The sequence below is a fragment of the Streptomyces sp. NPDC091279 genome (genome assembly GCF_044757465.1).
GTDB lineage: Bacteria > Actinomycetota > Actinomycetes > Streptomycetales > Streptomycetaceae > Streptomyces.
Genome location: NZ_JBIVVA010000004.1, coordinates 144,823 through 186,726 on the forward strand (window position 1 = coordinate 144,823; position 41,904 = coordinate 186,726).

Genomic DNA, 41,904 nt, shown 5'->3' on the forward strand with positions numbered 1-41,904 from the left:
GCCCTCGGGACACCGTTGGTCAGACTGATCACCACCAGTCTGCGGCAGAACCCCGAAGGCACCCTGCGCGCCGGGTTCTTCCGCGATGTGCTCGCCCACCACTACACGAGCGAGCAGGTCACCGGGCAGCTGGAGACGGCGACCGACTGGGGCCGCTACGCCGAGTTGTACGCGTACGACGCCGACCCGCAGGAGTACCGCATCGACAACGGCGCCCCGGCCCCCGCCCCCCGGCCCTAGGACCCGTCCGCTAGTGCTCGGTCGCGGGCCTCGGCGCGCGTACCACCCGGCGCGCACGGGCCGGGTCCTCGTGCGCGACGGCCGCCGGAACAGGTCCCGCGCCGGACTCCGCACCGGCGTCCCGGTCCGCCGAGGCGTCGGCCACCAGCGACGCTTCCTCCAGCAGGCCGCGCACCCGGGAGGCCGCCCGGTAGTAGACGCGGGTGCCCTCCCGGCGCGAGTCGACCAGACCGGCCGCCCGCAGCCGCGCCAGATGCTGGGAGGTGGCGGCGACATGCGCACCGAGGATCTCCGCCAGCGCGCTCACCGGCAGCTCCTGCCCGCTCAACGCCCACAGCAGCCGGTACCGCGACGGATCGGCCACCGCCTTGAGCACGGCGACCGCCCGGTCGGCTCCGTCGGCGTCCCATGACCTGACTTGCGTCCCCATGCAAATATCCTAACCGGCGGCGCGCCCCGGACCGCGCCCCTCGCGAGGCCGGGGTCAGAAGGGCTCGGCGGGCTCCGACGCCGGCGGATACGGGGCCCCCGGAGGCATGTTGAACGGCGTGACCACCTGGATCGCCGAGGGCAGCGACGGGCCGTCGTCGGGGAGCGCCTTGTGGGCACGCATGATGATCTGGCAGGCGCGGCGCATGTCCTGGCGCAGGTCGTGGTGGAGGACCGCCGACAGCCGGCGCTCGCTCAGCAGGCGGGTGTTGTCGTGGTCGAGGTCGTGCCCGATGAACACCGCGCACTCCCGCCCGAGCGCGTCGAACGCGTTCAGCGTGGCGACATTGCCGCCGCCCGCCGAGTAGACGGCGATGATGCGGTCGTCCCGCTTGAGCGCCTCCAGGACAAGATCGTGCTGGGTGGCGTCCAGACCGTCACTGTCGGTGACTTCCACCAGGGACCGCCGGGGATCGGCGACCCGCATGGCGCTGCGGAAACCCATCTCGCGTTCCTCCTCGCCGCGGAAGGAACCCCGGCTGATGGTGGTCAGCACATTGCCGGGGCGGCCGCCGAGCCACTGGCCGAGGAGGTAGGCGGCGGTGGCACCGGCCGCGCGGTTGTCGATGCCGACGTACGCCAGACGCGCGCTGTGCGGCAGGTCCGTCACCAGGGTGACGACGGGGATGCCGGCCGCGACCAGCCGGCCGACGGCGGCGGCTATCTCCGGCTCGTCGGGGGCCTTGAGGATCACGCCCTGCGTACCGCGCTGCGCGATCTTCTCCAGGGTCCCGATCAGCTCCTCCGGAGAGCAGGCCTCGCGGAAGTGGAAGCGTGAGCGCACATGGGCGGGGTGCAGGGAAGGCAGCTCGGCTTCCAGGGCCTCCCGGACGGCGGTCGAGAACCGCTCCGGGCTGTGCATCACGATGTCCATCATGAAGGTGCGGCCGCCCAGCCGGACCTGGTCCTGCTGGCGGTCCAGGTCGGTGATGGCCTCGTGCACCTCCCTGATCGTGCTCGCGGTCACATTGCCCCGCTCGTTCAGGACACGGTCGACGGTGGCCGTGCTCAGTCCGGCCTGCCGGGCGATTTCCCTGATCGGGTAGCGGTGTCGCATGACTGGTCCCCAAGCCGATGATTGATTTTTGATGCGTCGATAGGCATTGAATGATGGGTTGGAGTTATCAAGACTGGCAGAAATACGCGAACTGCGAAAGGACCCTCATGTCTCCCACCGTCGCGGGATCGAGGACCTGGCTGACCGAGTCGGACTGCGATCTCGACACGTTCCGCTCACTCGTGGAGCAGAGCACCGACCCCGCCGACCACCCGTCGGCCGAGCGGATCGAGCAGAACGTCCCGCTCTACGACAGCGACCGGCTGCGCTCCCTTGCCGCCTCCCCCGAGGGCCGCCGCGCCGTGCAGGACGAGCTGGTCCGCGCCCTCCTCGACGGACCCGGCATCGTGGTCCTCAAGCGCGCCTTCACCGACCCGGCCGTCCTCGACGCGGCCTCCGACGCGTTCCGCGCGCTGATCGAGGAGGAGCGTGCCGGCGGCGGCGCCCGGGGCGACCACTTCGCCAAGCCCGGCGCGAACGACCGCATCTGGAACGCCCTGGACAAGGTCGCCGTGCGGGTGCCCGAGGTGTTCGCCGACTACTACGCCAACGACATCCTGGAGCTGATCGCCGAGTCCTGGCTCGGCCCCGCCTACCAGGTGACCTCGCAGGTCAACGTCGTCAACCCGGGCGGCGCCGCGCAGAGCGTGCACCGGGACTACCACCTGGGCTTCCTCTCCCAGGAGCGGGCCGCCGCCTACCCGGCGCACGTCCACCGCCTCTCTCCCGTGCTGACCCTCCAGGGCGCGGTGGCCCACTGCGACATGCCCGTGGAGTCCGGCCCCACCCTGTACCTGCCGCACTCGCAGAAGTTCGAGCCGGGTTACCTGGCCTGGCGGCTGCCGGAGTTCGTCGAGTACTTCGACGCGCACCGCGTCCAGCTCCCCCTGGAGAAGGGCGACGCGGTCTTCTTCAACCCCGCGCTCTTCCACGCCGCCGGACACAACCGCTCCGCCGACATCAAGCGCATGGCCAACCTGCTCCAGATCTCCTCCGCCTTCGGACGCGCCATGGAGACCGTCGACCGCGACGCCATGGCGAACGCCCTCTTCCCGGTCCTGCTGCGCCGCAAGACGGAGGGCGCCTCGGAGGACTGGCTGCGCCGCGTGGTCGCCGCCACCGCCGAGGGCTACCCCTTCCCGACCAACCTCGACAGCGACCCGCCGGTCGAGGGGCTGGCCCCGCCGTCCCAGGCGGACCTCGTGTGGCGGGCCGTCGCCGAGGGCTGGACCCCCGAGCGGCTGGGCCAGGAACTGGCGGCCGCGGCCGAACGCCGCCGCAGCTGACCGGCAGCCACCCCCGCTCATGAGACGGGCCGAGGACAGGGCCGTCCTCGTCGGCGAGGGCAGCCAGGTCATCGGCGCCACAGCCGTACGGGCGGCGGGGCAGGACGCGCACCGCGTCCTGCCCGGCCGCCGGTCCGCGTCCCCGGGCCCGCGCTCCGCGCGAGCGGACCCCGCCGACCCGACCCAGGCGCCCGACAGCGCCGTTCACACCTACCAGGAGCACGCGATTCTCATGCGTACCGGCATCATGGGGCTCGGCCTCAACGGCGCGTACCACCGAACGACGGCCACCCGGCCGCCCGGCACGACGGCCCCCCGGCGGGTCACCGGCCGTTTCGGGACCACCCTCACCGGCGTGCGCGGAGCGGCCTCCCCGGCCCGATCCGCCCTCCGGTCCGTGCGAGTCGACGAGGTGCGCGCAGTATGACGAACGAGCCCCTGCGGATCGGTGTCCTGGGCGCCGCCCGCATCTCCGAACTGTCGATCGTCGGACCGGCCAGGGCCGGCGGGCACCGGCTGGTCGCGGTGGCCGCCCGGGACCAGGCCCGGGCCGAGGCGTTCGCCGCCACGCACGGCGTGGAACGGGTGGTCGCCTCCTACGCCGACCTGGTCCGCGACCCGGAGGTCGAGGTCGTCTACAACCCGTTGGCCAACAGCCTGCACGGGCCGTGGAACCTGGCCGCCCTCCAGGCCGGAAAACACGTCCTGACGGAGAAACCGTCCGCGAGCAACGCGGCCGAGGCGGTCGAGGTCCACGAGGCCGCCGCCAAGGCCGGAACGGTGTTCATGGAGGGCTTCCACTACCTGTTCCACCCGGCGATCCTGCGCCTGCACGAACTGCTGGACAGCGGGGAGCTGGGCGATCTGCGGCACGTCGAGACCATGGTCGCCATGCCCGCGCCGCCGGACAGCGACGTGCGGTGGTCGCTGCCGCTGGCGGGCGGCGCGCTGATGGACCTCGGCTGCTACAGCCTGCACGCCCAGCGGGTGCTGGCGCCCTGGGCGGGCGGGGCGCCCCGGCTGGTCGCCGCGCGCGGCGGCGAGAAGGCCGGGTCCCCGGGGATCGACGAGTGGCTGGACGCCGATCTGGAGTTCCCGAACGGCGCCACCGGCAGCGCCCGTTGCCACATGGCCCACGCCACCTGGCAGATGAGCTGCCGCGTCGTGGGCTCACGCGGCGAGGCGACGGTGGTGAACTTCGTGCAGCCCCACCTGGACGACCGGGTCCTGGTCCGTACGGCCGCCGGTGAGCGCACCGAGGAACTCGGCCGCCGTTCCTCGTACACCTACCAGTTGGACGCCTTCGCCGCCCATCTGCGCGAGGGTGCGCCGCTGGCGCTCGACGCCGACGACGCGCTGACGACGATGCGGCTCGTCGACGCCTGTTACCAGGCGGCCGGGTTCCCGCTCCGGCCCCGTACCGCCTCGCCGACCACGGCCTGACGAGGCGACGCGCGACGGCGGCGGGCGGTACCGGCAACTCCGGTACCGCCCGCCGCCGTTCTCGTACGGCCGCTCTGCCGAGGGGTCAGCGGGTGCCGTTCGCCGCGAACTTGGCGACCTTTTCGACGTTGCTCTTGTCGACGAAGGCGGGGCCGGTCAGGACCGGAGCCGAGCTACCGCCGCTGTAGTTGCCGTTGTTCTTGTAGAGCCACAGCCCGTCGATGGCCAAGTAGCCCTGGAGGTAGGGCTGTTGGTCGACGGCCCACTGGATCTTGCCGGACTTGATGGCGCCGACCACGTCCTTGTTGAGGTCGAAGGTGGCGAGCTTGGCCTTGCTGCCGGAGTCGGCGATGGCCTGGATGGCGGTCATCGCGAACGGGGCACCGAGCGTCGTCACATAGTCGATGGACGAGTCCGTCTTGAGCTTGGCGGTGATCGTCGACTGCACGGACGGCATGTCGGTGCCGTTGACGTAGAGGATGTCGGTCGTGCCGGAGAACGTCTTCTTCACGCCGGCACAGCGGGCCTCCAGGGCCACCTGCCCCTGTTCCATGATCACGCAGACGGTGTGCTTGGCGCCCGCCTGATTGAGTTTGCGGCCGAATGCCTCACCGGCGATGGTCTCGTCCTGGCCGAAGAATTCCAGCAGACCCTGTTTCTTCCAGTCGCTCACGCCGGTGTTGAAACCGACGACGGGTATCCCGGCCTTCTCCGCCTGGGCGACCGAGGACTTCATGGCGTCGGGTTTGGCGAGCGTGACGGCGATTCCGTCGACTTTCTGGTCGACGGCGTTCTGGACCAGGTTCGACTGGTTGGGGCCGTTGGGGTCGCTGGAGTAGATCAGCTTGACGTTGTCCTTGGCCGCGGCGGCCTGGGCTCCCTTGCGGATCGTGTCCCAGAAGGTGTCTCCGGGGGCCGCGTGCGTGATCATCGCGATCGTCATACGGGGCGTGGTGGCTTTGCCGGCCGAGACGGCGGTCCCGCTCTCGTCGGCCTTCTTGCCGCCGGTGCTGCTGGAGCACCCGGCCACAAGGAGTGCGGCGGACACCGCCGCCGCGACGACGGGAACGATTCTGCGGGAACGGGGGTGGGACGAACGATCCATCTTTCCGGCACCTCGCTGTGCTACAGGGGAAAGGAAGAGGCGGTGGACCTGGCGAACATTCCAGATCACACGCTGTTAACGCGGCTGTTGCTTATGGCGAGATAGAACCCGCCACTCCATCCGGAGGTCAATGTATGTAATGACATCATTTATCCATCAGGGTAAAAGGAGGGGGCATCGGTCGATTCCGGGCGACCCCGACCCCCGCATCAGGGCGGGCCGGAGAATGCCACGAGCCGCTGGTGTGCGGCATGCCGAAAACAGGGGCGGCGGGAACAACCGTGGTCCTGTCCCCGCCACCCCTGTGGCCCTCACTTCACCGGCGTCAGGTCCGCCGGTGTCTCAGGTCGCCGGCGCCCCGTTCACCAGCGCCGCGGCGCCCCGATACGCGGCGGCGGCGGCCTCCCGCACCGGCAGCACGCGATGCGCGTCGGAGAGGATCTCCACACCCCACGGCCCATTCCACCCGGCGGTCCGCAGCGCGGCGATGATCCCGGGAAGATCGAACGACCCCTCGCCGCACAGGCGCCGACGGTGCACCGTGTCCTCGAAGAGCGTGCCGAGCACCTCGCTGTCGGCGTCGTTCAGCTCCACGCCGACGATCCGCGACGCGGGCACCTTCGCCAACTCGGCGGGCGGGGTGTGGGCCCGCTCGGTGTGCCAGACGTCGATGATGAGCCCGCCCGCCGGATGCCCCGCCGCCTCGACGAGCCGGAGTCCGTCGTGCACGGTCTTGAGGTTGGACCAGGGCAGGAACTCGACGCCGAGCCGGGCGCCCACGCCCTCGGTCTGCGCCGCGAGCGTGGCGAACTCCTTGGCCCAGACGTCCAGTTCCCAGGGCTCGTCGGCCACGTCGGGCCCGATCTTGAAGGTGCGGGCACCGAGCGCCTCGATGGCCCGCAGCATGCCGGCGCGGGCGGTGTCCGACGCGGCCCGCCGGGGTCCGTCGGCCCACCAGTCGGTCAGCAGCTCCAATTCGATGTGGTGGATGCCGTTGTCCTCGAAGAGGGACCGGACACCGGCGAGCCCGTACGTGCGCTCGGCCTCCACGAGGTCCTGGTACAGCAGCCCGAAGGCCGTGAATCCGGCATCGCGCGCCGCTTCGACGCGCTCCCGCAGGTTCAGCGGACTGCGCAGCTCCTCCTCGTCGGGAGCGACGTCGCCCGCGGTGGTCCAGCACGTGGCCAGAAATTCGTCAGTCATCGCTGTGTCCTGGATTCCTCGTGTTCGGAAAAGACGCCGGCACAGGGCAAGAAGATCAAGGGGTGCAGGTCGCCACGGCATTCTTGGCCGCCCCGCAGATGCCGGTCAATCTCCCGGAAGACATCAAAACCACATCAGGGCCGTATACGGCCACTCGGCCCCGTGCGGCATCGGCCCGCAGCGGTTCGGCGATCGGCACCCGGTCGATCAAGACCAGCGAGGGCGGCGCGGCGCGCGGGTTCGACGAGGGTAAGCGCACCACAGGGCGCGAGAGACACGTGATCGTCGACACGACAGACCTTCCGCTGGTCGTCGCGGTCACCCCCGTTGGTTTCGTCGATGGCCACGCCCCCGGACCGGTCGCACGGTCGCGGGGGTATTGCCTTCTGTAGCGATCGATCCACAGAGTGAGACGGGCGCGGCTAGGCTCGCCAGGGGGTCCACGGTGACCTGGGGTTCGGCACAAAGGAGTGGCCATGGCCAGCACATACGGTGAATGGCTGAAGGAACGACGCGAAGCAGCCGGGCTGACACAACAGCAGCTCGCCGACCTGGCATTGATGACGCGGTCGCACATCGCGCATATCGAGGCGGGCCGCCGGTTCCCGTCGGAGGAGGACGCCCGCCGACTGGACATGGCCCTCAACACCGGGAATGTGCTGGCTACTTTCCGACCGGGGCGCGACGACTCACCGGTTGAGGACTACTTCGAAGCAGCTCGGCAGCTCGAACAAGAGGCAACGATAATCCGCGAGTTCGCGCCTACTTTCGTGCCCGGGGTCCTCCAGACGGAGCGGTATGCGCGTGCTGTTCTAGGCGTCGCCTATCCTCCAGACAGTGAGGAAGAGCGTGACAAGAAGGTCGTAACGCGACTTGAGCGGTCGAAGATCCTCGCCAACCCAGTGACGCCCGTGGTGTGGACGCTGCTGGACGAAGCCGTTCTCCGACGGCCACTCGGCAGCGCCGAGGTCATGGCGGAACAACTCATGCACCTCGTCACCCTGGCTGAGAACGAACGGGTACGTGTACATGTGATGCCGTACAACGTGGGCGCTTATCAGATCCTGAACAGCATGCTCACTCTGATGTGGTTCGAAGACCAGCCGCCGGTGGCCTACTCAGAGGGCATCCAGTTCGGCAGACTCCACGAGGCTCCCGCCATCGTGGAGCGGCTTCAGAGCGCCTACCATCTCGCACTGAGCGATGCGTTGCCGTTGCGAGAGTCACTTGCCTTGTTGAAGGCGACAGCGAAGGATTTCGACCATGCCTGAGAACACCACCCCGAGCGCGGACACCCTGAGCGGCTGGCGCAAGTCGTCCTACAGCGGGACGGAGTCAAACAGTTGTCTCGAAGTCCTCGACGACTACCCCACCGGCGTCCCTGTCCGCGACTCCAAAGTCCCGCACGGACCCGCGCTCCTCTTCCCGCCCGCCGCCTGGGCGTCGTTCGTCCAGGCGGTCAAGGCGTAGCTCACCCCAACTGGGGGCGTCGCGGCTCGTACCTGTCCTACCCGTCATGATCACAGCCCCTGAAGGGGAGCACGCGGTGACCTGCCGGGTGGTGGGTGCGCGCGCTCCCGCCGGCCCTCGTCGTGGGGGCGGTGGTGGGGACCGTCGGACGAGGGCCGGTTCAGGGGCAACGGGCGTTCAGGGGACGGTCGTTGATCCGCCGAACCTGGTGGCCCGCAGGCCGCTGTGCGGTCGGGTCAGACGGTGGCGAGGGGCTTGACGACCGCGGAGAGCGTCGGCCGGGCCGGGTGGAGTTTCCTGGTGACCTCGGTCAGGTCGGCGATGAACATGCCGGCGAGTTCGGCGGTGAACCCGGTGCGGACCACCAGGCGCAGCACGGAGACGTCCTGGCAGGGCGCGGGGAAGTGGTAGGCGGGCAGATGCCAGCCCCGTTCGCGCATGGCGTGGGAGATGTCGAAGACCGTGACGCCCTGGGTGCCCGGGGCCATCCGGAAGGCGAAGGCCGGGAGTTCGGAGCCGTCGGTGACCAGCTCGTAGGGGGCGATGCTCGCGATGCGGGCGGCGAGGGCGCGGGCCGTGCGGCGGCTCTGGACCGCCAGGTTGCGCAGCCCCTCGAAGCCGTACCGTAGGAAGCTGTAGTACTGCGCGACGACATGGGCGCCGGGGCGGGAGAAGTTCAGGGTGAAACTGGGCGAACAGCCGCCGAGGTAGTCCACGTCGAACACCAGCTCGTCCGGGAGGGCCTCGGCGTCCCGCCACAACGCCCAGCCCAGGCCCGGAAACACATGCCCGTACTTGTGCCCCGAGGTGTTGATGGAGGCGACCCGTTCCAGCTGGAAGTCCCAGAGCAGATCGGGGTCGAGGAACGGGGCCACCATGGCGCCGGACGCGCCGTCGACGTGCACCGGGATGTCGGTCCCCGTCGCGGCCTGGTAGCCGTCGAGGGCCAGGCAGATGTCCGCGACGGGCTCATAGGAGCCGTCGAACGTGGAGCCGAGGATGGCCACGACGCCGATGGTGTTGTCGTCGCAGTAGGAGCTGAGCGCGTCGGCCGTGAGGTGGTAGCGGCCCGGCTCCATCGGGACGTAACGGGGCTCCACCTCGAAGTAGTTGGCGAACTTCTTCCAGCACACCTGGACGTTCGCGCCCATCACGAGGTTGGGGCGGGCGGTGTCCTTGCCTTGGGCGCGACGGCGTGCCTGCCAGCGACGCTTGAGGGCGAGCCCGCCGAGCATGGCCGCCTCGCTCGACCCGGTGGTGGAGCAGCCGCGCACCTGACCCGGGCGCGGCGCGTGCCACAGCCGCGCGAGCATCTGCACGCACCGCTCTTCCATCGCGGTGATCTGCGGGTACTCCGCGCGGTCCGCGAGGTTCTTCTCCGCGGTCTCCGTCATCAACTGCCGTGCCTGCGGCTCCATCCACGACGTCACGAAGGTGGCGAGGTTGAGCCGGGCGTTGCCGTCGAGCATCAGCTCGTCGTGCACGCGGCCGTAGACGACGTCGGGCGCGGACTCCGACGCGGGCAGCTCGTCGACCGGCAGCAGGAGGCCGTCGGCGGCCCGGTGGCCGAAGCCGCCGGAAGAGGCCGGGTCGAGGGCGTCGGTCGTCCCGAAGGAGGCGGTCGAGCCGAGGGAGGCGGTCGAGCCGAGGGGGGCGGTCGAGTCGAAGGTGGTGGTCGAGCCGAGGGAGGCGGTCGAGCCGAGGGGGGCGGTCGAGTCGAAGGTGGTGGGTGGGGCGATGGAGACGGGTGGGGCGAAGGAGGTGGTGGAGGCGTCGAGCTGGGATGCGGCCATGACGTCGGTATCCGGGATGGGCATGAGTGTCTGGTGCCTTTCTGGTCCGTGCGACCCCGTGCGTTTTTGACGTTAGATCCCCTCGCGGCCCTCCATGCGTGCCGATTACACCGATCCAGCGATCGATTTGCGCACTGATGAACTGGATTTTCCCTTGTACATACTGGACGCCGCTTATGCCCGCTTTATCTGACTCCATTTCGACCCCGCCCCGGCCCGGTTCCGGCACGATCCCGCTCCCGGTCCGCGACCCCGTGTTCCGGCCCGGTTCCGGCACCGGCGCCGCCCGGTCGCCCGGCCGACTCAGTCGCCCGGCAGGAGACCGAGCGTGTCGAGCACCCCGTACACCCCGAGGAACAGGATCGCCGCGCTGCTCAGGACCAGGGCGACGGTCAGCCAGGGGTTGGCGCGGAAGCGCGGCGGGACACCGGTGTGGCGCAGCCGCCAGACCGCGACGACGACCGCGAGCAGGAACACGCCACCGCCGATGCCGCCGATCTGCACCATGAGCACCGGGGAGCGGACCCACAGGAAGACGCACATCCACACCGGGGGCAGACAGCAGGTGAGGACGCGGATGGTGCGGGTGCGGGCACGCAGGTCGTGCCAGTCGATCACCCCGAGCATCCCGAGGGTGTTGGTCCACAGCCGGGGCACGCTGGCCGACGAGGCGACGGTGACCGAGAAGAGCACGGCGATCGCCCCGGCCAGGAACAGGTACTCGGCCCACGGTCCCAGGACGTCGGTGTAGCTGTGCGACAGCGTGGTGATCATGTCGTTGCCCTCGGGCACCAGGCCCTGCGGATGCAGCACCGAGGCGCCGATCACGTAGAACGACAGGGTGCAGACGGTGCACACGATCCAGGAGACGCCCACGTCGAGCCGCATGACCTTGAGCCAGCCCTCGGCCCGCCGGGCGCGCTGCTCGGTGCCGTCGTCGGGACCGGTCCAGCGGGCGTACCCCTTCTCCAGACACCAGTACGTGTACGTCGTCATCTCGTCGGCGCCGACGCCGGTGATGCCGAACATGGCCAGCGCGATGCCGGCCGTGCCCGCCGGGATCTGGAAGCTCAGGCCGTCGGCGAGCTGCTCGGTGCCGTAGCCGAAGGCGGTGAACGGCAGGGCGAGGGCAAGCCCGAACGTGATGACCGTCTTCAGCGTGATGCCGACGACCTCGACCCGTTCCACGATGGGGTACTTGCCGGTCTGGAGGATGAGAACGGCGGCACCGGTCACGAGGAGCGCCCAGATCGTCAACGACGACGTGCTCAGCGCCGGGCCGTGGATCGGCAGCAGGATCGAACAGGCCGCCGCCGTACCGCCGATGATGCCGCCGCGCTGGAACATCTTGGCGAAGTCCATGCCGATCCAGAGCCAGTTGATCCAGCTCAGCCCGCCGAGCCGCGGCCCGACCTGACGGTAACCCTCCAGCGCGGGCTTGCCGTTGAGGACGGTCCAGCGGGCCAGCTCCATCTGCACCCACACCTTGACGGCGGTCGAGATGATCACCAGCCACAGCAGCGCGAACCCCGCCTTCGCGCCGAGCGCGGTGGTGGTGATCAGCTCCCCCGAGCCGACGACGGCGGCGGACAGCACGAGTCCGGGGCCGAGTTGGCGGGCCCGGCCGCGAAAGGTCTCGGGCGCCGGGCGGGCGTCTTCGGCGCGCAGAGCGTACGGGTCGGTCCGCGCGGGGGGCGGCGCCGCTGTGGCGCCGTCGGTGGTGGTGGCCATGTCGGGTCCTTAAGGATCGTCCGGCCTCATCGCCGGCATCCGGAACGGGGGAGGGAGGGGAGGGAGGGGAGGGAGGGGAGGGGTGGGGGTGTCGGTCGGTGGGCTCAACCGGCCTGATGCCGAGGGGCGTTGCCCGACAGGACGCGGACGACGTCCTCGGCCACCATCGCGCCCATGGCCTGGTTGGCCTCGGGGGTGCAGGCGGCCATGTGGGAGGTGAGGAGCGTGCGCGGAGCCGTGCGCAACGGGTGGTCGGCCGGCAACGGCTCGACGCCGAACGCGTCGAGGGCGGCGCCCCCGAGATGCCCGGAGCCGAGCAGCTCGGCGAGCGCGTGTTCGTCGACGAGGCCACCGCGCGCGGCGTTGACCAGGATCGCGCCCGGCTTCATCGACGTCAGCCGGGCCCGGTCGAGCAGCGGGACGCCGGACGGGTCGGGCGGACAGTGCAGGCTGACGGCGTCGGCGCGCGCCAACAGGGCGTCCAGCGTGGCCGGTTCGGCGCCGTGCGCGCGCAGGTCGGCCGCGGGGACGTACGGGTCGTGGGCGAGCAGCACCATCCCGAAGGCGCGGGCGTAACCGGCCAGCAGCCCCCCGATCCGCCCGAAGCCGACGATGCCCAGCGTCCTGCCGTGCAGTTCGGGCCCGAACAGCTTCGGCCACTCACCCGCCGCCACCGCCCGGTGCGACCCGGCGAGCGAACGCGCCGCCGACAGCAGCAGCCCGAACGTGTACTCCGCCACCGCGCGGGAGTTGCTGCCCGGCGCGCACACCACCGGTATCCCGCGCGCCCGGGCGGCGGCCACGTCGATGGTGTCGACGCCGACCCCGTGCTTGGCGATCACCTTGAGCCGGGGTGCGACATCCATGACCTCGGCGGTGATCGGGTCCATGCCGACGATCAGCGCGTCCGCTTCGCCTATGTGCGCGAGGAGTTCGGCGGTGGGCAGCGCCCCGTCCTCGCGGGGACGCAGCGGCCCCGCCCCGGCCTCCGCGAGGATCTGCCAGGGGCGCGCCGCGTGCCGGGCGAAGGTGGGCGTCGTGATGAGCGTGGTCGGCATCAGCGCGCCCCGCCGCGTGCCAGGTCCAGATGGGAGGTCGCGATCTGCTGGAGATGAACGACGTCCGCCGCGACCGTCGCGAACGTGAACCCCTCGGCGAGGCGACGCGCGGCGCCCGCGCCGTCGGCGTTGTGGATGCCGACGGCGATCCCCGCGTCCTCGGCCGCCTCCCGGACCCGCACGAGAGCCTGCTCGAACTCCCCTTGCACAGCAGGGTCGTTGGAGGTCGCGCCGCCGAGGGCGAGGCGCAGATCCGACGGCCCGACATAGATACCGTCCAGACCGGGGGTCGCGCAGATCTCCTCGACGTTCGCCAGCCCGTCGGCCGTCTCGATCATCGCGAGCACGGCGGTCTGCTCGTGCGCGTCGGCCGGGTCGGGCCCGATCCGCAACTGGGCCCGCATCGGCCCGTAGGAACGACGGCCCAACGGCGGATAGCGAACGGCGGCGACCGCGTCGGCCGCGTCCTGGCCGCCGTCGATCAGCGGGACGATCACGGCGGCCGCGCCCGCGTCGAGCGCCCTGCCGATGCAGGTGAGGTCGTTGGCCTCGACGCGGACCATGCCGACGGCGGTGCTGCCCTTGGTGTCGGTGGCGAGGAGGTTGTTCAACAGGCCCTGGTAGCCGAAGAGTCCGTGCTGGGCGTCGAAGGCGAGGTAGTCGTAGCCGACGCGGGCGAGGCGCTCGGCGGCGACCGGCGAGTCGAGCAACGACCAGTAGCCGATGAGCTGTTCGCGAGCGCGCAGGGCGGCGGTGAATGCGGCGGCGGTGCGGCCGGTGGCCATGGGTGTCTCCGTCACGGGGAGGGGGCGGGCGGGCGGTCAGCGGTGGTAGGCGGGCATCGGGCCGCGCAGGCGGGCGCCGACCTCGTCGCAGGCGGCCAGCACCTCGGCGGACAGCGGGCCGGCGGACGCGGCGGCGAGGTTGGCCTTGAGGTGCTCGACCTGGGAGCCGCCGAGCAGCAGGGCGTCGGTGGAGGGGCGTGACAGCAGCCAGCGCAGGGCCAGTTCGGTCAGGGGCAGGTCCGCGGCGGAGGCGATGCGGGTGAGGTCGCCGACGGCACGGAACAGCTCCTCGTTCCAGTACCGCTCGCGGTACATCGCGGCAAGCCCGGAGTCCCCGAACCGCCCACGGTCCGGGGCCTGTTGGAAACGGTGCCGGCCGGTGAGCAGTCCGCCGCCGAGCGGGTTGTAGACCATCGTGCGCACTCCGCTGACGGTGGCGTACTCGACGTACTCCTCTTCGAGGAGGCGGGCCAGGAGGTTGTGCAGCTGCTGGGCGACGACGGGGCGGGGAGCGCCGATCTCGTCGGCGACGCGGTGGAGTTCGGCGAGCTGCCAGGCGGCGAAGTTGGAGACGCCGAGGGCGAGCACCTTGCCCTCGGCCACGAACGCGCCGACGGTCGCGAGGGTTTCGGCGAGCGGCGTCCCGCGGTCCGGCTGGTGGAGGTAGAAGAGGTCGACGTGGTCGGTGCCCAGCCGACGCAGGCTCCCCTCCAGCGCGGCGCGCAGGCCCTCGGCGGACAGCGGCGCGTGCTCGCCCTGGTCGGGGTGCGGGATGCCGGCCTTGGTGGCGAGCACCATCCGGTCCCGGCGGCCGGGCAGCAGTGCGCCGAGGATGCGCTCGCTCTCGCCGCCCGCGTACCCGTTGGCGGTGTCCACGCCGGTGATGCCCGCGTCCAACGCCGCGTCCACCATCGCGGCGGCCGTCTCCCGGTCGACGGTGTCCCCGAAGGTCATCGTCCCGAGCACGAGAGGCGCCAACGGGACGGGGACGCCGGGGAGTTCGAGGCTGACGGTCACGAGGAGGGTCCTTCCGGGGCGGGTGGCGCGGGTCGCGGGTGAGGGGGGCGGTGCGGATGGGGCGGGTGGTGCGGGCGGTACGCGTCTGGCGGGCGGTGCGGGCAGTGCGGGTGGGGCGCGTCGCAGGTGATGCGGGTGGGGCGCGTTGTGCGTGTTGCGGGTGGTCCGGGCCTCGCGCGTGAGGCGAGTCCGCCGTGTCGTCCTCGTCCGGAATCTCGCACGGGATCTCCTGCGTGATGTGCGCAGCCCGGGTGATGCCGTGCGGTGACCCGGCTTCAGGCGATGGTCGTGCTGCTTCCGACGCCGCTGTCCGGTGCCGAGTCGGGCCGCGCTGTGGTCAAGTGCGGTGCGCTGTAGGGGCGATGGGCGTGAGCTGTTGCTGTGTGGCCCGGGGTGCGGTACCCGGACCGCATGAGTCGGGCGGTGTGGTCGGTTCGGCACGTCGCGCCGTGCGAACGGGTCCGTGCGAGCCGGTCCGTGTCACGTCAGCCGGTGCGCGACGCGTCCACGGAGGCGACGCGGTCCGTGGGTGACGGCCTCGGCGCCACCGGAACGCTCGCACGGCTGCGTACATCGCGCAAGAGGTCTCGCGCACTTCACGCACCTTGTGTCATGCTCCCCACCGAGCCGCCCCACGTCGGTCACGCCCAAGGAGGTTCGATCCCGTGGCTTCCCCGCCGCCCGTTCCCCGCGCCTCGCCGCCCCCGATACCGCTGCTGACGCCGCCACTGGCACCGCTGCCGATCCCGCCGTCGTACGTCGTCGCGCTCGCGGACGACCTGTCCGGCGCCGCCGAGACCGCCCGCGCACTCGGCGGCCCGGTACGGGTGTCCCTCGACGCCGGGGTCCTGGCCGGGATCGACGGCGCGCACGACCTCGTCGTCGACCTGGACACCCGTCATCTGTCGCCCGCCGAAGCGGCTGACGCCGTGCGGACGGCGCTGCGTTCGGCCCTGCGTTCGGCGTTGCGTTCAGCCCCGCGTCCGGGACGGTCCGTCGCCTCCACTCGCCTGCTGTACAAGAAGGTCGACTCGCAGTTGCGCGGCCACCTCGCCGTGGAGGCCGCCGCCTATGCCGAGGGCGCCGAAGCCGTCGTCATCGCCCCGGCGCTGCCCGCGACCCGGCGCACGGTGACCGGGGGTGTGGTGCACGTCGACGGCGTTCCGCTGCACCGCACGGACGGCTGGCGTGCGGAAGCCGTCTCGCCGCCCCGCTCACTGGCCGAGGCCCTGCCCGGCATCCCGATCCGCACGGTCCCGCTCGCGGTCGTACGGTCCGAACGTGCCGTGCTGGAAAGGGAGTTCAGGAACATCGCCGCGTCCGGCGCCCACCCGGCCCCGGACGCCGAGACCGATGCCGACCTGGACGCCGTGGCCGAGGCGGTGCTGCGGCTCGGCACCGGATTCCGGCTGCTGGGCAGCGCCGGTCTGGCGGCCGCGCTCGGCCGCGCACGGTCACGCCCCGCTGCCGCCGCACCCCGGCCCGCACCCGAACTCGCCCGAAAACAGGTCCCGTTGCTCTTCGTCGTGGGCACCGCCGAACCCGGCGCCGCCGCACAGATCGCGCACCTCACCGCGCTCGGCGCACACCATGTGCCGTTGAATCCGGCCGACTTGGCGGCGGGCACGGTCCGCCTGTCGCCCACCGCGGACGCTCTGACCGTGCTGTCCATCGACGGTTCGGGAGGCCCGCGTCCCGGCAGGGGGCGGGCGCTCAGCACCGCGCTCGCCGCACTCGCCGCCGCCCACCCGGGCCGCCCCGACCTCGTCCTGACCGGCGGCGAGACCGCCCGCGCCACCCTGGACGCCCTGGGCACAAGGGAGTTGGAGCCGCTCGGGGAGATCCACCACGGCGCCGTCCACTCCCGCACCCCCGACGGCCGCCACGTCGTCACCCGCCCCGGCAGCCACGGCGGCGAGGACTCCCTCCTGTGCATCGCCCTCGCACTCCGCCCCCACCTCGCCGCAGCCCCGGCAGCCACGTGACCCCGGCAGCCACCCGACCCGCAGGCACCTGGCCCCTCTGACTCCAGCCCCCCAACAACCCGCCCCTGCCCAGGAGTTGCCCCATGACCACGCCCCTCGCCCCCCTCGCTCCCCTCCCTCTCATCGCCCTCACCATGGGGGACGGCGCCGGTGTCGGGCCCGAGGTCGCCGTCGCCGCCCTGCTCGACGACGCCGTCCTGGCCCGCTGCCGTCCCGTCGTCATCGGGGACGCCCGGCGGTTGCGTGCCGCCGCCCGCGTCCTCGGCCTGGAGTGCGAGGTCGTCGCCGTCGGCCACCCGCGCGACGCCGCGTTCACCCCCGGCCGCGTCCACGTCGTCGACCTCGGTCTGCTCCCCGCGGATCTCCCGTGGGGTGAGCTGTCGCCGGTCGCGGGGCACGCCGCGTACGCGTACGTCGAGCGGGCCGCCGAACTCGCCGTGGCCGGCGAGGTGGACGCCATCTGCACCGCGCCCCTCAACAAGGAGGCCCTGCACGCGGCCGGCCACCTCTACCCCGGCCACACCGAACTCCTCGCGCACCTGACCGGGACCGAGGAGGTCTCGATGATGCTCTCCACCGAGAAGGTGAAGGTCATCCACGTCACCACCCACATCGGCCTGATCGACGCGGTCCGCCGGATCGAACCCGGTCTCGTCGAGCGCACCGTGCGCCGGGGCCACGAGGCGATGGTCCGCGCCGGCACCCCGAGGCCCGTCATCGGCGTCTGCGGCATCAACCCGCACGCGGGCGAGAACGGCCTGTTCGGCTACGGCGAGGAGGAGGAGAAGATCGTTCCGGCGCTGGAGAAGCTGCGCGCCGAGGGCGTCGACGCCCGGGGCCCGCTGCCCGCCGACACCGCCTTCTTCCTCGCCTCCCGAGGCGACTACGACCTGATCGTCGCGATGTACCACGACCAGGGCCACGGCCCCGTCAAGGTCCTCGGCATCGAGGCGGGCGTCAACCTCACCGTCGGACTGCCCGTCATCCGCACCTCCGTCGACCACGGCACCGCGTTCGACATCGCCGGAACGGGCACGGTCCAGGCCGGTAGCATGGTCGAGGCGCTGCGCCGGGCAGCCGAGATGGCCACGGTTCCGGCCGCTCCGGTGGCCTGAACCGCCGTCCCCTGCACCGCCGTTCACCGCCGTACCGTAGAGGACCCCGCAGATGCCGCCGATCACCTCGCAGGCCCGACGCGACCGTATCGTCCGCCTCGCCACCACCACCGGCCTCGCCAGCGTCGAGGACCTCTCCGCGCTCTTCGACGTCACCCCCTCGACCATCCGCCGCGACCTCGCCCGCCTCACCACGGAGGGCCGGCTCGCCCGCACCTACGGCGGCGCGATGGCGCTGTCCGCGCACCCCGAGGCATCGCTCAGGCAGCGCACGGGCGAGGCGTACGAGGAGAAGCGGGCCATCGCGCAGTGGGCGGCGCGGCAGGTCGAACCGGGCGAGACGCTGCTCCTCGACGCGGGGACGACGGTGGGCGCGCTCGCCCACGAGCTGCGCGCGGTCAAGGAGTTGACGATCGCGACGACGGGCCTGACCGCCCTGCACGCCCTCGCCGACGCGGAGGGCGTGCACGTCGAGTGCCTCGGCGGCACGCTCCGCCCGCTCAGTCAGGGCTTCGTCGGCCCGCTCACCGAGGCCGCGTTGGAGCATCTGACGTTCGACCGGGTCTTCCTCGGCGCCGACGGTGTCACCGTCGACCGTGGCATCTGCGAGGCGGACCTGCGCCAGACCCGGCTGAAGGAACTGATGTCCCGCCGCGCCGACCGGGTCTATGTGCTGGCCCACGGCGCCAAGTTGGGGCGCGCGCCGTTCCACGCGTGGGCCACGCTCGGCCAGGAGTGGACCCTGGTCACCGACGCCTCGGCGCCCGACGCGCAGCTCCGCGCCTTCGCGGCGCGCGGCGTGCGCGTCGAGATCGCCCCGGCCACCGGGACGTGACGGGAGCGGCGGGCGCCCGACAGCGCGGCGGCCCGCCCCGAGGCCGTTCCGCCCGCCCCCGGGACAGACCGCCGCCCCTGCCTCAGTGCCGGCCGTCGGCCTTCTTGCCCGCCGCCGTCGCCGCGCCCCGGCTCATCGCGAGCACGGCGTCACGGCGCTTCATCGCGGCGAACGGGGACCCGGCCGTCGGGTCCGGGCTGCCGGAGATCCAGGTGGGGCCGTCGGCCAGGTGGTCGAGGGCCTCCTCGGCGACCCGGTAGGGGTCGGCGAGCCCGGCGGTGTCGTACGCGTCGCCCTTGGCCTCGGCCTGCCGACGGTGCGAGGGGGTGTCGGTGCGGCCGAGGACGAGCCCGAGGACATCGACGCCGCTGTCCCGCCACTCCGCCCACAGGGCCTCGGCGAGGATGAGGTCGAACGCCTTGGTCGCGCCGTAGGTCGCGAGGGTGGCGCCACCGGCCCAGGCCGCGCCCGAGGTCACCAGGACGACACTGCCGCGCCCACGCGCCACCATCGGGGCGCCGAACCGGTGCGCCGCCTCCAGCGGACCCGAGCAGTTGCGCCGCACCAGGTCCAGGTGGCCGTCGATGTCCCGGTCCAGGAACGCGACGCTGCTGGTGTCCGCGCCCGCGTTGTAGACGAGGAGGCCGATCTCCAGGTCGGCGGTGCGGCGCTCCAGCTCGGCCAGGGCGTCCGGGGTGCTGAGGTCGAGGGAGACGGTGCGGACCTCGACGCCGTACTTGAGCCGGATCAGGGCGGCGGCCTGCTCCAGGACGGGGACGCGGCGCGCCACCAGGACGACGTTGATGCCGCGGGCGGCCATCCCGTGCGCGAACGCGACGCCGACCCCGTCGGAACCGCCCAGGACGATGCCCCACGGGCCGTATGAGCTGGTCATGGTTGTTGGTGCCTCTCACATGTGGGGGGGAGTTCGGCGAACGTCGGTACGCGGACGCCGACTTCGGACTGTAGCGACGACCCGCCAATTATAGAAGTCGGTCTCCTGTAATGAGCCGGCCGCCGCGAGGGCTGGCCGGTCCAAGCGCCCGGGGCGTCACTACGATGGCCGTCATGACTCAGCCGCAGCGCCGCCGGGGCCGTCCACGGGACGTGAGCATCGACGAACGGGCGCTCGCGGCGACCCGCGAACTCCTCGTCGAGCGCGGCTTCGACGCGACGACCATCCAGGCCGTGTCCGAACACTCCGGCGTGCACGCCTCCGCCCTCTACCGGCGCTGGACGTCCCGGATCGAACTGATCGAGGAGGCCACGTTCTCCGGGCTCGACCCGCTGAGCGTGCGCCCGACCGGTGAACTACGCCACGATGTGCACCGTTTTGTACGGGCCTATCTCGCGGCCTTCGGCGCGCCCGCCGCCCGCGCCGCCGCGGCCGGACTCCTCGCCCACCACCAGACGTCGAAGCGCGACGCGGTGCCGGAGATGTATCTGCGGGTATCGGCGCGGCCCCAGTTCCTGGACATCCTGCGGGCCGCGCCGACCGGCAGCGTGGACCCGGCCGTCGACCCGGACGACGTCTTCGACATGCTGCTCGGCGCGGTGCTCACCCGCACGCTGCTGTTCACCGTCTGGCCCGGGCAGCGGCCCGTGGAGCGGACTGTCGACATGATCCTGCGGATGCTGCGGCCCCTTGACTGAGCGCGGAACTCCGCGGGCGTGCACGGGAGCCGGGCGGCTACGGCTGCCGGGTGCCCGCCGCCCGCCGGAAGGCGCCCGGGGCCACCCCGACCCGGCGCAGGAAGAACTTGCCGAAGTTGGTGACCTCGGTGAAGCCGAGCCTGCGGGCGATCGTGCCCACGCTCAGGTCGGTGTGGGCGAGCAGGCGGCGGGCCTCCAGGGCGACCCGGGCGTCGATGATGTCCTTGGTCGACTTGCCGGCGACGGTCCGGCAGGCGCGGGCGAGGGTACGCGGCGCGCAGCACAGCGCCGTCGCGTAGTCGTCCACCAGCCGGGTGACCTGGTAGGAGCGCTCCAACTCGTGCCGGAAGCGCAGAAAGAGGGCGCCCAGCTCACCGGTGAACTGGGCGCCGTCCGGCGGGCTTTCGTGGTGCTCGCGGCACATCTGGTCGATCCGCAGCAGCACCACCGCCAGCAGATGTTTCAGCAGATCCTCCGCCCACCCCTGGTCGGGACGCTCGAACTCCTCGTACAGCAGGGCCAGAACGGGCTGGAGGGCCGACGCCTCGGACGCCGAGAGCTGCCAGTGGGACGGGCGCAGCACATCGTCCAGCATCTCCATGTGCGCGTTCATCCGCAGCGGGAACGTCTCCGTGAACATGAGGACGGAAGCGTCGAGTTCAGGCCCCGGAGCGAACTGGATGACCTGATCCGGTCGTATCCACAGCAGGGTGCCCGGCCGGCACTCGAAGTGGGTGGAGTCGATGGAGAAACGTCCCGTGCCCGCGTCCACCAGCAGGAGTTGATGGTGGTCGAGCCGGTGCGGCCGGGCGAGGAGGTCCAGTGGTGCCTTTCCCCGCAACTCCCCGAAACGGACTGCCGCCAGACCGAGATTCGGTCGCCAGGCGGACGCGTACGGGCGGACGGGTATCGGCAGTGAAGCGAAATCGACCATGGACGTTCCGAAATCGACCTTTCTAGTGCCACTTGAAAGCTCAATGATAGAGGCGGCCGCCCGGTGTCGGACCACCGTCCGAGTGTGCACGTGTCACCACGTACGCGCGACGAGCTGGCGACACGCACTTGAAAGGAAAACGACGGGATGACCACCCCCCACACTCCCTCCGTTCCCGACCGCTCCCTCGTCGACCGTACGCTCGCCGTGCTCGGCGTCTTCGACCGGGACAACCGGACTCTGACGCTCAGTGACATCAGCCGCCGCTCCGGACTGCCGATCGCCACGGTCCACCGCATCGTGGGCAGACTGCACGACTGGGGGGCGCTGGAGCGCGGCGCCCACGGTGCCTACAGCATCGGTTTACGGCTGTGGGAGACCGCCGTTCTCGCCCCCCGGCCCGAGCTGATCGAGGCCGCCCGGCCGCATCTCGCGGACCTGCACGAGCAGACCTCGGCGGTGGCGGGCATCGCCATCCTCGACGGCAAGGACAGCGTCCTGCTGCTGGCCGTCTCCGGTCGGTGGGAGGGCGCGGGACCGGCCATCCCGCCGGGCCGCCGGGTGCCGCTGCACGCGACCTCGGCGGGCCTGGTGCTGCTCGCCCACGCGAGCCCGGAGGTGCGGGAGCAGATCTGCGCCGGACCGCTGCGCGCCTACACGTCCGACACCCTCACCGACGGCATGGACCTGGAGCACCGTCTCGCCCGGATCAGGCAGGACGGGCACGCGGTCGTGCTGGGCACGCTGTCCGAGGACCGGGCCGGGGTCGCCGCTCCGGTGTACGGCGCCGACGGCACCGTGGTGGCGGCGGTGCTGGTGGTGACGTCCGCCGCGGACTGCCGGCCCGCGCTGCTGCTGCCCCGGGTCCTCGCCACCGCCGACGCGGTGACCAGGAGCATCGGCGTGGGGGAGCGGCAGTTCACCGAGGTCGGCGCCTGACCGAGGCTCAACCCGCCTGATCCCGGGCCGGGTCGGGTCGGTCCGGGCGGGGCCCGTCCGTCGGGTCGGCCCGGGCGGTACCGGCGGGCGCGGGCCGACGGGCCGTGTGCCGCGGGCGGACCCGAGGCGGCCAGCAGTGCGGTACGAGGATACCGAGCGCGTAGGCGCGGGCGACCAGGGCGGACCGGTTGGGCACGTCGAGCTTCCGCAGCATCGCGCCGACGTGGTAGTCGACCCCGTGGCTGCTGAGGGCGAGACGGGAGGCGAGCTGCTGGGTGGACAGGCCGTACGCCACCCCCTCCAGGATCTGCGCCGGCACCTCCCCGAGCACCACCGGAGCCGCGACGGTTCGCACGCCGGGCGGGGTGTCCGGGACGACGACGGTGGCGAGCGCGGCGCAGGCGCCGGGGCGGGGCGCCGGGGTGATCCTGACGCAGGTGAGACGGCAGTCGGCGGCGCGGCCGGTGGCGTCGACCAGGGTCAGGGGAACGCTGAAACCCGGCTGACGTCCGGTCATGAGGGCGTCGAAGTGTTCCCGCAGCGACGGTCGCGGGGTTGGCCGGAAAAAATCGGGGAATGACATTCCGATGGATTCCGCATGCCCGACGGTGACCAGTTCACGGAACGCGCTGTTCGTCACCGTGATACGGAGCGCGGAATCGACATGGACCAGACCCACGGCGGAACAGTCGTCCCACTCGTCCTCGATCTCCGGATGTATCTCCGGGGTACGGTCGAGACGTTCCGGTAATTCTTCCATGCTCTCTGCGTCGAGCGGCACGGACAAGGCGACACCTCTTGACGGATTGCGGGCAGACTGAAATTCAGGCGGAATTCACCATTCCTGTGGTGGCGGGTCCCAGCAGGGCGTTCGTTGACATTTTGCCTGTTCCACGGGGCGGTTGGTCAACCCCCGGTACGCCTTTGGAGGTGCCCCCACGGTAGGGAGGCCGGGTCGGATCTCAGGGGAACGACGTTTCCTTGAAGCCGGTGGGCGGCGACGGACGGATTTCCGTCCAGCGGAAAGACTGTAGGACGCACGGATTCCGTTTGGGGTGGTTTGTCGAGTGGCACTACGGATTTCGCTAGTCGACCGCTGTTCTTTCGGGATTGTAGGGTCGGAATTGCGCTGTGCGAAGGCGGGACCATGATCGGTCCGAGCCGATTCCTCGGACGGCGGGCCCTGTTTGTGGTGAAGGGTGCGGGATATCCCATGTGCCCGGACCGGGGTATCCACAGCGGACGGAAAGAGAGGCCTTGAATGCTCAGTGCCGTCGACGGGCGAAACCCGGGAAAGATTCTGGCCGGATCTGCCGATGTCGGCACCCGTCTCCAGATCGACACGCTGGCCTCGCTCTCGGAGGCCTGCGGTGCCGGAATGGCCGCGCTGGACACCCGGGCCCGCATCGTGTGGGCCAGCACCGGGTTCGCCCGGTGGCTCGGGGAGACCCCGGCCACCCTGACCGGCACCGCGCTGATCAGCCGGTTGCGGCTGATGCCGGGCGACCGGCTCCGCACCGACCTGCTGGACCTGGTGACCGGGGCGCGCGGCGACTTCGCCACCCGCTGGGTGTCGATCCGCTGCCCAGGACGGCCGGGGTCCGCCGGGATCGCGGGTGTCACCGTCCATCGGCCCGGCGGTGGACGCCAGCCCGTCGTGGTCGTACGGACCGCCGAGGACGAACCCGGCGCCGGACCGCGCGGCCTCACGCGCACGGAGGTGCGGATTCTGACCGGGCTCGCCGCGGGCCGCTCCACCGACTCCCTCTCCCAGGAACTGCGCCTCGGCCGCAAGGACGTCGAGTACCACATCGGCGTGATGCTGCGCAGGCTCGCGGTCCCCAATCGCACCGCGCTGGTCGCGAAGGCCTACTCGCTGCGCATCCTGCGCCCCGGTGAATGGCCGCCCCGCGACCCCGGCAGCTGACGCGCCCCGCCGTGAGCCGCCCGGTGACAGGATGCGCCACCGGGCAAAGGTGGTCATCCTGGCAGGGTCAGGTATTCCGAGGGAGGACCGCCATGTCGATGATCGACAAGCTCAAGGGCCTGCTCAAGGGCCACGAGGACCAGGCCCGCCAGGGCGTCGAGAAGGCCGGTGACATGTTCGACGCCAAGACCGGCAACAAGTACCAGAGCCAGGTCGACATGGCGCAGCGCAAGCTCGACGAACAGATAGGCAAGCAGTCGCCGACGGACGACCAGCGCTAGGACCTGTCCGGCCGACGCAGCAGTCGGCGTGATCTTCCAGCCCGCGGCCCGGCAACGCGGGGAAGGGGCGCGGGGCTGGGTGGATGTGCGGCTGCGCCGCGTGGCCGCGACCGGTCGGCGTGATCTTCCAGCCCACGGCCCGGCAACGCGGGGAAGGGGCGCGGGGAACTGCGCGACCAGCCACGACGGCGCCGCACCCGACAAACAACCTCACCCGGCATCCACCCCGGGCACGGACGTCGCCGTGGACGTCGTGCGCACCGCCGACGACGACGGCGTCGGCCAGATCGTCGACCACCTGGTGGGACTCGGCCACCGCGAGATCGTCTACGTGGACGGCGGCAAGGGCGTGATCGCCACCGACCGGCGGCGCGGCTACCGCACCGCCATGCGCCGGCACGGTCTGGAGGCGCACCTCCAGGTGATCCCCGGGGACTCCGGCGAAGCCGCCGGTGAACGGGGTGCGCGGCAGCTGCTCGCGGGCCCCCGACTGCCCGGCGCGGTGATCGCGTTCAACGACCAGTCCGCCATCGGTGTCCTCGCGGTCCTCGCCCGGGCGGGCGTCGCGGTGCCGGGGCGGGTCTCCGTGGCCGGGTACGACGACGACCGGCTCGCCCGGCTGAGCTGCTTCGACCTCACCACCGTCAGCCAGAACGCCCGGGAACAGGCCCGGCACGCGGTGACCGCCGCCGTGCAGCGCCTCGACGAGGGCCGCACCGCACCCCGCGAGGTCGTCCTCCCGCCCCGCCTGGTCGTGCGCGGCACCACGGGACCGCCCGCCTGACGCGGGAGAGGCGTCACACGTGGAACGGCACCGTGGTGATCACGATCTTGGGGACCGAGCGCAGCGCCCGGCGCAGCCGTGGGGCCGTGCGGCTGTGCAGGAGCTGGTGGCGCCGGTGCCGGGTGATGATCTCCGGCAGGATCACCGTGAGGGTCAGCTCGGGGTGCTGGCGGTGCAGGGCCTCGATGTAGTGCACGAGCGGCGCCACCGTCGCCCGGTAGGGGGAGACGACGATCTCCAGCGGAAGATGGTCACCCCACAACGTCCAGTACCCGCGCACCCGTTCGGCCTCCTGGTCGGTCAGGCTGATGTGCAGCGCCAGCACCGGCTGCCGGAGCGAGGCCGCGTAGGCGAGGGCCCGCATCCCGGCCAGATCGAGGCTCGCGATCGCGACGACGCTGAGATGCCGGATCTCCCCGGGCACCTCCTCGTTCTCGCCGCCCTCCGACACCGACCGCGCGGGGGCGGCGGGGGAGGAGTCCGGCGCGCACAGGGCAGGTCCTGGGCCGCCGGTGGTGTGCCCGGGGAGCTCCACGGTCTGCGGCCGCAGCCGCAGACTCTCCCGAACGGCCGTGTAGTGATGGTTGATCCGCAGCGTGACCAGCAGAAACAGTCCGACGGCGACGATCGCGACCCACGCGCCCTCGGTGAACTTGCTGATGCCCGCCGTGAGGAAGACGATCGCCGAGAGCAGCCCGCCCAGGGCGTTGAAGAGCAGGCTCTTGCGCCAGTGCCGGTCGCGCAGCCGCCACCAGTGCACGACCATGCCGGACTGCGAGAGCGTGAAGGCGAGGAAGACGCCGACCGCGTACAGCGGGATCAGCGCCGCCGTCCGGCCGTCGAATGCCACGTAGACCAGGGCGGCCGCGACCGACAGCAGGATGATCCCGTTGCTGTACGCCAGCCGGTCGCCGAGCCGCATGAAGACCCGGGGCGCGTAACTGTCCCGCGCCAGCAGCGACAGGACGCGCGGGAAGTCGTTGTACGCGGTGTTCGCGGCGAGCAGCAGAACGGCGGCGGTGGCGGCCTGGACGAAGACGTAGACCCAGCCGGAGCCGAAGCTGAGGTGGGCGAGCTGGGAGAGGATCGTCTCCGCACCGCGCGGCACCACCCCGGCGAGATGGATCAGCACGACGATCCCGGCGAACATCGCGATGAGCAGCCCCACCATCCAGGTGAGCGTCGTGCGGGCCTGGCGCCACTCGACGGGCTTGAACGCCGGGACCGCGTTGGAGATGGCCTCGATCCCCGTCATCGCCGTCGCGCCCGACGAGAACGCCCGCATGATCAGGTAGAGGCCCGCGCTCTCGGTGACCGTCACCGCCGGGGTGGGCCGGGGCCGGAAGTCCTGCCCGGCCGCGTCGACGAGGCCCGCGACGATCAGGGCGAACATGGCGGCGATGAACGCGTAGGTGGGGGCGGCGAACAGCGCGCCCGCCTGCCGGATGCCGCGCAGATTGCCCGCGAGCAGCAGCACGATCACCGCGACGCCGATCACCAGGGTGTCGGGGGCCAGCGCCGGGAGCGCCGAGGTGATCGCCGCGACGCCGGAGGCGATCGACACCGCGACGGTCAGCACGTAGTCCGTCATCAGCCCGGCCGCCGCCACCAGACCGGCGACCGGACCGAGGTTGGCACCGGCCACGATGTAGGAACCGCCGCCGTGCGGATAGGCGCGGATGGTCTGCCGGTACGACAGGCCGACCGCCACCATGAGCAGCACGATCGCCCCGGACACCGGGAACGAGTACGCCGTCCCCGCCGTCCCGGCGAGCACCAGGACCGTGAGCATGGCCTCGGACCCGTACGCCACCGACGACAGCGCGTCCGCCGACAGCACCGGCAGCGCCACCAGCTTGCGCATCCGCTCGGACACCAGGGCCGAGCTGCGCAGCGGCACCCCCAGCACATGCCGCCGCAGCCACGCCCCGGCCCGGCCGAGGCGACCGGCGGCGGGCTCCTGGGTGTCGACCTGCTCACCCGGCGACGCCGCGCCCAACGGGGAGAGCGGCACCAGGCGTTCGAACCGGGCCGGGCGCAACTGGGCCGCCGGCGGGAACGCGCCCAGGTCGGGGTCGACGGGCAGCGCCCGGCGCCACTCCTGCGGCGACGCCGACACCCGGCCCCAGGCCCGGCCCACCCCGCGCAGGACGTCGAGCTGTTCCGCGTCCAGCTCGGTCAGTCGGGCGGCGGGCCCGGGCGGCCCCGCCGACTCCCCGGCGCCGCTCTGGTGTGTGTCCGTCATGCTGCGCAGTGTGGTCGATCAGGATTCGACGCACGGCGATGACATGCCGGACGGCGACCGGCGGGGGAGCCCCGGATCAGGCGTCGACGCGGCCGGGGGTCCCGGACGTGCCGGGCAGCGGGGTGCGGGCCGGGCGGTCGCCGAGGACGTCCAGGATGTTGTCGACGGCCAGGTCCGTCATCGCCGCCCGGGTGCTCTCGGTGGCCGACCCGATGTGCGGCAGTGTCACGATGTACGGCTCGGCGACCAGCGGCGACAGCTCCTCGCCCATCGGCTCCCGCTCGTACACGTCCAGGCCCGCCGAGTGCAGGGTGCCCTCCTGGACGGCCTTGAGCAGCGCCTCCTCGTCGACGACGCCGCCGCGCGCGGTGCTGACCAGGGTCGCGGTCGGCTTCATCGCGGCGAGTTCACGGTGCGAGATGAGATGCCGGGTCTCGGGGGTGAGCGGCACGTGCAGGGAGACCACGTCCGCCTCGGCGAGGAGGGTGTCCAGGTCGACGGCGGTCGAGACGCTGTCGTCGCCCGCGTACGGGTCGTGGTGGATCACGCGCATGCCGAAGCCCTGGGCGCGGCGGGCCACCGCCCGGCCGATCTGCCCGTAGCCGACCAGGCCGAGGGTCGCGCCGTGCACGTCGAGACCGAGGTAGTCCTCCATCCGGAAGACGTCCCAACCCCCTTGCGAGAGACGGGAGACGGCGGCGCCGAGGCGGCGGCGGGCGGCGAGGATCAGCGCGAAGGTGAGGTCGGCGGTGGTCTCCGCGAGGACCCCGGGGGTGTGCGTGACGACGATGCCCCGCTCGGCGGCGGCGGCCCGGTCGACGTTGTCGAAGCCCATGCTCGCCAGCGCGATCACCCGCAGCGACGGTCCCGCCGCGTCCATCAGCGCCGCGTCCACCGGGTCGTTGCCCAGGGCGAGGATGCCCGTGACGCCGGGCGCGAGCGCGGCGAGGTCGGCGGGGGTCGGCTTGGCGATACCCGGCCAGGTCACCACCTCGGCCACCGCGCCCAGCCGGTCGACACCGGTGCCGGGAAGTTCCTTGCGGGTGCTGAGCACGCGAACCGTCATCTATGACTCCGTTGCCGAATCGAGACCCCGCAGGGATTTCGGCACACGCTAGTCAGCGGAATTCAGTGAAGACAAAGAACAATTCCGTGTGACGTCATCGGATGTCCCTATTCCTGCTCCCCGGCCGCCTCTTCGGCGCCGTTCGCACCGTTCTCGGCTTCCTTCCTGGCGTCGAGTTCTCGGACCAGTTCCAGGAAGAGATCATGGACCGCGAGAGCCGGTTCGGACAGCGGCTGGTTGTCGGAGGTCACCAGGGAGAGCTTCGCCTGGATCACCGGCTCGACGATCCGGCGCACGCTCAGCGCCCGCAGATCGAGGATCGCGCGCGCCGCCGACCACGGCAGCACGGTCGCGCCCAGACCCGCGTCCACGGCGTTCACCAGGGTCAGCGCGGACTCGACCTCGCCGACCACGTGCGGGGCGAGCGAGGCCTGCTGGAAGGCGGCGTCCACCACCTGCCGGATCGTGTGAATCCGGCTGGGCAGCAACAGCGGCACCCCGTCAAGACAGCGCAACGGCACCTCGCCCTCGGGCACCCCGCCCAGCTCGGCGTCGGTGCCGATCACGAACAGGTCCTCGGTCCGCAGCTGCTCGAACTGCACCCCGCGCAGCGGCCCCGCCCCGTAGATGAACGCCATGTCCATCCGGCCGGTCATGATCGCCTCGCTGATCACCCCGCCGAAGTTCTCGTTGACGTGCAGCAGGATGTCCGGGTACCGCAGGCGCACGCTCTTGAGCAGCGGCAACGCCAGCGCGGCGCCCAGGCTGTAGGGGGCGATGCCGACCGAGACGGCGCCGGCCGGGGCCCGCCCCGAGACGTCCACGGCCGCGTGCGCCAGATCCACCTGGCGCAGGATGAGCTGCGCGTGCCGGTACAGCGCCCGGCCCGCCTCGGTGGGGGCCACCCCGCGCTTGCTGCGGATCAGCAGCTGCTGCCCGAACTGGGTCTCCAGCGCCGACAGCTGCTGGCTCAGCGCGGGCTGCGCGATGTGCAGGATGTCCGCGGCGCGCGTGATGCTCCCCGCATCGATGATCTTGATGAAGGAGTACAGCCGCCTGGTGTCCATGGGGGAGAGCCTTCCGGTCGTGCGGGAGTCACATCGTAGGGACCCCCCGGGCCTGCGCACACACCGTGGGCCGCCCCGGCTGTGAGCCGTGTCATACAGATCCGCGATAACGCCAAACCCAACGGGTATTGGCGGTCCGGTGAGCACTCGATTAAGTTAACCGAAACACCGCCAGTGGAGCCGGTCGGCCAGGCAATTCTGCCCTCCCTTTTTTGCGGGTGTATTTCCGTGCCGGACGATCTCGATTCCTTTCTCTTCCGGAGGACGCTGTGACCCACCTGGTAGATCTCGTCGCCGATCTCGGCGAAGGGTTCGGCGCCTACACGATGGGCGACGACGAAGCCCTCCTGGAGCTCCTCACCTCCGCCAACATCGCCTGCGGCTTCCACGCCGGCGACCCCCGCATCATGGACGCCACCGTCCGTGACTGCGTCGCCCGGAACGTCGCCGTCGGCGCCCACCCGAGCTTCCCCGACCTGGCCGGCTTCGGCCGCCGCGCCATGGACCTCACCCCCGAGGAGGTCCGCACCGACGTCCTCTACCAGGTCGGCGCCCTCCAGGCGTTCGCCGTCGCCCACGGCACCCGGGTCCGCCACGTCGCCCCGCACGGCCGCCTCGGCAACCTGGTCGCCGTCCGCCCCGACTACGCCCAGGCCGTCGTGGACGCCGTCGCCGCCCTCGACCCCGCCCTCATCGTGCTCGCCCAGGACGGCGAACTCGCCGACGCCGCCCGGGCCCGCGGCCTGCGCGTCGGCATCGTCGGGATCGCCGACCGCGCCTACCGCGACGACGGCACCCTGGTGCCCCGCTCCGAGCCCGGCGCCGTCATCCACGACCCCGACGAGATCACCGAGCGCACCCTGCGCCTGGTCACCGAGGGCGTCGTCATCAGCGTCGACGGCAAGGAGATACCCGTCGACTGCGACACCGTCCTGCTGCACGGCGACACCCCCGGCGCCCTCGCACTGGCCGGCCGGGTCCGCGCCGGGCTCCTCGACGCGGGCGTCCGGATCACCGGGCTCGACGAGGTGCTGACCGGCAAGGGACGCTGACATGGACGGCAACGTCGTGATCGCCGACTGCGGCGACTCCGCCCTCGTCGCCCGGGCCGTCGGCGCGGACAGCGAGGCCCGCTGGCACCTCGTGCACGCCCTCGCCGACGCCCTCGACTCCTACCGGCTGCCCGGCGTGCAGGGCGTCGTGCCCACCTACGACCAGCTGCTCGTCGAGTTCGACTGCGCCGACACCGACCACGACACCCTGCGCGCCCTGCTGTGGCGCGAGGCCAGCCGGATCGCCCGCACCGGCACCCGCACCAGCTCGCCCCGGCGCTTCGTCGTCCCCGTCGTCTACGGCGGCGAACACGGCCCCGACCTGCCCGTCGTCGCCGAGCAACTCGGCATCAGCGAACGGGAGGTGATCGAACTGCACTCCGGCTCCGACCTCACCGTCCGCTGCCTCGGCGCCCCCGCGGGCGCCCCCATGATGGACGGCCCGCCCTTCCCCGCCCCGGTACCCCGGCTCGCCTCCCCCCGGGTCCGCGTCGAGCCCGGCTGCGTGGCCGTCGCCGGCCGCCAGGCCGTGATCTGCCCGATGCCCTCACCCGGCGGCTGGCCCCTGCTGGGCCGCACCCCGGTCCGCGTCCTCGACCTGCACAGCGACCCGCTCACCGCCTATCTGCCCGGCGACACCTTCCGGTTCGTGGCCATCACGGCCGACGAGTGGGACGACCACGCCGACACCCCGCTGGCGGCCTGCCATGGCTGAGACCCTCACCGTCCGCACCCCGGGCCTCACCACCGTCCAGGACCTGGGCCGCGTCGGCCGCTCCCGCTACGGACTGCCCGCCAACGGCGCCCCCGACCAGTACTCGGCCCGCATCGCCAACGTCCTGTGCGGCAACGACGAGCGCGCCCCGCTCCTCGAACTCACCGCCCTCGACTTCGCGTGCGTCAGCTCCGGCGACCTCCTCATCGCCGTGACCGGCGCCCCGGCCGACCTCACCGTCGCAGGGGTGGCCCGCCCGCAGTGGGAGCCGGTCTGCGTGCGGGCCGGCGACACCGTCAAGGTGAGCAACATCCGGCAGGGCCTGCGCGTCTACATCGCCGTCCTCGGCTCCTTCGACGCCGAGTACCTCCAGGGCAGTTGCGCCCCGGACACCATCCTCGGCTTCGGCACCAGCCTCGGCGCGGGCGACGAACTCGCCCTGCACTCCAGCTGCCCGCCGATCACCCACCCCTACGCGGGCATCCCCCTGTTCCGCCTCCCCACGCCCGTCCCGCGCTTCACCGAAGACTGGACGATCGACGTCACCGACGGCCCCGACCGGGCCGAGTTCGGCGACACCGCGGGCCGCCTCTTCGCGGCACCGTTCACCGTCACCCCGCGCAGCAATCACATAGGGCTGCGCATGTCCGGCGCCGTACCCCGGCGCGTCACCCAGGGCGAGATCCTCTCCCGGGGGGTGCCCGTCGGGGCCGTCGAAGTGCCGGCCGGGGACGAACTCCTCGTCCTGCACCGCGGCCGCGGAGTCACGGCGGGCTACCCTGTCCTCGCCGTCGTCACCGCCAGCGGCCTGTCCGACCTCGGCCAGGTCCGCCCGGGCCAGACCGTCCGCTTCCGCCACCGCACCCTGGAGCAGGCGATCACCGCCCACCGCGCCCGACGCAACGCCGTCGACGCTCTGAAGGCCCGCGTCCACACCGTGTTCGACGCGCTCAGCATTCCCGTTCCCGTCCGCAGCTGACCCACGTATCCACGTACCTCCCCAGCTGCTCCTGGCCGCCCCGCACGCAGCCGCCCGCCCTGCATTTCTCGCCTGCGCCAGACAGGAGACGCCATGAGCACCACGGCCGCAGCGCCCACCCCGCACACCGTCGACCCCGCCACCGCACGCAAGATCACCCTCGCCGGATGCGTCGGGATCTTCGCCGAGCTGTACGACAACGGCATCTTCGGCTTCATGGCCGGCACCCTCGCCGCCGTGTTCTTCCCCGGCTCCGAGAACGCCGTCCAGCTCGTCTTCCTCGGTTACGCCGTCTCCTTCTTCTTCCGCCCCCTCGGCGGCATCATCTGCGGACACCTCGGCGACCGCATCGGCCGCCAGCGGATGCTCGTCTTCGTCATCATGCTGATCAGCGTCGCAACGGCGGCCATCGGCGTCCTGCCGACCTACGCCAGCATCGGCATCGCCGCGCCCGTCCTGCTCATCCTGCTCCGGGTCGCGCAGGGCTTCTCCGTCGGCGGCGAGGCCTCCGGCGCGATGAGCTTCCTCGCCGAGCACGCCCCCGAGGGCAAGCGCGGCCTCTACACCAGCTACGCGCAGATCGCCTCGTTCCTCTCCCTGCTCACCGGCACGCTCATCGCCGCCGCCATGACCAGTGGCCTGGGCTCCGAGCGCATGGAGTCCTGGGGCTGGCGCATCCCGTTCCTGCTCGCCGTCCCGCTGGGCATCACCGGCATCTACATCCGCAAGCGCATCACCGACACCCCCAACTTCATGCGCCTGCAAGAAGAGGGCGGCCTGTCCAAGAACCCGCTCAAAGAGGCCTTCTCCTCCGCCGAGCACCGCCGCGCGATGCTGCTGGCCCTCTTCATCCCGCTGATGAACGGCTCCGGCTACTACGTCCTGTTCAGCTACATGCCGACCTTCATGAGCACCGAGCTGCACTTCGGCAAGGTGCAGGGCCTCCTCGTCACCGCGTGCAGCCTGGTCGCCATCTGTATCGCCATCCCCTACATGGGCAAGCTCTCCGACCGGATCGGCCGCAAGAAGGTCATCGCCGGAGCCGCGATCGCCATGGCCGTCGTCGGCATCCCCTGCTACCTGCTGATCGGCACCGGCAACCTGTTCCTGGCCATCCTCGGCGCCTGCATCATGGCCGTCGTCTTCGCGGGCCACACCGGCGTCATCCACATCCTGCTCGTGGAACTCTTCCCGACCCGGGTGCGCTACTCCGCCTACGGCCTCGGCTACAACGTCTCCTCCGCCCTCTTCGGCGGCACCGCACCGCTCCTGATGACCTGGCTCATCGCCACCACCGGCAACGTCAACATGCCGGCGTTCTACGCGGTCCTCACCGCCCTCGGCACCCTCGCCGCGGTCTCCGTCGTCAAGGACCGGGCGCACCTGCCGCTCCGCGACGCCTGACCGCACCCCACCCCCCCCACCGAAGCAAGGAGCACCCGCATGCCCATCTCCGACTACCACACGGCCCTCGTCACCGGAGCCTCCACCGGAATCGGCGCCTGCGTCGTCGAGCGCCTGGCCAAGGCCGGCCTGGAGGTCCACGCCGTCGCCCGCAACGCCGATCGCCTCCAGGCCCTCGCCGACGCCACCGGCTGTGTCCCGCACGCCCTCGACATCACCGACACCGCCGCCCTCACCGAGGCCCTTGGCGGCCTGGAGATCGACGTCCTCGTCAACAACGCCGGCGTCTCCCGCACCGGGAACATCCTCACCGCCGACGAGTTCGCCGTGGACGAGCAGGTCGCCGTCAACATCCAGGCCGTCCTGCACCTGGTGCGGCTGCTGATGCCGGGCATGGTCGAGCGCGACCTCGGCCACATCGTCAACATCAGCTCCATCGCCGGTGTCTACAACTTCGGCGGCAACACGATCTACCACGCCACGAAGGCCGCCGTGCACACCCTCTCCCGCCAGCTCCGCGTCGACGGCTACGGCAAGCGGCTGCGCGTCACCGAGATCTGCCCCGGCCGCGTCGAGACGGAGATCTTCGGCCGTCTCCTCGGCGACATGGAGGCCGCCCAGCGCGAGTACTACGACGGCTACGAGTCCCTCAAGCCCGAGGACATCGCCGACGCCATCGAGTTCGCCGTCGGCTCCCCGCGCCACGTGAACATCGGCCACATCGAGATCCTGCCCACCTTCCAGGTCCCCGGTGGCCTGAACTTCGAGCGCCGCGAGGGCTGACGACGATGACCATCGACCGACCCACCGCGGCCCGCGTCGGCCGCATCAAGCCCTCGCCCTCCACCGCCGCCGCCCAGCGGGTGCGCGAGCTGAAGAGCCAGGGCCTGACCATCCTCGACCTCACCGTGGGCGAGCCCGACTTCGACACCCCCGACCACGTCAAGGCGGCGGCGATCCGGGCCATCGAGGCGGGCGAGACCAAGTACACGCCCGTCAACGGCACCCCCGCGCTGCGCGCCGCGATCATCGAGAAGCTGCGCACCCGGCACGGCCTGGAGTACACCGACCGGCAGATCACCGTCGGCGGCGGCGCCAAGCAGGTCATCTTCCTCGCCCTCACCGCCACCCTCGACGAGGGCGACGAGGTCATCGTGCCCGCCCCCTACTGGGTGTCGTACCCGGACATGGTGCGAGCCAACGACGGCACCCCCGTCATCGTGCCCTGCCCGGCGGCCGACGGCTTCAAGCTCACCCCCGAGCGGCTGCGGGCGGCGCTGACCGACCGCACCCGCTGGGTCATCCTCAACACCCCCGGGAACCCGACGGGTTCGGCCTACACCGACGAGGAACTGCGGGCGCTGGCCGCGGTGCTGCTCGACCACCCCCAGGTGCGGGTCCTCACCGACGAGATCTACGACGAGATCTGGTACGAGGAGGGCCAGAGCCGCTCCCTCGCCTCCGTCGAACCCCGCCTGGCCGACCGGGTGTTCCTCACCAACGGCGTCTCCAAGTCGTACGCGATGACCGGCTGGCGGCTCGGCTACGGCGTCGGGCCCGCCGACCTGGTGACCGCGATCAACACGCTCCAGTCGCAGATCTCCTCCTGCCCCTCCTCGATCAGCCAGGCCGCCGCTGCGGCCGCGCTCACCGGGCCGCAGCAGTTCGTGACGGACACGGTCCGCGTCTACCGCAGCCGCCGCGACGCCACCGTCAAGCTCCTCGACGACGCCCCGCACCTGAGCGTCACCAGCCCGGCCGGCGGCTTCTACCTCCTGGTGGACTGCTCCGCCGCGCTCGGCCGCCGCACCCCGGACGGCCAACTCATCGAGAACGACGAGCAGTTCGCCCTCCATCTGCTCGACAGTCGGCAGGTCGCCGTGATCCACGGCTCGGCCTACGGGGCCCCCGGCTACTTCCGGATCTCCTTCGCCACCTCCACCGAGGTGCTCACCGAGGCGTGCGAGCGCATCGCCGCCGCCTGCGCCGACCTGACCGCGTGACGGACCGCCCGAAAGGCACCCGATGATCACCCTCAGCACCAAGTTCGACCGCCCGGACGCCGACCTCGTCAAGGAACTGAGCGCCTTCTCGTCGGCGACCATCCACGAGGCCCAGGGCCGGCTGGGCGCCCTCGACTCGGCGATCAAGCCGGTCGACCACCGGATGAAACTGTGCGGCCCCGCCTTCACCGTCGTCTGCGCGCCCCGCGACAACCTGATGCTCCAGACCGCGATCCACTACGCCAAGCCCGGCGATGTCGTCGTGGTCTCCGGCGGCGCCTACACCGAGGCGGGCTCCTTCGGCGACGTCCTCGCCAACGCCTGCCAGTCGAAGGGGCTCGGCGGGCTGATCACCGACACCGGCGTCCGTGACACCGAGGACCTGCGGGCGCTCGGCTTCCCGGTCTTCTCGCGCAGCGTCTGCATCAAGGGCACCGTCAAGGAGACCCCGGGACCGCTCTGCGAGCCGATCACCATCGGCGGCCAGCTGATCCGCCCCGGCGACGTCGTCAACGCGGACGCCGACGGCGTGGTCGTGGTGCGGCGCGAGTCCCTCGCCGAGGCGATCACCGCGTCCCAGCGGCGCATCGACACCGAGGCCGAGTTCATCGCCGCGTACCGGTCGGGCACCACGGTCGCCGAGATCTGCGGCCTCGACGCGCTCCTCGCCGCGAAGGGCGTGATCGTCGAGGAGTGAGCCCGCGGGGAACAGCCGGGATGCCGTGAACGGCGCGGCGGCCGTGGGCGATGGTCCGGAGGGTGCCTGTACCACCGTCCGTACCGCCCCTGCCGCGCCGCACGCCCCGGACGTTGCCCGTGCGAATCGGGCCGTCGGCCGGGAGAACCTCCTCGGGCCCGGCCCGGACACCCCGCTCACCACGGCCGATGTCCCCGGCGGACCGGCCGTGGCTCGCTTTGACGGTTGCGTAATTTCCCAACTATTAGACTCGCGACTCCACGGCGGGCGTGGCGCGGCCGGTTCTGCGGCGGCGAGATCTTCGAGGTCGGGGGACATATGACGGAGACGGACCGGCCGGAGGCGGAGCCCGACGCGGTGTTCGAGCGGCTCCTGGAACGCGCGCTCGACCTCGACCCGGTCACGGAGGCCCTCGCGCGCCGCGCCGGGTCCGTCCGCCGCGAGGAGCTGCGGGACAGCGCGCGCCGGGCCCACGCCGAGATCGTGGCGAGCGCGGCGGCCGCGCACGGGGGACCGGTCGCGGGACACCCCCCGCGCCCCTGCCGCCCCGGCGGACAGCAGCCGGTGACCTCCCTGCTCGCGCCGCGTCTGTCGGCCGTCGCGGGCCTGGTGTTGCTGCTCTCCGGATACGCCGTGCGCTCCCTGGGCGGCCGCCCCTACGTCGGCGACGGCCTGATCATGGCCGGCGTCCTCATCTGCACGGTCGCGGTCGGCGCGGCCGTCGGCGACTTCCTCTGGCTCGCGGTGGCCGCGCTCCGGCGCCGGGACGGCGAGCACGACGAGGCGTCCGCTGTCCCCGACGCCGCCGACCCGGCGCCCGAGCCGCCCCACGCCGCCTGGGAACTGGCCCTCCTGGACAGGGGGTTGGTGCCCTTCCTGCTCCGTCACCTGGACGCCCCGCCCCCGCCCGGCGAGGAGCCCAGCCCCGGGACCGGAGCCACGCCGCACGGCACCGTCGTCCGATGACCCACCGCCGTCCGGTCGTTGGCGCGTCCCCCGCCTCCCGTTACTTCTACAGTGCTGTAGATTCAAGCTCGGGACCGTGACTCGTCCGGGACCCCGTGCGAGGACCGCGCCCCCGGTCCTCGCACGCCACCACGGAGCGGCCGGGAGGCGGGCTTGAACACCACGTCCGGAATCTGGCCGCAGGACCGCGCGGATTTCGACGAGTTGCTGCAACGCGCCCTGGACGAGAGGCGCGTCCGGGAGGCGTTGCGCGCCGACCCGAGCGGTGCGGCCGCCCGGCGGCTGCGCGCCCGCGCCCTGGCGGCGGCCGACGAGATAGCGGCCGCCGCCGACGAGGAGTACCGCGTCTATCTCGCCGTCCGCGTCACCGCCGGGACCCGGACTCCCGTACCCGGCAGCCCCGTTGCCCCGTCCGACCGGGCCCTGCCCGCCGTGCTCCTGCCGCTGCTCGCGGCCGTGTCCGGTGTGACGCTGCTGCTGGTCGGGTACGGGCTGCGGAGAGCGGACCTGGCACCGGAGTTCGCCGCCTCGGTCCGCACGGCGGGCCTGCTGCTCACCGGGATCGCGGCGGGAGCCGGCGCCGTCGGACTCCTGGCCCTGCTGGTGCGGGCGGCGCTGCGGCGCGGATCACATCCCGGAGCCGACACGGAACGCGCCCGACGCAGATGGCGGCGGGCCCTGCTGGAGCGGGGCGTCGAACCCTACGTCCGCCGCCATCTGCCCGACGCGCTCACCCCGTAGCTCCCCTCTGCCCGACGACAGAAAGAGAGACGAGAGACATGTCCGTCAACCTCAGCAAGGGCCAGCAGATCAGCCTGAGCAAGTCCGACGGCGGCGAACTCACCGCCGTCCGCATGGGCCTGGGCTGGCAGGCCGCCCAGCGCAAGGGCTTCCTCGCCAAACTCGCGGGCCCCCGGGAGATCGACCTCGACGCCTCCGCGCTGCTCTTCGCGGCCGGTCAACTCGCCGACGTGGTCTTCTTCCAGCATCTGATCAGCGACGACGGCTCGGTGCGCCACCTCGGGGACAACCTCACCGGCGGCGCCGGAGCGGGCGGGGACGACGAGGTCGTCCTCGTCGACCTCGGCCGGGTCCCCGCCCACGTCGACCAGATCGTCTTCACCGTCAACTCCTTCACGGGCCAGACCTTCGCCGAGGTCCAGAACGCCTTCTGCCGCCTCGTCGACGAGTCCACCGGCCAGGAACTCGCCCGGTACACACTCAGCGGCGGCGGCACCTCCACCGCCCAGATCATGGCCAAGCTGCACCGGGCGGGCCGCGGCTGGGAGTTGAAGGCCATCGGCGAACCCGCCTCGGGGCGGACGTTCCAGGACCTGCTGCCGGTCATCGCCGGGCACCTGTGACCGGTGCCCGGCAACGCGCGGCCGCGCCGCTAGCTAGTCGCGCGAATTGCCGAACAGCAGCCGGTAGCCGATGAGGAGGACCAGCGAGCCGCCGATCGCCGCACCCCAGGTGTAGAGGTCGAAGAAGTTCTTCTCGAAGGAGCGGTGGAAGAAGTGGGCGGACAGCCAGCCGCCCACGAAGGCTCCGGCGATGCCGATGAGGGTGGTGCCGATGAGGCCGCCCGGATCACGGCCGGGCAGCAGGATCTTGGCGATGGCCCCGGCGAGCAGGCCGAGGATGATCCAGCTGATGATGCCCACGTCGTTGTTCCTCCAGTCGGTGGCGGACCCGGCGCGATCCCCTCGGACCCCCGGTCCTGACATTGCTTGCTTGCGCAATTCTAGGAATATTACGGCGGGTTGACGAGACCGGGTCCCCCCGCGGCGGCCGGGCGGTCCTGGGCCGATGCTGAGAGAGCCCTGTAGGTTCCATGAGATCTCTCACCTGATCATCACGTCCCGACGGTGCTGATCAGGCCATGGTTTTGTTAGATTGCGCAACTACGCAATCGAAATGGAGCCCCCCGCTCCGTCCGCCCGTACCCCGCCGTGCCCGGCCCCGTGCCGACGGCCCGGCCCGACGGGCCCGACCGTTCCTGGGAGTGGGAGATGAGCGACCCGTGGGGCGGCCGGCGCGGCCCCGCCACGCGCAGCCGCACCGACCGGATGCCCGCCCAGCGGGATGCCGAACCCGGGGGAGCGCGCCCGCCGGGCGGCCGGGCCGCCGCCCGCGCGGCCTCCCGGCAACGCGGCAGGCCCGCACCCCGGCGCCGCGCCAGGCCGGTCCGCAAAGGCAGGCGGGTCCTGCGGATCGCCGGACTCTGCCTGGCCCTGCTGGTGCTGGGCACGGCCGGGGTCGGCTGGTGGTTCTACGAGCACCTCAACGGCAACATCCAGAGCTTCTCGCTGGACGGCAAGGGCGGCGCCGAGAAGGCCGACGCCTTCGGCCGCACCCCGATCAACATCCTGGTCATGGGCTCCGACGGCCGGACCAGCAAGGCCGACTGCAAACTCGGCGGCGGCTGCTCCCAGACCGGCGTGCAGACCGGCAGCGGCAACGCGGACGTCGAGATGGTCGTGCACATCTCGGCCGACCGCTCCAACGCCACCGTGATGAGCATCCCGCGCGACACCATGACCAACGTGCCCGCCTGCACGGACGACGCGGACCACACCTCCACGGGCGGCTACTACGGGCAGATCAACAGCGCCCTCCAGTACGGCCCCGCCTGTCAGGTGGCCACCGTCCACCAGCTCACCGGCATCCCCATCGACCACTTCGTCAAGCTCGACTTCTCCGGCGTGGTCAAGATGTCCGACGCGGTCGGCGGCGTCTCCGTCTGCGTCAGCGACAACGTCTACGACACCTACTCGCACCTCAAGCTCTCCAAGGGCGCGCACACCCTCAAGGGCCAGGCGGCGCTGGAGTTCGTGCGCTCCCGGCACGGCTTCGGCGACGGCAGCGACCTCGGCCGGACCGTCTCGCAGCACATCTTCCTCGGCGCGATGATCCGCAAGTTCAAGAGCGCGGGCACGCTCACCGACCCGAGCGCCGTCTACGACCTCGCCGACGCCGCCACCAAGGCGCTGACCGTCGACGACGGCCTGGGCAGCGTGAAGAAGCTGATCGCGCTCGCGGCGGACGTGAACAAGGTCCCCACCAAGCGGATGACCTTCGCCACCATGCAGACCGCCCCCGACCCCTCCAACAACGACCGGGTCGTGGTCGGCACCGGGGCGAAGAGCCTCTTCTCCTCCATCGCCGACGACCAGTCCCTGACCACCGGGTCGGGCAAGAAGTCGGTGGCGGCCAAGGCGAGCGCGTCCCCCACCGCCGCGTCCGTGCCCGCGTCGCAGATCGCCGTGACGGTCCAGAACGGCACCGACATCACCGGTCGCGCCTCCGAGGTCCAGCAGGCCCTCATCGACCAGGGCTTCAACTCCGGTACGACCACCGCCAACGCGGCCAGCTCCGCGACCACGACGACCCTCACCTACGGCACCGGACAGAAGGCCGAGGCGCAGACGGCCGCCAAGGCCCTGGGCCTGCCCACCTCGCATCTGGAGCAGGGCACCGGCACCGGCCTGACCCTGGTCATCGGCGCCGACTGGCCGAGCGGCACGAGCTTCCCGTCGGGCGGCTCCTCGGGCTCGTCGGCCGACACCAAGGCCGCCGTCTCCAACGCCCACGCCCAGACCGCCGACCAGGCCAAGACCTGCGCCAAGGTCAGCCCCTACAAGACGGTCGCGCTCAACGGCGTCGCGATGACACCGGCGCAGGCGTACGCGGCGGCGAGCACCACACCCGACTCCGACGACTGAGGGGCGACCCCCGCACGACGGAGTTGTACAGTTGCGCAAGGCGGCAACAGTCGCACGCGTGGCTGTGACCGACAGCCGAACCAATGAATGGCGAAGAGAGAGGGGTGTGCGGATGCTCCGCAACGGACTGGAACCCTGGCACCTGCTGATCGTGGCGCTCGTGGTCATCGTGCTGTTCGGCTCGAAGAAGCTGCCCGAGGCGGCCCGCGGGCTCGGCAAGTCGATGCGCATCCTCAAGAGCGAGGCCAAGGCGATGAAGGAGGACGACGCCGTCCAGCACCCCGCGCCGACCGCCGAGAACGCCGCCGACGCCACCGTCCGCGCCGTCCAGGCCCCGCAGGCCGAGCAGGCGGCGCCCCGCCCGGCCACCGAGAGCAGCACGGCCGCCCACTGAAGCGGCCGCCGAGTCCCTGACGGACCCCCGGGTTGCGTCAGGGACTCGCGATGTCGAAGCCGTACCGCAACGGCTCCCGGGTGACGCTGTGGTCGCGGCGGTAGACGAACACCGCCTCCACGCGTGGCCCGTCCTCCGGGGTCTCGGTCCGGCACGGATATGTCACCTGGATCACTCGCGGCCGGTCGGCGACCTTCATCCGCACACCGTCCGCCGGTCCGCCGTCGAGCACGGCGGACTCCCATCCCGTCACCTGAGTCGTCTTCACGGCCAACACTTTAGAGGTTGCGCAAGTGTTGATGGAAGTCGGCGTCGCGTTCCGGGGCGGGGCGGGCATGCCGACGGGGGGCCCCCCCCCCGGGGGGGGGGGGGCCCCCGGGGGGGGGCCCCCCCCCCCCGGGCGCGGCCGGGGGGGCCCGGGCGGGGGGGGGGGGCAGTTGGGGGGGGCGGGGGGGCGGCGC

At 71.8% G+C, this 41,904-nt stretch carries 43 protein-coding genes and 1 pseudogene (1 of these 44 only partly in view); 27 read left to right on the forward strand and 17 right to left on the reverse strand.

Going from position 1 to position 41,904, the window contains the following annotated elements; all coding sequences use genetic code 11:
• Nucleotides 1-240, forward strand: the 3' end of a protein-coding gene (locus ACIQOU_RS11075) for a nitrate/sulfonate/bicarbonate ABC transporter ATP-binding protein (RefSeq protein ID WP_401536031.1). It extends 1,149 nt beyond the left edge of the window; 240 of the gene's 1,389 nt are visible here — the last part of the coding sequence; its start codon lies off the left edge, out of view; its stop codon occupies nucleotides 238-240.
• Between the two features lie 10 nt (nucleotides 241-250).
• On the opposite strand, the gene ACIQOU_RS11080 is transcribed toward ACIQOU_RS11075, so the two are convergent.
• Nucleotides 251-670 (reverse strand): ArsR/SmtB family transcription factor, encoded by a 420-nt coding sequence (locus tag ACIQOU_RS11080; RefSeq protein ID WP_401536032.1) that lies wholly within the window; start codon nucleotides 668-670, stop codon nucleotides 251-253.
• Nucleotides 671-724: 54 nt separating this feature from the next.
• Nucleotides 725-1,786, reverse strand: coding sequence for a LacI family DNA-binding transcriptional regulator (locus ACIQOU_RS11085; protein WP_401536034.1), 1,062 nt, complete (start codon nucleotides 1,784-1,786; stop codon nucleotides 725-727).
• Between the two features lie 107 nt (nucleotides 1,787-1,893).
• Between ACIQOU_RS11085 and ACIQOU_RS11090 the strand changes: the two genes are divergently transcribed.
• The 3 genes from ACIQOU_RS11090 to ACIQOU_RS11100 are packed head-to-tail and all read left to right on the forward strand — an operon-like array spanning nucleotide 1,894 to nucleotide 4,515.
• On the forward strand, nucleotides 1,894-3,072 hold the full coding sequence (locus ACIQOU_RS11090; protein ID WP_401536035.1) for a phytanoyl-CoA dioxygenase family protein: 1,179 nt from the start codon (nucleotides 1,894-1,896) through the stop codon (nucleotides 3,070-3,072).
• Between the two features lie 19 nt (nucleotides 3,073-3,091).
• On the forward strand, nucleotides 3,092-3,499 hold the full coding sequence (locus ACIQOU_RS11095; RefSeq protein ID WP_401536036.1) for a hypothetical protein: 408 nt from the start codon (nucleotides 3,092-3,094) through the stop codon (nucleotides 3,497-3,499).
• The gene (locus tag ACIQOU_RS11100; protein ID WP_401536038.1) at nucleotides 3,496-4,515 is read left to right on the forward strand and encodes a Gfo/Idh/MocA family protein; all 1,020 of its coding nucleotides are present in this window, start codon (nucleotides 3,496-3,498) and stop codon (nucleotides 4,513-4,515) included. The genes ACIQOU_RS11095 and ACIQOU_RS11100 overlap by 4 nt, the downstream gene beginning before the upstream one ends.
• Nucleotides 4,516-4,600: 85 nt before the next feature.
• On the opposite strand, the gene ACIQOU_RS11105 is transcribed toward ACIQOU_RS11100, so the two are convergent.
• Nucleotides 4,601-5,620 (reverse strand): sugar ABC transporter substrate-binding protein, encoded by a 1,020-nt coding sequence (locus ACIQOU_RS11105; RefSeq protein ID WP_401536040.1) that lies wholly within the window; start codon nucleotides 5,618-5,620, stop codon nucleotides 4,601-4,603.
• A 342-nt stretch (nucleotides 5,621-5,962) separates the two neighbouring features.
• Entirely contained in the window at nucleotides 5,963-6,823 is an 861-nt protein-coding gene (locus tag ACIQOU_RS11110; RefSeq protein ID WP_401536042.1) for a sugar phosphate isomerase/epimerase family protein, read from the reverse strand.
• 62 nt (nucleotides 6,824-6,885) lie between these two features.
• Between ACIQOU_RS11110 and ACIQOU_RS11115 the strand changes: the two genes are divergently transcribed.
• The 3 genes from ACIQOU_RS11115 (at nucleotide 6,886) to ACIQOU_RS11125 (ending at nucleotide 8,293) form a co-directional block, all read left to right on the forward strand.
• Nucleotides 6,886-7,215, forward strand: a complete 330-nt coding sequence (locus ACIQOU_RS11115; protein WP_401536044.1) for a hypothetical protein — start codon at nucleotides 6,886-6,888, stop codon at nucleotides 7,213-7,215.
• 84 nt (nucleotides 7,216-7,299) lie between these two features.
• Nucleotides 7,300-8,094, forward strand: coding sequence for a Scr1 family TA system antitoxin-like transcriptional regulator (locus ACIQOU_RS11120; protein ID WP_401536046.1), 795 nt, complete (start codon nucleotides 7,300-7,302; stop codon nucleotides 8,092-8,094).
• Entirely contained in the window at nucleotides 8,087-8,293 is a 207-nt protein-coding gene (locus tag ACIQOU_RS11125) for a DUF397 domain-containing protein (RefSeq protein WP_401536048.1), read from the forward strand. The genes ACIQOU_RS11120 and ACIQOU_RS11125 overlap by 8 nt, the downstream gene beginning before the upstream one ends.
• Nucleotides 8,294-8,529: 236 nt before the next feature.
• Here ACIQOU_RS11125 and ACIQOU_RS11130 read toward each other — a convergent pair whose 3' ends face one another.
• From ACIQOU_RS11130 to ACIQOU_RS11150, 5 genes are all read right to left on the reverse strand, one after another.
• A complete protein-coding gene (locus tag ACIQOU_RS11130) occupies nucleotides 8,530-10,110 on the reverse strand; it encodes a glutamate decarboxylase (protein WP_401536049.1) in 1,581 nt (526 codons plus the stop codon).
• A gap of 279 nt (nucleotides 10,111-10,389) precedes the next feature.
• Nucleotides 10,390-11,817 (reverse strand): Nramp family divalent metal transporter, encoded by a 1,428-nt coding sequence (locus tag ACIQOU_RS11135; RefSeq protein ID WP_401536051.1) that lies wholly within the window; start codon nucleotides 11,815-11,817, stop codon nucleotides 10,390-10,392.
• 104 nt (nucleotides 11,818-11,921) lie between these two features.
• Nucleotides 11,922-12,875: a phosphoglycerate dehydrogenase gene (locus tag ACIQOU_RS11140; protein WP_401536053.1), complete on the reverse strand. Its 954-nt coding sequence runs from the start codon at nucleotides 12,873-12,875 to the stop codon at nucleotides 11,922-11,924.
• Nucleotides 12,875-13,660 (reverse strand): HpcH/HpaI aldolase/citrate lyase family protein, encoded by a 786-nt coding sequence (locus ACIQOU_RS11145; protein WP_401536054.1) that lies wholly within the window; start codon nucleotides 13,658-13,660, stop codon nucleotides 12,875-12,877. The genes ACIQOU_RS11140 and ACIQOU_RS11145 overlap by 1 nt, the downstream gene beginning before the upstream one ends.
• 36 nt (nucleotides 13,661-13,696) lie before the next feature.
• Nucleotides 13,697-14,677 carry an aldo/keto reductase gene (locus tag ACIQOU_RS11150; protein WP_401536056.1) on the reverse strand — a complete coding sequence of 327 codons (981 nt, stop codon included), beginning with the start codon at nucleotides 14,675-14,677 and terminating at the stop codon, nucleotides 13,697-13,699.
• A gap of 665 nt (nucleotides 14,678-15,342) precedes the next feature.
• Between ACIQOU_RS11150 and ACIQOU_RS11155 the strand changes: the two genes are divergently transcribed.
• The 3 genes from ACIQOU_RS11155 to ACIQOU_RS11165 all read left to right on the forward strand — a co-directional run bounded on the left by ACIQOU_RS11155 (nucleotide 15,343) and on the right by ACIQOU_RS11165 (nucleotide 18,612).
• Nucleotides 15,343-16,662, forward strand: coding sequence for a four-carbon acid sugar kinase family protein (locus ACIQOU_RS11155; RefSeq protein ID WP_401536058.1), 1,320 nt, complete (start codon nucleotides 15,343-15,345; stop codon nucleotides 16,660-16,662).
• A gap of 83 nt (nucleotides 16,663-16,745) precedes the next feature.
• The gene (gene pdxA / locus ACIQOU_RS11160; RefSeq protein WP_401536060.1) at nucleotides 16,746-17,777 is read left to right on the forward strand and encodes a 4-hydroxythreonine-4-phosphate dehydrogenase PdxA; all 1,032 of its coding nucleotides are present in this window, start codon (nucleotides 16,746-16,748) and stop codon (nucleotides 17,775-17,777) included.
• Nucleotides 17,778-17,829: 52 nt separating this feature from the next.
• A complete protein-coding gene (locus ACIQOU_RS11165) occupies nucleotides 17,830-18,612 on the forward strand; it encodes a DeoR/GlpR family DNA-binding transcription regulator (RefSeq protein ID WP_401536062.1) in 783 nt (260 codons plus the stop codon).
• 82 nt (nucleotides 18,613-18,694) lie between these two features.
• On the opposite strand, the gene ACIQOU_RS11170 is transcribed toward ACIQOU_RS11165, so the two are convergent.
• Nucleotides 18,695-19,507: an SDR family NAD(P)-dependent oxidoreductase gene (locus tag ACIQOU_RS11170; protein ID WP_401536064.1), complete on the reverse strand. Its 813-nt coding sequence runs from the start codon at nucleotides 19,505-19,507 to the stop codon at nucleotides 18,695-18,697.
• Between the two features lie 173 nt (nucleotides 19,508-19,680).
• Here ACIQOU_RS11170 and ACIQOU_RS11175 point away from each other — a divergent pair, with 173 nt between their 5' ends.
• On the forward strand, nucleotides 19,681-20,265 hold the full coding sequence (locus ACIQOU_RS11175; RefSeq protein WP_401536066.1) for a TetR/AcrR family transcriptional regulator: 585 nt from the start codon (nucleotides 19,681-19,683) through the stop codon (nucleotides 20,263-20,265).
• Between the two features lie 37 nt (nucleotides 20,266-20,302).
• On the opposite strand, the gene ACIQOU_RS11180 is transcribed toward ACIQOU_RS11175, so the two are convergent.
• The gene (locus tag ACIQOU_RS11180; RefSeq protein ID WP_401536068.1) at nucleotides 20,303-21,199 is read right to left on the reverse strand and encodes an AraC family transcriptional regulator; all 897 of its coding nucleotides are present in this window, start codon (nucleotides 21,197-21,199) and stop codon (nucleotides 20,303-20,305) included.
• A 147-nt stretch (nucleotides 21,200-21,346) separates the two neighbouring features.
• On the opposite strand from ACIQOU_RS11180, the gene ACIQOU_RS11185 reads away from it, so the two are divergent.
• Nucleotides 21,347-22,138, forward strand: coding sequence for an IclR family transcriptional regulator (locus ACIQOU_RS11185; protein ID WP_401536070.1), 792 nt, complete (start codon nucleotides 21,347-21,349; stop codon nucleotides 22,136-22,138).
• A gap of 7 nt (nucleotides 22,139-22,145) precedes the next feature.
• On the opposite strand, the gene ACIQOU_RS11190 is transcribed toward ACIQOU_RS11185, so the two are convergent.
• A complete protein-coding gene (locus tag ACIQOU_RS11190; protein ID WP_401536073.1) occupies nucleotides 22,146-22,898 on the reverse strand; it encodes a LuxR C-terminal-related transcriptional regulator in 753 nt (250 codons plus the stop codon).
• 501 nt (nucleotides 22,899-23,399) lie between these two features.
• Here ACIQOU_RS11190 and ACIQOU_RS11195 point away from each other — a divergent pair.
• The 3 genes and pseudogenes from ACIQOU_RS11195 to ACIQOU_RS11205 all read left to right on the forward strand — a co-directional run.
• Nucleotides 23,400-24,065 carry a LuxR C-terminal-related transcriptional regulator gene (locus tag ACIQOU_RS11195; RefSeq protein ID WP_401536076.1) on the forward strand — a complete coding sequence of 222 codons (666 nt, stop codon included), beginning with the start codon at nucleotides 23,400-23,402 and terminating at the stop codon, nucleotides 24,063-24,065.
• A 92-nt stretch (nucleotides 24,066-24,157) separates the two neighbouring features.
• On the forward strand, nucleotides 24,158-24,346 hold the full coding sequence (locus tag ACIQOU_RS11200; RefSeq protein WP_401536078.1) for an antitoxin: 189 nt from the start codon (nucleotides 24,158-24,160) through the stop codon (nucleotides 24,344-24,346).
• Between the two features lie 232 nt (nucleotides 24,347-24,578).
• A pseudogene (locus ACIQOU_RS11205) lies at nucleotides 24,579-25,130 on the forward strand (LacI family DNA-binding transcriptional regulator); the annotation flags it as partial.
• Nucleotides 25,131-25,143: 13 nt separating this feature from the next.
• On the opposite strand, the gene ACIQOU_RS11210 reads toward ACIQOU_RS11205, so the two are convergent.
• From ACIQOU_RS11210 to nac, 3 genes are all read right to left on the reverse strand, one after another.
• Nucleotides 25,144-27,375: an APC family permease gene (locus ACIQOU_RS11210; protein ID WP_401536079.1), complete on the reverse strand. Its 2,232-nt coding sequence runs from the start codon at nucleotides 27,373-27,375 to the stop codon at nucleotides 25,144-25,146.
• 76 nt (nucleotides 27,376-27,451) lie between these two features.
• The gene (locus ACIQOU_RS11215) at nucleotides 27,452-28,441 is read right to left on the reverse strand and encodes a 2-hydroxyacid dehydrogenase (protein ID WP_401536081.1); all 990 of its coding nucleotides are present in this window, start codon (nucleotides 28,439-28,441) and stop codon (nucleotides 27,452-27,454) included.
• A 107-nt stretch (nucleotides 28,442-28,548) separates the two neighbouring features.
• On the reverse strand, nucleotides 28,549-29,508 hold the full coding sequence (gene nac / locus ACIQOU_RS11220) for a nitrogen assimilation transcriptional regulator NAC (RefSeq protein WP_401536084.1): 960 nt from the start codon (nucleotides 29,506-29,508) through the stop codon (nucleotides 28,549-28,551).
• Nucleotides 29,509-29,777: 269 nt separating this feature from the next.
• On the opposite strand from nac, the gene ACIQOU_RS11225 reads away from it, so the two are divergent.
• The 10 genes from ACIQOU_RS11225 (at nucleotide 29,778) to ACIQOU_RS11270 (ending at nucleotide 38,688) form a co-directional block, all read left to right on the forward strand.
• Entirely contained in the window at nucleotides 29,778-30,560 is a 783-nt protein-coding gene (locus ACIQOU_RS11225; protein WP_401536085.1) for a LamB/YcsF family protein, read from the forward strand.
• 1 nt (nucleotide 30,561) lies between these two features.
• Nucleotides 30,562-31,275, forward strand: a complete 714-nt coding sequence (locus ACIQOU_RS11230) for an allophanate hydrolase subunit 1 (RefSeq protein ID WP_401536086.1) — start codon at nucleotides 30,562-30,564, stop codon at nucleotides 31,273-31,275.
• The gene (locus ACIQOU_RS11235; protein ID WP_401536088.1) at nucleotides 31,268-32,254 is read left to right on the forward strand and encodes a biotin-dependent carboxyltransferase family protein; all 987 of its coding nucleotides are present in this window, start codon (nucleotides 31,268-31,270) and stop codon (nucleotides 32,252-32,254) included. The genes ACIQOU_RS11230 and ACIQOU_RS11235 overlap by 8 nt, the downstream gene beginning before the upstream one ends.
• 93 nt (nucleotides 32,255-32,347) lie before the next feature.
• Complete coding sequence (locus tag ACIQOU_RS11240; protein ID WP_401536090.1) at nucleotides 32,348-33,658, forward strand: MFS transporter; 1,311 nt, start codon at nucleotides 32,348-32,350, stop codon at nucleotides 33,656-33,658.
• Between the two features lie 39 nt (nucleotides 33,659-33,697).
• Nucleotides 33,698-34,441 (forward strand): SDR family oxidoreductase, encoded by a 744-nt coding sequence (locus ACIQOU_RS11245; protein WP_401536092.1) that lies wholly within the window; start codon nucleotides 33,698-33,700, stop codon nucleotides 34,439-34,441.
• A 5-nt stretch (nucleotides 34,442-34,446) separates the two neighbouring features.
• Complete coding sequence (locus tag ACIQOU_RS11250) at nucleotides 34,447-35,661, forward strand: aspartate transaminase (protein ID WP_401536094.1); 1,215 nt, start codon at nucleotides 34,447-34,449, stop codon at nucleotides 35,659-35,661.
• Between the two features lie 22 nt (nucleotides 35,662-35,683).
• Complete coding sequence (locus ACIQOU_RS11255; protein ID WP_401536096.1) at nucleotides 35,684-36,358, forward strand: 4-carboxy-4-hydroxy-2-oxoadipate aldolase/oxaloacetate decarboxylase; 675 nt, start codon at nucleotides 35,684-35,686, stop codon at nucleotides 36,356-36,358.
• Nucleotides 36,359-36,676: 318 nt separating this feature from the next.
• Nucleotides 36,677-37,324 carry a hypothetical protein gene (locus tag ACIQOU_RS11260; protein WP_401536097.1) on the forward strand — a complete coding sequence of 216 codons (648 nt, stop codon included), beginning with the start codon at nucleotides 36,677-36,679 and terminating at the stop codon, nucleotides 37,322-37,324.
• Nucleotides 37,325-37,477: 153 nt separating this feature from the next.
• Nucleotides 37,478-38,065, forward strand: coding sequence for a hypothetical protein (locus ACIQOU_RS11265; RefSeq protein ID WP_401536098.1), 588 nt, complete (start codon nucleotides 37,478-37,480; stop codon nucleotides 38,063-38,065).
• A 38-nt stretch (nucleotides 38,066-38,103) separates the two neighbouring features.
• Nucleotides 38,104-38,688 carry a TerD family protein gene (locus tag ACIQOU_RS11270; protein ID WP_401536099.1) on the forward strand — a complete coding sequence of 195 codons (585 nt, stop codon included), beginning with the start codon at nucleotides 38,104-38,106 and terminating at the stop codon, nucleotides 38,686-38,688.
• A gap of 33 nt (nucleotides 38,689-38,721) precedes the next feature.
• On the opposite strand, the gene ACIQOU_RS11275 is transcribed toward ACIQOU_RS11270, so the two are convergent.
• The gene (locus tag ACIQOU_RS11275; protein ID WP_401536101.1) at nucleotides 38,722-38,988 is read right to left on the reverse strand and encodes a GlsB/YeaQ/YmgE family stress response membrane protein; all 267 of its coding nucleotides are present in this window, start codon (nucleotides 38,986-38,988) and stop codon (nucleotides 38,722-38,724) included.
• A 348-nt stretch (nucleotides 38,989-39,336) separates the two neighbouring features.
• On the opposite strand from ACIQOU_RS11275, the gene ACIQOU_RS11280 reads away from it, so the two are divergent.
• Together ACIQOU_RS11280 and tatA are read left to right on the forward strand one after the other, a co-directional pair.
• Nucleotides 39,337-41,049 carry an LCP family protein gene (locus tag ACIQOU_RS11280; RefSeq protein WP_401536102.1) on the forward strand — a complete coding sequence of 571 codons (1,713 nt, stop codon included), beginning with the start codon at nucleotides 39,337-39,339 and terminating at the stop codon, nucleotides 41,047-41,049.
• Between the two features lie 112 nt (nucleotides 41,050-41,161).
• Entirely contained in the window at nucleotides 41,162-41,443 is a 282-nt protein-coding gene (gene tatA / locus ACIQOU_RS11285; protein ID WP_401536104.1) for a Sec-independent protein translocase subunit TatA, read from the forward strand.
• Nucleotides 41,444-41,480: 37 nt separating this feature from the next.
• Here tatA and ACIQOU_RS11290 read toward each other — a convergent pair whose 3' ends face one another.
• Nucleotides 41,481-41,711: a hypothetical protein gene (locus tag ACIQOU_RS11290; protein WP_401536106.1), complete on the reverse strand. Its 231-nt coding sequence runs from the start codon at nucleotides 41,709-41,711 to the stop codon at nucleotides 41,481-41,483.
• Nucleotides 41,712-41,904: the final 193 nt, after the last annotated feature.

Bases quoted from the DNA above. Each gene is read 5' to 3' on its own strand.
- ACIQOU_RS11260 (WP_401536097.1), top strand. From the start codon at position 36,677: ATGACGGAGACGGACCGGCCGGAGGCGGAGCCCGACGCGGTGTTCGAG.
- pdxA (WP_401536060.1), top strand. From the start codon at position 16,746: ATGACCACGCCCCTCGCCCCCCTCGCTCCCCTCCCTCTCATCGCCCTC.
- nac (WP_401536084.1), bottom strand. From the start codon at position 29,508: ATGGACACCAGGCGGCTGTACTCCTTCATCAAGATCATCGATGCGGGG.
- ACIQOU_RS11170 (WP_401536064.1), bottom strand. From the start codon at position 19,507: ATGACCAGCTCATACGGCCCGTGGGGCATCGTCCTGGGCGGTTCCGAC.
- ACIQOU_RS11180 (WP_401536068.1), bottom strand. From the start codon at position 21,199: ATGGTCGATTTCGCTTCACTGCCGATACCCGTCCGCCCGTACGCGTCC.
- ACIQOU_RS11210 (WP_401536079.1), bottom strand. From the start codon at position 27,375: ATGACGGACACACACCAGAGCGGCGCCGGGGAGTCGGCGGGGCCGCCC.
- ACIQOU_RS11280 (WP_401536102.1), top strand. From the start codon at position 39,337: ATGAGCGACCCGTGGGGCGGCCGGCGCGGCCCCGCCACGCGCAGCCGC.
- ACIQOU_RS11190 (WP_401536073.1), bottom strand. From the start codon at position 22,898: ATGGAAGAATTACCGGAACGTCTCGACCGTACCCCGGAGATACATCCG.
- ACIQOU_RS11090 (WP_401536035.1), top strand. From the start codon at position 1,894: ATGTCTCCCACCGTCGCGGGATCGAGGACCTGGCTGACCGAGTCGGAC.
- ACIQOU_RS11245 (WP_401536092.1), top strand. From the start codon at position 33,698: ATGCCCATCTCCGACTACCACACGGCCCTCGTCACCGGAGCCTCCACC.
- ACIQOU_RS11135 (WP_401536051.1), bottom strand. From the start codon at position 11,817: ATGGCCACCACCACCGACGGCGCCACAGCGGCGCCGCCCCCCGCGCGG.
- ACIQOU_RS11080 (WP_401536032.1), bottom strand. From the start codon at position 670: ATGGGGACGCAAGTCAGGTCATGGGACGCCGACGGAGCCGACCGGGCG.
- ACIQOU_RS11165 (WP_401536062.1), top strand. From the start codon at position 17,830: ATGCCGCCGATCACCTCGCAGGCCCGACGCGACCGTATCGTCCGCCTC.
- ACIQOU_RS11095 (WP_401536036.1), top strand. From the start codon at position 3,092: ATGAGACGGGCCGAGGACAGGGCCGTCCTCGTCGGCGAGGGCAGCCAG.
- ACIQOU_RS11240 (WP_401536090.1), top strand. From the start codon at position 32,348: ATGAGCACCACGGCCGCAGCGCCCACCCCGCACACCGTCGACCCCGCC.
- ACIQOU_RS11215 (WP_401536081.1), bottom strand. From the start codon at position 28,441: ATGACGGTTCGCGTGCTCAGCACCCGCAAGGAACTTCCCGGCACCGGT.
- ACIQOU_RS11200 (WP_401536078.1), top strand. From the start codon at position 24,158: ATGTCGATGATCGACAAGCTCAAGGGCCTGCTCAAGGGCCACGAGGAC.
- ACIQOU_RS11125 (WP_401536048.1), top strand. From the start codon at position 8,087: ATGCCTGAGAACACCACCCCGAGCGCGGACACCCTGAGCGGCTGGCGC.
- ACIQOU_RS11105 (WP_401536040.1), bottom strand. From the start codon at position 5,620: ATGGATCGTTCGTCCCACCCCCGTTCCCGCAGAATCGTTCCCGTCGTC.
- ACIQOU_RS11110 (WP_401536042.1), bottom strand. From the start codon at position 6,823: ATGACTGACGAATTTCTGGCCACGTGCTGGACCACCGCGGGCGACGTC.
- ACIQOU_RS11085 (WP_401536034.1), bottom strand. From the start codon at position 1,786: ATGCGACACCGCTACCCGATCAGGGAAATCGCCCGGCAGGCCGGACTG.
- ACIQOU_RS11175 (WP_401536066.1), top strand. From the start codon at position 19,681: ATGACTCAGCCGCAGCGCCGCCGGGGCCGTCCACGGGACGTGAGCATC.
- ACIQOU_RS11120 (WP_401536046.1), top strand. From the start codon at position 7,300: ATGGCCAGCACATACGGTGAATGGCTGAAGGAACGACGCGAAGCAGCC.
- ACIQOU_RS11140 (WP_401536053.1), bottom strand. From the start codon at position 12,875: ATGCCGACCACGCTCATCACGACGCCCACCTTCGCCCGGCACGCGGCG.
- ACIQOU_RS11185 (WP_401536070.1), top strand. From the start codon at position 21,347: ATGACCACCCCCCACACTCCCTCCGTTCCCGACCGCTCCCTCGTCGAC.
- ACIQOU_RS11270 (WP_401536099.1), top strand. From the start codon at position 38,104: ATGTCCGTCAACCTCAGCAAGGGCCAGCAGATCAGCCTGAGCAAGTCC.
- tatA (WP_401536104.1), top strand. From the start codon at position 41,162: ATGCTCCGCAACGGACTGGAACCCTGGCACCTGCTGATCGTGGCGCTC.
- ACIQOU_RS11130 (WP_401536049.1), bottom strand. From the start codon at position 10,110: ATGCCCATCCCGGATACCGACGTCATGGCCGCATCCCAGCTCGACGCC.
- ACIQOU_RS11230 (WP_401536086.1), top strand. From the start codon at position 30,562: ATGGACGGCAACGTCGTGATCGCCGACTGCGGCGACTCCGCCCTCGTC.
- ACIQOU_RS11100 (WP_401536038.1), top strand. From the start codon at position 3,496: ATGACGAACGAGCCCCTGCGGATCGGTGTCCTGGGCGCCGCCCGCATC.
- ACIQOU_RS11235 (WP_401536088.1), top strand. From the start codon at position 31,268: ATGGCTGAGACCCTCACCGTCCGCACCCCGGGCCTCACCACCGTCCAG.
- ACIQOU_RS11255 (WP_401536096.1), top strand. From the start codon at position 35,684: ATGATCACCCTCAGCACCAAGTTCGACCGCCCGGACGCCGACCTCGTC.
- ACIQOU_RS11145 (WP_401536054.1), bottom strand. From the start codon at position 13,660: ATGGCCACCGGCCGCACCGCCGCCGCATTCACCGCCGCCCTGCGCGCT.
- ACIQOU_RS11195 (WP_401536076.1), top strand. From the start codon at position 23,400: ATGCTCAGTGCCGTCGACGGGCGAAACCCGGGAAAGATTCTGGCCGGA.
- ACIQOU_RS11250 (WP_401536094.1), top strand. From the start codon at position 34,447: ATGACCATCGACCGACCCACCGCGGCCCGCGTCGGCCGCATCAAGCCC.